A 57671-nucleotide genomic window follows, 5' to 3' on the forward strand; every position below is an offset into this window, starting at 1 on the left:
ACCAACCCCACCAACCCCACCAACCCCACCAATCCCACCAACCTCAGCAACCCCACCAACCCCACCAACCCCACCAACCTCAGCTGTCCCACCAACCCACCAATCCCACCAACCCACCAACCTCAGCTGTCCCAGCCGCCCTTAGCTAAATTACTCTCCATACACGTTTGATTCTCCATAAACCCCGTCACATTTCCCCTCCAGCAATTAACTAACATCCGTTCCGTAAATAACTTCAAGTGGTTAGCTAATAACAAACTTCAGTTTGTTATCTCACATTACCTCATAGATCCGCCAAAAGTAACAAACTTTGGTTTGTTATTAGCAAACTTTCGATCGGAAGCAACTTATCCAACTAGAGTCTGCGCGACAATTTCACTCATCCCCTTGGTAACTTGACAATCGATATGAGCGCACGCGTTGACCTTCTCCATTTCCGGTAAATGTACCTTCATCTCGGTACCGTTTGAGCCATTTTACCGCTGCCTCATTGGTGATATCAAACTCTGACGCCACATGCTTCGGGGTAATGTTTCCACGATGGCGGATTGCTAGATGCACGAGATGCTGTCTGCGAAAAGCCCAAACATCTGCATCCTTAGCAGGAACAACCGCATGTGTGAGCGACCACCAGTGTCCAATGGCTTGTTTGATGACACGTTTGCATTCTTGCGGATGCCTCTGAACTTGATTGGCGGAAAACCGCAGGACGAGCCAACCAGACAAAATCAGATCGTTCTGCCGGGAAAGATGGTCATCGAACTCAGAGGGTACTAGATTGCGAGCATGAGTAGTGAAGCCGTCGATCTCCATCAGCAGTCTGATTCCGGAGCGGACATATACAAAGTCGGCAAAACGCTGCCCCCCTTTGTAGTCCTTGAACGGATATTCCGCGTGAAGTCCTGAAAAGTTGTACTGAAACTCAGGGCCCCACACTTGGTTCAGAAAGGCTAGCTCCATCTCGCCTAAAGTAGCACGATAGTGTCCTTTCATTCTGGCTTCGCGCTCGAATTCTTCAATGAATTGCGTAAGATTCGGATGATACATTTTCAGCTCAGCTCCTTCTCGTCGGAAAAAGCAAAAACACCCCACAGCAGATTAGCTCTGCCGGCGGGGTGTGCTTCACTCCGAATTATGGGTTTGGTACCCAGTATATTACAGCATTTCGGAGTGGATGGCAATAGCGGATAGGGATGGGGGAGGAGGTAGCAGGTAGCAAGGAGCAGGGAGCAGGGAGCAAGTAACAAGAAGCAAGGAGCAGGGAGCCAAGTAACAGCAGAGTGCAATGAGCAGATTAGGAAGGAGCAAGGAACAGGGGAGAGGAGCAGGGAGCAGGGTGCAGGAAGTATGAAGCAGTGAGCAAGTAATAAGAAGCAGAGTGCAATGAGCAGATTAGAAAGGAGCAAGGAACAGGGGAGGTAGCAGGCAGCAAGAATCAAGGAGCAGACAGTAAACGGGATACAGCGAGTGGGAACAAACCGAATATTGGTTAATAACAAACAAAAGTTAGCTATTTTCGGGCGAATGCCGGGAAATAAAGCAATACCGAACGTATGTTTGCTAATACAGGACGGAATGTAGTTATTTACAGGGGGGAAGTTGGTTATCGAGTTCAGAGTCACTCACAAGGGTCCGCAGATCCGCAGATCCGCAGGCCCGCAGGTCCGCGCCAGTATTGTGAAAAACCCCACGCCGGCTGAAAATTTTTGAAAGTACTAAATTTTAAAGGAATTCATGGGCATACGTCGAATTAACTAGTTCACTGGAACTGAATTTTACTTAAACACTCACACGGGACCATTCCATAGTAGCAGGCTAAAATGACTAGCGTCACAAAATCGCGAAACGCGATCAGGCGGAGGGCTAATGGGATATGGGATCAAATTGAAGGTTTGGGGCGACTATGCCTGCTTCACAAGACCGGAGATGAAGGTGGAGCGCGTCAGCTATGAGGTCATGACCCCTTCTGCGGCACGGGGGTTGCTCGAAGCGATCCATTGGAAGCCGGCCATACGCTGGGTCATCGACAGGATTCACGTCTTGAATGAAATACAATTCGATCTGGTGCTTCGGAACGAGATCGAGAATAAAATATCGCCGAGGCTCGTCCATGCCGCCATAAAGGGCGGAGTAGGTACTTTAGCCCAAGTTGTGACTGAAGAACGACAGCAGCGGGCGACCTTGCTTTTGAAACGAGTAGCCTACCTCATCGAGGCGCACTTCGACCTCACCGATCGAGCAGGCGCCGATGATACCCAGGCCCTTCACTACAACATGTTTCTCCGCCGAGCCCGGAAGGGGCAGACATTCCATCAGCCCTATCTGGGCTGTCGGGAATTCGCCGCGCACTTCGAGCTGCTTGAGCCGAACCAAGCGATCCCTTCATCCTTTTACCGAGACACCCCCGACCGAGAGCTCGGGTGGATGCTGCATGACCTCGAGCATGGGGACAAGGACATCGTCCCGCATTTTTTCCACGCTGTTATGAATGGCGGCATCATTGAAGTACCGGCTATACCCCGGAAAGGGGGGAGTGCGCATTGATCCTCCAAGCGCTATACGAGCGATATGAAACGTTACGGCAGGATCCGAAGTCACAGCATGGTTTGCCGCATAACTCCCCAGTAAAAATAGCCTACGCTCTTGAACTGTCGAAGACAGGTGAACTGCTGAGAATCACCGACATCCGCATCGCAAACGGCTACAAACGAGTGCCACTGCAGCTAAATGTGCCGGAGCAGCCGGCCAGACAGTCCAACATCAAGCCTTATTTTTTGTGCGACAAGCCTGACTATTTATTAGGCTTCGCAGCCAATCCGGCCAAGCAGCAAGACAGCATACGCCGATTCGAGCATAGCAAAGCCCTACATCAGCAAGTTTTAGCTGGCTGCGAGTCACCGGAAGCGCTGGCGGTTCTACTCTTTTTCAGCAAGTGGGATCCGACGTCTCCAGCAACCAACTCGCCAATCTGGGACTCCATTAAGAGGCTGCCGAATGCGGCTATGGAACTATTCGTCTTCCGGCTGGAAGGCAGCAAGACATTTCTCCACGAATCCAACGACATTAAAGACTGTTGGGTCGCGAGCAAGCTCGAAGAACAAGAAAATGCCGTTACCGGACAATGTCTCGTCACCGGTCAGCCGAATGCCGCAATCTCCCGGATCCACGACGTCAAAATCAAAGGAGTCCGCGGCGCCTTAAGCAGCGGAGCGGCGGTTGTCTCCTTCAACAAATCGGCTTTCGACTCCTATAACAAATCGCAAAGCTACAACGCGCCGGTCAGCCTTCAAGCGGCCTTCGGCTACACGACAGCTCTGAATGAGCTCCTTGCATCCGGCCGCCACTGCATTCCCAATCTGGGCGACATGACGGTTGTGTTTTGGACAAACGCTTCGACGACGCAGCCTTCACAACAGCTGGACCGAGAGGCGGAAACGATTTTCGCAGAGTGGCTGTCAATGGAAGACGTCCATCGCGCACTAACAAACGCAAGCCGTGGAAAAATATCTACGGTTGCGTCTGCTTCGATACAAAATGTGGTTGATCAGCCGTTTCACATCTTAGGACTTTCCTCGAACAACGCTCGAATATCGGTACGGTTTTACTGGGAGGGCCACTTCGGCCGAATCATGAACCAGCTAGCGCAGCATCAGGAAGACATGGAGATCGTATCCACACAAACGCTGCCAGCACCCTCGCTCCAAAGAATACTCGCAGAAGTCGGAAAAAACGCGCCAGCCCTAACGGAGGAGCTATTCGCCTCCATCGTTACCGGCAAACTATACCCCTACTCGCTGTACGTCTCGATTTTGAACCGAATTAAAGCTGACCTAACCGTTTCGTCGATCCGAACATCCATCATCAAAGCTTACCTGACCCGTTACGCCAGAATCCACGAGCAAACACCGTTGAAGGAGGTATTGACCGTGAGTCTGAATGAAGCTACACCTAATTCCCCTTATCGACTGGGTCGCCTATTTGCCGTTCTGGAGCGCACGCAGCTGGAGGCGGCCGGAGGCTACAACAAACTGAACGTTACGATCAAAAACCGCTATTTTTCCGCGGCATCGGCCACCCCGGCATCCGTGTTCCCACTTTTGCTGAAGCTATCCCAGCACCACATCTCGAAAGCGGATTACGGACATAACCGGGAGCGGGAAATCCAAGAAATTCTAAGTCCGATGGAGACGTTCCCCAAACGATTGGATTTAAACCAGCAAGGGCAGTTCATCCTCGGCTACTACCACCAGCGGGAGCATTTTTTCTCGGGCCGGACCGAATCAGAAGCCGCAGAGGAAAAGGAGACGGCAAACACTGTTCAAACGCCAACGAAGTTGTAGTCCCTAAAAAACTTAACGCTCCTCATCCAGAAACAGGAGGTGAGCGGCCATGGCCGTTCCGAACAAAGATCAGGCGCTGCTGAAGCGTTATGATTTCTCCATCTTCTTCGATGTAAAGGACGGCAACCCGAACAGCGACCCGGACGCCGGCAACATGCCACGCATCGACCCCGAAACTGGACATGGCATCGTAACGGATGTCTCGCTCAAGCGCAAAGTGCGCAATTACGTGGAGCTGGCGAGGGAGCAGGCAGAGGGCTATAAAATTTATGTGACCGAAGGCGCGGTGCTGAACGAACGGAATCGGCTGGCATATAAAAAGCTGAGGCCTGCGGATGCGGAAAAGGCGGAGCTGATGCCGAAAGATCGGGCGGAGGCCGAACTACTGACGCGATGGATGTGCGACAACTTCTACGACATCCGCACGTTCGGCGCCGTGATGAACACGAAGGTCAATTGCGGCCAAGTGAGGGGACCGGTGCAGTTCACGTTTTCCCGGAGCGTGGAGCCAATCTTTTCCCAAGAAGTGACGATCACCCGCCAAGCGGTTACCCGAGAAGGGGAAGAGAAGGGCCGGGAGATGGGGCGCAAGCACATCATCCCTTACGCGTTGTACCGGATGGATGGATTCGTCTCGGCGCAGCTCGCCCGTCGGACCGGCTTCACCAAGGAGGACCTCGAGCTGCTGTGGGAGGCGATCCGCAACATGTTCGAGCACGACCGCTCCGCTTCCCGCGGGCAGATGACGCTGCGCAAGCTGATAGTCTTCGAGCATGCCACCGGGCTGGGTAACGCGCAGGCGCATCGATTGTTCGAGCTGATCACAACTGAACGCCTCTCGGAAGGACCGGCTAGATCGTATCGCGATTACGCGGTGCGTGTGCAAGCAGAAGAATGCCCTTCAGGGGTGCAAATCGCCGAGTTGGATTAAAGAAAGAAGCAATGGTCGCTCCCGACAGGGGGTGTGGGTTGAAACCAGGTGATGTCCAAGTTGATCTATCTATGAGAATAAGAGCTCCCGGTTCGGGGGCAGCTAAGATGAGACCGTCTCAAGTGGGAAACCGCTGGAGGCGGTCTTTTCTTGTTCAGAAAGTTTGTCCTTTTTTATAGATCAACTTAGACATAACCTGGAAGACTCAGAAATAAGATGTTAAGGCAAGTCACGAAATGGAGCATGGCGGGAGCGTTTCCCGCAGCAAGGAGAATGCCTATGGAATTCGAGCTGGGGAGTTTATGGAAGCTGGTCAAACGCCGCTTGTGGTTCATCACGGCGCTGGCGGTCGCAGCGGTCGGACTGGCCTGGTATGTAAGCTACTACGTGTTGAAGCCGGAATATGAATCGACGGCCTCGTTCCTCATTCAGGGAGACAAGCCCTCCCAGGCGATGGGGGATATCGTGGCCGGGCAGAAGCTGGCGACGACGTACGGGGAAATCATCCGCAGCAAACGCATCGCCGAAGCGGTCGTCAGCAGACTGGCGCTGGACTCGACGCCGGAGAAGCTGCTCGAGCAGGTCGAGACGCGGACAAGCAGTGAGTCGCTCGTCACGACGGTCGTCGTCACCGATTCGGATCCGCAGCGGGCGGCCGACATCGCGAACGGCTTTGCAGAAGCGTTCAATGCGAACATCCGCTCCATCATGGGCGTGGAGAACATCATGGCGCTGGATCCGGCCAAGGTGCCGTCTACCCCGATCCCGGTGACGCCCAAGCCGCTGTTCAACATGACCGTCGCATTCGGCCTGGCGCTTATGGCAGGGATCTCGATCTCCATGCTGCGTGAGATGGCGGACAAGCGGGTCAGCAGCGTGAAGGACATCGAGCTCGATCTCCAGCTGCCGCTGCTCGGGACATTAGGCAAGCTAAAACCGAGAAAGAAGCGAACAGCGACTAAAGCGACAGCAAAACCTACGGATGAAGCGGAAGGAGCGAAAAAGGATGAAGAAAACAACGCCTCGGCTATACTGCCTGGCCCACCCGAAATCAACTAATGCCGAGCGGTTCCGCTCCATTCGCACGAACATTCGTTATTCGCGGGTCGGCGGCGAAATTCGTTCCGTGCTCGTCACAAGCTCCTTGCCGGGAGAGGGCAAATCGACCATAGCGGCCAACTTGGCTGCGGCAATGGCGGAGAACGGGCGACGAGTGCTGCTGCTGGACGGGGATTTGCGGACGCCGGCCGTGCACGAAGTATTCGACCTGCCGAATGGGAGCGGGCTGACGAGCATTTTGGTGGAACAAGCCCGTTGGCAAGATTGTATCTATCCGATTCAGGAGTTGGAGGGGCTACATGTGCTCACCTCCGGCCCGATCTCGCCGAATCCGGCGGAGCTGCTAGGCTCGACCGGCATGAAGGAGCTGTTCGCCGAGCTTCACAACCATTGGGACACGATCGTTATCGACGCGTCCTCGGTGCTCATGCCTTTCTCCGATGCTTTAACGCTAGCTCGGATGGCTGAAGGCGTGCTGCTCGTCGTCCGCTCCGGCAAAGTGCTGCAGAAGCACGCCGCGACAGCCAAGCAGCTGCTGGAGAGGAACGGAGCGCGTTTACTCGGCGCCGTGCTGAACCGGCGAAGCGGCAGGAGACGGCGCTACGCGATTGGCAGCGAGGAGCTCGCCGATTGGGTGACCGCTTCGGGGCCGAGGAAAGGCTAAGGCGATGAAGCGGAAAGCTTTGCGTTACTTGTCGGGCAACCTGCTCTACGCAGCCGCCCAGTTCGTCATCGTCGTCCTGCTGAGCAAGTTCGGCTCAGCCGCCGACGTTGGGCGCTACGCGCTGGGGCTGGCAGTGACCGCGCCGATCTTCATGCTATCGCATTTGCATCTCCGAGCCGTCTACATCGTCGACTCGTCGAGCCATGCCCATGCCGAAGCCCGCGACTACATCGGCCTGAGGGGGCTCACGACCGTCTTAGCTGTCCTTGTAACGCTGGGGGTTATCGGTGCGGCCGGTTTCGATGGTCAATCGACCGCCGTAATCGGGCTCATTATGCTGTCCCGCATCATCGAATCCATCAGTGACATTTTGTTCGGTATTTGCCAGAAGCAAGACAAGCTGGACATCGTCTCCGCATCCAGAGCGGCCAAAGGCCTCATCTCCATCCTAAGCATCGCTCTGGTGTATATCCCTACGCAAAGCCTCAGCTTCGCCTTGCTCACCATGATTATCGGATGGTTCGTTATCGCCTGTGTGTTCGAAGGCCGTGCGGCGAGCCGATTCGTCAACATTCGCCCTGCATTTGATAGAAGCAAGCTGTCGACCATCGCCCGTAAAAGCTTGCCGCTTGGCATCGTTCTGGCGCTCGTCTCGTTGAACGCCAATCTCCCGCAATATGCCATCTCCGCTTATCTCGGGGACCACGAGCTCGGCGTCTATGCCGCAATGTCCTACCTCATCGTCGCCTGCCAAGTAGTCGTTACCGCTCTAGGGGAGGCGTTCACCCCGCGGCTCGCAAGCTGGCATGAAGCGGGAGCTGACTCGCAGTTTGCAACTCTGATGAAAAGGATGATTGCGCTCGGGCTCGCGGTTAGTGCAGCAGGCGTGTCCGTAGGCTGGCTGTTCGGCTCGGAGCTGCTTAAGCTGCTGTTCAGCCCGGAAATGGCAGCCTATACGGCTCCGTTCCGTTGGCTGCTCCTTACAACGGCATTCGTCTTCGCCGGCTCCGTTCTCTGGTACGGTCTTGTAGCCGCCGGGTTGTTCAAAAGGCAAATCCCGCTGTTCCTCCTCACGATCGCTTGCAATGGACTACTTTGTTGGTGGCTAGTGCCAAGAAGCGGGCTCATTGGGGCTGCGCAAGCGATCTGTGCGGCATGGGTAGTGCAAACGGTTGGAAGCTTCGTTCTGCTCCGTCGGGAGCTGCTGCGAAGAGCGAATTCAAGAAGAGCCGAGAACACCGAGATCCACTCAAACGCTCAAGCAGCAGGTTGACGGAAAGGAGGCGGACCGGATGGACACGATGCCGACCCTACATCGCAAGCTTGTTCACATCGCGGTTTTTGGCTACATCGTTTGTTTGCCGGCACAGTTCGACTTCGGCGGCGCCTTCCGGCTAGCCCCGTCCGATCTGTTCCTGCTGCTCGGGTTGCTAGCCGCTGGACTTCGTCTGAGGCTCGATCGCCGCCAGTTCAGCTCGTGGCACTGGGGAATGCTTCTGCTGTTCGTATTCGCTTCGTCGGTGTCGATGCTGCGCAATGGGTTTTTACCGAAATACGCGCTTGTGCAAAAAGACATCGGGTTCGTGCTGCTGCTGTTGACGTACATCCTGCTCGTGCAGTCGACCGTGAGCTGGGAGCGGATGTACAAGCTGCTGCGAGCGTTTCTGATCAGCGTGCTCTGTATGAATGCGATCGCGTTGTTCGCTTTTTTCAGCGGGGTGAAGATCCCGTTTATGATGCAGGATGGCCGTCTCTCCGGCATGCTGATCGACCCGAACGCTTACGGAGGGCTGCTCGTGACCGCCTTCGCTCTGCACATCATCACGAGCGGTGGACCGGAGCCGTTATTACGCGGTTGGATAAGCGCGATCGCAACGCTCAGTTTGTCCGGCGGTATTCTAATGACCTTTTCCCGCTCGTCCTGGATCGGCCTGGCGCTTGTGCTGGCGGCGCTCGCGGTGACGAAACGCAAGCAGCTGCTCAAGGTGGTCGGCGGCTTCGCGGCGGCTTTCGCCGGGTTGCTCCTCTACAAGGGCACGGAGTACTTGAACGTGTTCGCCACAATGGCCAGTCGCCCATCGCAAATCCAATCCAGGCTCGACATTTTGACAAAAGCGTTCGACTGGATCGCGCAAAGTCCGATCGTCGGCATCGGCCTAGGGACGTACAACTATGAGCTTCGCATTATCATCCATAACACGCCGATGTGGTTCATGACGGAATTCGGCTTGCTCGGTTTGCTCGTGTATTGCGGCTTCATCGCCTGGTTTTTCTTCGTCGGGATTCGCTCCTATCGGGCGGCGGACCCGAAGTACAAGCCGATCATCCTAGGGCTTTTGCTCGGACATGCCGCGATGATCGGGCTGTCGATGGGGATCGAGGCGCTTTACCAGCGGTATTGGTGGTTCTTGATGGCGATGAATGCCGCTTGTTTGAAGCTAACGATCCCGAATTCTCCGAAGGAGGTGTCACATGGAACAAATGAAAAGCGGATCTGCGACGTCGTCTCGAGCGGTAACCTCAATCCCGGACCAGGCTCTAGCACCAGCACCAGCAGCCGCACAGGAAGCGGGTAGAAAAGTCGCATTCGTCGCTTCGATTTACGGCCACTTCACCGGCTTCCATCTGCCGTACATGCGGCTGCTGCAGGAGCTCGGCTGTGAGGTGCATGCCTATGCGCAGCCGGGAGCCGAGTGTGAGCGGCTAGAAGGGGCAGGCATCGTCTGCCACGACGTGCCGATCCATCGCAGCCCGCTGCAGCCGGGCAACTTGCGCGCGCTGCGCCAGCTCGAAGCCAGCTTCCGGCAAGAGCGGTTCCAATTCGTGCACGTGCATACGCCGGTCGCGGCCCTCCTTGGCCGCCTCGCAGCGCGAAGAGCCGGCATCCCGTGCACGCTTTACACGGCGCACGGCTTCCACTTCTATGACGGAGCGCCACTATTGAATTGGCTGCTCTACTATCCGCTGGAGCGTTGGATGGCGCGCTCGACTGATGTGCTCCTCACCATGAACGGTGAGGACTGGGAGCGGGCGCGGAGCTGGCGATGGCGCCGGCCCGGCCGGGCGGTGTACGTGCCCGGCGTGGGGTTGGACCTGGCCGAGTTCGGTCGGCCAGGCACGGGCGGCGGCGAAGCGGCGAGGCGCGAGCCGTTGGGTTTGGACAGCGAGGCGGCGAGGCGCGAGCTGTTCGGGTTGCCCCCGCAGGCGGAAGGCGAGCCGCCGGCGTTCGTGGTGCTGTGCGTGGCGGAGCTGAACGCCAACAAAAACCAGCGCCAGCTCGTCGAGGCGCTGGGGCTGCTGCAGGCGCGCGGCGACGCCCGCGTCCAGCTCGCGCTGGCCGGCACGGGCCCGGCCGCGCCGGAGCTGCTGGCGCACGCCGAGCGGCTCGGCGTGCGGGACCGGGTGCACGCGCTCGGCTACCGGCGCGACGTACCTGCCCTGCTGCGGGCGTGCGACGCCGCAGCGCTCATGTCGCACCGCGAGGGGCTGCCCCGCGCGGTGATGGAAGCGATGGCCGCCGGCAAGCCGGTCGTCGGCACCCGCATCCGCGGCATCCGCGATCTCGTCGCGGATGGCGAGACCGGGCGTCTCGTGCCGGTCGGCGACGCGCGGGCAACGGCGGACGCGCTGCTTCAGCTCCGCGACGCACCGGAGCGGGCGGCCGCCATGGGGGCCGCCGCAGTAGAGCGCATCGCCGGCTTCAGCCTGCCGGCCGTGCTGCGCGAGATGGAAGCGATCTACAAGGACGCGCTCGCCTGGCCGCAATCTGCTACGAAGAAGATGCGCTCACCGACACAGCCTACTGCCGTCGCCACCGAGCGCACGGCGGGCAACTAGCGCAGAAGACGGCTAACAGGCAGTGACTACTACAGCACGAATGGGCGAACGGTTGATCATTCGGTCGATAAGGGTGGAAGGTATGGGATGGCGAAGAGGATGCGTTTGATTCGGATGGCTTTGTTGGATGCCGGGATCGTGGCGCTTTCGGTTTGGCTCGTATTTTCGTTTCGATTTGATTTTCATATTCCGCAGGCTTACCTGCACATGGTGCCGATTGCAATCGGAATTCATGGGGCGGTACATGCGGTGTGTTTCTTTGGATACAAAATGTATCAACCTCTATGGCGTTATACAAGCATGGAGGAGCTGTTGTTGCTCGTCAAGACGAGCTTGCTTACACTGGCCGGCATCATTGTCGGCAATGCGGCGGCGCATATACTCCTTCCTGACTACCGGCTGCCGCTTTCCCTTTATACCGCGGTGGGGTATGTGTTCTTAGGCATGGCAGGGCTGCGGCTGATCAGTCGTTTCCTGCACGATTATATGCCAGCCTCGCCGCCTGCAGCTCCAGGAGCGGGGGACAAAGGCAGCCAATCGACCGCTCACACGCCAGCCCTGGGCAACCTGCTGATCGTAGGCGCAGGCAAAGCGGGACTTCTCGTCGCACGAGAGATCAAACATTCCCGCTACAAATTCATGCGCCCCGTCGCCTTCGTCGACGACGATCCGGCGAAGCAGCAGCTCCGTATGATGGGTTTGCCGATCATCGGGAACCGGCACCTGATTCCAGAAGCAGTGAAACGATTCGATATCGCCTATATCGTCATCGCCCTGCCGGCCGCATCGAGGACGGCGGTCACGGAAATTCTCGAGATTTGCAAGACAACGCCCGCCCGAATCAAGCTGCTGCCCAGCATGACGGACATCTTGAACGGCAAAATCGCGATCAACATGATCCGTGAAGTCAGCGTAAACGATTTGCTCAGTCGCGAGCCGGTGAAGCTGCCGTTCGAGGAAATTCGAGGGAGCCTGGAGCGGGAGACCATTCTCGTCACCGGGGCTGGCGGCTCGATTGGCGGCGAGCTTTGCCGTCAGCTGGCTGCCTTCGGACCGCGAGAGCTGCTGCTGCTGGGCCACGGCGAGAACAGCATTTATTCGATCGAGCAGGAGCTGCGCCGGCAATTTCCGAGTTTGCCGATGGTGCCGATCATCGCCGACATTCAAGATTCGAACCGCATCGACAGCGTGTTCCGCAAACACCGGCCGACCGTCGTCTACCACGCCGCCGCGCACAAGCATGTGCCGCTTATGGAGAGCAATCCGCTGGAAGCGATCAAGAACAACGTCCTCGGCACTAGAAATGTGGCGGAAGCGAGCGACCGGTACGGAGTGGAGCGGTTCATTCTCGTCTCCTCCGACAAAGCAGTGAATCCGACCAGCATCATGGGCGCAACCAAACGAGTAGCGGAAATGATCGTGCAGCATATCAACGCCTCCAGCAGCACCGCCTTCGCGACCGTTCGGTTCGGCAACGTGCTCGGCAGCCGCGGCAGCGTCATTCCGTTGTTCCAGAAACAGATCGAGAACGGGGGACCGGTCACGATTACGCATCGCGATATGGTGCGTTACTTCATGACGATCCCGGAGGCGGCGCAGCTGGTCATCCAAGCGAGCGTTCTCGCGCAAGGCGGCGAAGTGTTCGTGCTCGATATGGGCAAACCCGTGCGCATCTATGATCTCGCGAGAGACTTGATTCGCTTGTCGGGGCTGGAGCCTGACCAAGATATCCCCATTGTCGTAACTGGCATTCGACCGGGAGAGAAGCTCTACGAGGAGCTGCTCACAGAAGAGGAGGGGCTCACCGTCACGAAATGCGATCGGATTCTGGTCAGTGCCCCGCCCGTGTTTCCGCATGCGGAATTTATTCAGCTGATCGGATTACTGGAGCAGATCGGCAGCCGATACGAGTTTGCGGCGGGCAGTCTGCAGATCAAGAAGCTGCTGAAGCAGCTGGTTCCAAGCTACTTGGGACTGGCGGAAGAAGAGATGTCCCCAGGTCCGGCCGACAAAAAGCTGCTGCATCCGGTCAAGGTGGAAGTCCATGCCGGCACTTGAGGAGTCGTCCCGCGAAAAGCATGTTTCGAGCAAGTCAACCCGTCGGCGAAAATGGCGGTTCGGTATTCTCCTCTTCCTACTACTCCTACTAGGCGTCCTCACCTTCCTATGGAAGCTATGGGGACTGCATCCGCAGCATCATTTTCAGATCCCGGATTACAAAAACGCCATGGCATTGCCCCAACCCGTTGCGATTGAGCCCGCCATACCGCTAGACGAACGAAGCGACGGCGACAGCCATCCAAGTCCGGAGCCGTCTGCCGTGCCCAGTCCGGATCCTGCCCCAACAACCGGCGCAGCCGCCACGAAACCTTCCCAGCTCCAGCCGAAGCGATCCGCCAATTCCTTCAACGTCGTACTCATCGGCACCGATTCGTGGGGCGAAGCTGGCGCTCGTGCCGACACGATCATGGCGGCCCATGTCATGCCGGATCAGCGGAAGGTGAACATCGTCTCCATTCCTCGCGACACACGGGTTTATGTGCAAGGAGCAGGCTACACGAAAATCAACCACGCCCACATCGTCGGCGAGAACAAGGGCGGCAACAAGCAGGGCACGCTTCTGCTCGTGCAGGCGGTGAGCGATTTCCTGGGCATTCCCGTGCATCACTACATGAAGACGAATTTCGAAGGCGTGATCGATTTCATCGACTCGATCGGCGGCGTGGACATGATGGTGGAACAGGACGTGACGATTACGCCGGAAATTACGATCCGGGCCGGTTGGCAGCGGCTGGACGGCCAGCATGTGCTGTTCCTGGCACGGGAGCGGTATTCGCTGGCGGACGGCGACTTCGGCCGCCAGCGCGAGCAGTTTCGCATCGTCCGTGCGCTCGCCAAGCAGCTGCTGCGACCGGAGCATCTGCTCGATTTGGCCGGCCTCCTCAAGAGCGGCAGGAGCAGCATGCTCGATACGAGCTTTCGCGACAGCGACCTGATCAGCCTCGCCTGGCTGTTCAGCGGCATGGAGGCGGACGATTTCGCCTACGAGCAAATTCCGGGCCGCGACTTGTTCGCGCGAGATCCTCTCGTCGGGTCCGAGGTGTATTACTGGAATGCCGATCCGGTTCAAGTGCGCTCGATCCGGGAGCGTCTATTTTTGGAATAAGGAGGGGTTCGATGTACGAGTTCTGGAAAAGAGGCTTCGACATCGCCGGCGCGATCATCCTATTGATCGGCATCGCTCCCATTATGGCGACCGTAGCGCTGTTGACCGTGATCAAGCTGGGGAGACCGGTATTGTTCAAGCAGCTGAGGCCGGGTTTGCACGAGAAACCGTTCTGGATCTACAAATTCCGCACGATGGCCAATTTGTACGATGCGAATGGCGAGCTGCTCCCCGACGGCATGCGGTTCACCGCATTCGGAGGAATGATTCGCAAGCTGAGCCTGGATGAGCTGCCGCAGCTGTTCAACGTCTTGAAAGGGGAGATGAGCTTGATCGGTCCTCGCCCGTTGCTTCCCCATTACAGCCCGTACTACTCCGTGCGGGAGAAGCTTCGTTTTACCGTCCGTCCCGGAATGACCGGGCTGGCGCAAATTTCAGGACGCAATCATTTGAGCTGGAATGAGCGGCTTGCATTCGATATTGCTTACGTGGAGAAGCTTGGCTGGCGGCTCGACTTCTTCATTTTCGGCAAAACGCTGCTGAAGGTGCTGCGGCAGGAGGATGTCGTCGCCAATCCGGCGCACCACGATCTTCCGCTAGACCGGTACCGCGAATGGATGAAGGAGGGATCGCTATGAGGATCATCGTGTGTCCGTTTCGGCTGGAAGACGTTGACCATGCTTGCAGCATGCTTCGGCAAGCGATGCCTGAGAAGGAGTACACCCGGACCATATTCGCCTGCGACGGCTATAACGAATATTTGCGAGCTTCCTGCCGATGCGGGGAACGATCGTCCACTCATCTGATCGGCGCGTATATCGAGGATCGGTTGGTCGGATTTGCCGAATGGCGGCGACTCGACCAGATGGTCGTGCTGAATAACCTGATGGTGGAAACGGATTTCCGCAGCCGAGGCGTCGGCGGTCGACTTGTTGCCTATGGGGAGGAGTTGGCTCGTAAGGACGGAGTTCGTACGATGGCGCTCGATGTCTTTTCGTGGAACGAGTCCGCGTATGCCTGGTATTTGCGACTGGGCTTCGAGGAAGCCGGAAGGACGTATTGGTACGAAGGCGCGCTGAGAACTGGCGAAGAGAGCCTCGAGCCGCTCGATCCGGCAGCAGCCGCTTCCCCTTGCATCATCGACGAATACCCCATTGCTGAGGCCCATCATGCCGCCTATGGTTTTTCCTCTCTCAAGCTTCGTACTCCGAGCGGCACGGTGCAAATAGGGAGGCTAGGGAACAAGCTGTTTCGCATTCAAGCGAAGGGCAGAGACTGGGACGAGGGTGGCCGGTTGCTTTATTACCTTGCCGAGCTTGATGCCGATCGCGATGTGCTGCTGCTGACGCCGGAGCCGAACTTGCATTTGGCCGAATCCGGACTAGTCCTCATAACGGAGAGCATCCGCATGATCAAATCGGTGGAGAAGGAGGCTGTGTACCGATGATTCGATCGGCTATAGGTCACGCGGAAATCATCAAATCGACTCAAGCCGTCGCTTGGACGACCGTATTAAGTTGGATGCCGGAGAAGGATATCTATTATACATGCGAATACAACCGGCTTTATGAGGTGGAAGGGGAGCAGCAGGCAGAGCTGTTCGTTTACAGAGAAGGAGATCGGCTTGTCGTATATCCGTATCTTCTCCGCTCGTTGAAAGAATCGTTCATTGTGCAAGCACTAGGGCTGCCTGGGGAGTGGTACGACATCGCCACCCCCTATGGGTACGGCGGTCCGATTACGAACACGCCTCCTGGACCGGATCGGGAGAAGCTATTTGCCGCGTTTTCCGATATGTTCGCAGCGGTGTGCAAGGAGCGGCAAGTGCTGACGGAGTTCGTCCGCTTTCATCCACTGCTCGGCAATGCAGCTGACTACCCCGGCGTAGAAACCCGCTTGAACCGCCATACGGCCGCCATCGACTTGCGCGGGCAGACGGAAGCGGACTTGACCGAGCATTATTGCAGCAATCATAAGAAAAATATTCGCAAATTCCGCTCCTCTCCGCTCCAAGTCGGGACTGCTTCGCCGGAAGAAGGATTGGATGCCTTTATCGAGCTATACTACGGGACCATGAACGATTTGCAAGCGAACCCGTTCTATTACTTCCCTCGTTCGTACTTCGAGAGCACGGTCCGTCATCTCCAGGGGAAGCTGGAGCTGTTCGAGATTCGCGACGGCGAACATCCGATTGCGGCCTGCCTCGTCATGCACGAGCATCCCTGGATGCACTACCACTTGAGCGGGTGGAAAAGAGAGTATCTGCATTGGGCCCCCACCAAGATGCTGATCCATGCCGCTTCCGGATGGGGAATCGAACGCGGGTTCGAGCAGTTTCACTTGGGAGGAGGCTATACCGGCGACGATCGGCTTTTCGATTTCAAGCGCGGATTCGCCACCCATCTTCCGCCGCTCGAATATTGGCTCGGGCAACGCGTCTTATTCCCTGACCTATATGAACGGTTTCGAACAAAATGGGGGAGCGGCGTGAACAACGACTATTTTCCGCTTTACCGCCACCCTGCGCTCGGCAGCCTGGCAGAGACTCGATCATGAGGAGGACGGGAAAATGAACGGACAGCTGAAGAATGCTGCACAAGTCGATTCGCATCCGCGAATATGGCTATCCCCGCCGCATCTGGGCGAGCAGGAGAAAGTCTATGTGGAGGACGCCTTCCGGTCCAACTGGATCGCGCCGCTCGGACCTCATGTCGATGCCTTCGAGCGGGAAATCGCCCAATATACCGGTTCTCACGGCGCTCTCGCACTCGCTTCGGGCACCGCCGCGCTGCATCTCGCCCTCCGACTTGCCGGCGTCGAGCATGGCGACTATGTGATTTGCTCGTCGTTAACGTTCGTGGCCAGCGCCAATCCGATCCTCTACTTGGGCGCGCATCCGGTGTTCGTCGATGTCGAGCCCGAGACGTGGAATATGTGTCCGCTTGCCTTTGAACGGGCATGCCGAGCGGTAACGGATTCGGGCCATACGCTGAAGGCAGCGGTCGTCGTCAATCTGTACGGCCAAAGCGCCGATCTGCAGCCGATCGCCGAGACTTGCGACCGGTACGGGATCGTGCTCATTGAAGACGCTGCAGAGTCGCTCGGAGCTACTTACCGGGGGAAGGCCAGCGGCACTTGGGGCAAATACGGCGTTTTCTCGTTCAACGGCAACAAAATCATTACGACGTCCGGCGGCGGCATGCTCGTATCCGACGACCTCGCTGCGCTCGCGACCGCTCGCCACTGGGCGACGCAGGCGCGCGATCCCGCTCCGCATTATCAGCATTCCGCCATGGGCTACAATTACAGGCTGAGCAACGTGCTGGCCGCGATCGGAAGGGGCCAGCTGGAGCAGCTTGACGCTCGGATCAACCGGCGAAGAGACCTGTTCCGTCGCTACCAACAAAGGCTTGAGGGTATAGAGGGGTTTCGTTTCATGCCGGAATCGCCGTCAGGGCGTTCGACACGGTGGCTTACGGCGTTTACGGTCGACGAAGAGCTGGCCGGCGTTTCCGCCGGCCAACTGATCGATTGCCTCGCCCGTCGCAATATCGAAGCGAGGCCGGTGTGGAAGCCGCTGCACCTGCAGCCGTTGTTTGCTCGCTCAGCCTACTTCCCGTACTTCGAAGGGTACAGCGTTTGCGACCGGTTGTTCGCGGAAGGCATTTGTCTGCCGTCCGGCTCCTCGCTCACGAACGAGGAACAAGACCTGGTCATTGTGACGGTCGAGACATGTTTGCAGAACCGCAACAGCTTGCTGTGAGATGGACGCTAACCGCTCCTGGAAGCTACTTAGCCCGCCAACCGGTGCTGCCGGTGCCGGACTCCTTGACGTACAGCGTTGCCTGCGCGCCGCCGTCCGTACGCATCGCCAAGCTGCCGACCGGAGCGAACAAGACGCCTTCCGGCGATCCTTCCACCATATAGACGGCGGGCAGCAGCGTTCCTCCCGTCAAGCGGAGCTGCTTCTGGAAGTTGCCGTACGTAGAGTACCACTCGGGGATCGAGTACGGATTGAAGATCGTTCCGATCGATGCGCCTTGCATCGAGGCGAGCGTCTCAAATTCAAGCACTCGCCGAACACGCGTGTTGCGTGTGTCGAAGACGGCGATGTTGTTCAGCCGAACGGAAGGTTTGGCCGACCCATAGGAAGACAACAGTGCGACCTGATTCGTCCCGCTGTTGCGGACGACCATATTGTCGACGGTCGCCATCGTATCCGGCTCGGTCGAGAACACATGCAGCGCGGTGCCGTTCAAGCTCTGCGCATCCAGCGTACCGACGAACAAGTCGCCGCCGTCGATGCGGACGCCGCTCGATCGGGACGACCCCGATCCGTCCAGCTCCAGGCTGCCGATCCGGAGTCTAGGTTTGCCTCCACCGCTCGCGGCGCAATACACGGCGGGACCTCCGATTCCCGAAATTCGGGCGCTGGCGATATCGATGAACTGGGAATAGAGCGTTTGTAGTCCATAGGCGGCTCGATGGTCGGTCGACTGAATCGACAGCCGGCCGATGCTGAGTGTCAACCCGTAGCTGAGCAGCGCGGGCTCGGTTGTACCGGCCACCCTCATATCGAGCGAGCCGATGTCGAGTGTCCATAAACGGGCGAACGAGTCGGTCAAGCCGGCCGACAAATCGTTGCCGTGGCCGATTGTGGTGAGCGAGTCGATCCGTTGGTAAAAGCTGCGCGTCCCTTTGAACTCGTCTGGCTCCAGGTCGAGCGAATTCTCTCCGCCGAAGCCGGGTGCGCCTCCGCGGCTGTTGTTCAGCAAGGCCGAGTTCACATGCAGCTGATCGACGAAGTGGATGACGAAATTTTTACGGCCGGCCGTTTCGCAACGGGCATAGCCGATCCGGACGTTGATGGAGGGGGCTGCTTCGGTGCCGCCGATGAAAATATTGTCGCCATAGCAGTCATGGACGTAGACCGAATCGATCAGCACGTTCTGCGAACTCGAGACGAACAGGCCGTGCAGCTGATCGTTCACTCCCGCCCGTACAGCGGACGCATTGCCGTCGATCTCAACATAGCCGCTGAGCGTAACGTTATTCGCTCCGAACACGACGAGCACGCGGGTGTTCGACGGGGCGTTCGGGGCCAGCACGAGCTTCGCGCCGGGCTCGAACAGCAAGTTGGCGCCGGAAGGGACGCGGATGCACCACCAATCCGTACTGGCCGGATTGCGCATCTGGGCGGAGGATACCCGGTAGGCGCCGGCGGGAACGAATACCCCCTTGCGGCCGTTCGTTCCCGCTGCGATCGCATTCTGGATCGCTACCGAATCATCCTTTACTCCATCGCCGACGGCACCGAACGAGCGAACGTTTACATATCCGTTCGTCTCCGGGTCAAGCTTGATCGATGTGACCGCGCCGTTTGCCAGCTTGCTCGTCGTAATCGAACCGTCCGGAATAGGCGTAAATGCCATAGACCATGCACTCCTTTCATTCTAGTAGTCTTCTAGTTTATGAATCGCTAGAGAGCAGTGTGCGGTGCATTCGTCACCAAAAACGAGTTTGAGGGAGATTTTGATATGAAAGTACTAGTAACGGGAGGCGCGGGGTTCATTGGGTCCCATTTGGCGGATCGGCTAATGGCCCAGCGCATCGAGACGGTCCTGGTTGACAATTTATCGGGAGCGGCCGGCGATCGATACGCTCATCCGTCTGCAGTCCTATATGCTGCCGATGTGCGGGACGAGGTGATGGATGGGGTATTCGCCCGCGAACGGCCGGACGCCGTCGTCCATCTGGCCGCCCAGATCGACGTGAGCGCCTCGCAACGCGATCCGTTGTTCGACGCAGACGTGAACATCATGGGTACGCTGAACGTGCTGAGGCTCTGCGCTTCGTTTGGCGTGAGGCGTTTCGTTTATGCTTCCTCCGCCGCCGTCTACGGCGCTCCGCAATATTTGAGCATCGACGAGCAGCATCCGCTCGAGCCGCAGTCCTGCTATGGCGTATCCAAGGGCGTTCCCGAGATGTACATCCGGTTGTTTGCGGAGCGGCATGGGTTTGCCTATACGATTTTCCGCTTCGCGAACGTGTATGGCCCTAGGCAATGCTCCCATGGGGAGGCCGGTGTGGTCTCGATTTTTCTCGATCGGATGCTGCAGGGCGAAAGTCCCCTAATCAATGGAGATGGGCTTCAGACGCGGGACTTCGTATATGTCGGGGATGTCGCGGATGCCGTTGCCGCCGCCGTGCTGAGGGACCGCAAGGAGGAGAGGGAGACGTTCAACATAGGGTGCGGAGTACCTACAGCGGTCCTTGAGCTCGTTCAGCTGATTGGAGAGCTAACTGGCAGCTCGGCTCCGCCTCTTTTTGGCCCGGGTCGACCGGGTGATATTCGGCACAGCTATTTGAACAACGGAAAAGCGCGGGATTATTTGCAGTGGATGCCGACTCACGATCTTCGACGCGGGTTGGCCAAAACGATCGAGTTCCGGAGCCGAGAGGGGCGGTAGAATGGAGCGTAAAATCAATGCGGAAATGTTCGTGCTGCGCAGTGTAGCCTGCCTTAGCATCGCTTTGCTGCATGCCTTGTACCGGGTTTATGACGGGGAGACAGGCTGGGTGAAGTCGGTCGGGCTGCTGCTGACGTTCGGAACGCCGGTTTTCGTCTTCGTCTCGCAATTCGTGCTTTCATACGCCTACCCGGACGGTCGATCGAATGGCTTTTGGTCGAAACGGGTCAAGTACGTGCTACTGCCTTATTTCATTTTCGGTACGTTATATGCGGGGCTGAAAGGGCTCGATTTGGCGGCCAGAGAAGGCATAACCTTCGTGGAGGCGTTCTGGTACTACTTATGGCGGCATATTCTACTTGGCGATTTCCATGGCTATTTTATCCTCGTGATTTTCCAATTTTACGTCTTGCATCTCGTGTTTCAAAAGTATGCCGGCCGCTTCCCGCCAATTAGCGTGTTTATTGGAGCTTGTGTAATCAATTTCGTTTATTTGGCCTTTTTCAACTTTACGGATCCCGGCAGCAGCGCAGCCTTGCAATATGTATGGGACAAAATGTACTGGTTGTTTTTCCCCGGCTGGCTCGTCTACTTCACATCGGCTTATTACTTGGCCCGGCGTGTCGATCGATTCCGCTCGCTGCTCCGACGTTATCGGACGGCGGTGTGGCTGCTGCCGATTGCGACGGGTACGCTCGTGCTGCTCGTGAATGAGCAAGGGTGGTTGACTGTCCATTCGTCCAAACGGGTCGATATGGTGCTGTTTGCTTCCAGCATGATCGTTTGGCTATTCGCCGTCGCTTCCACTCTTCGCAAAGTACCTTGGATACTGGAATGGACCAGCCGTTATTCGTTCGGTATATACTTGCTTCATCCGTTGCTGCTTGCCGTGTTCGTCAAATTCCCGCCTGCATTCGCGCTGCAAGATCATGGATGGTTGAGTGTCGGGTTGCAATTTGCCGGATGTGTGGTCGGTTCAGCCATATTCATGCAGATAGCCAACCGAATCCCCGGAGGCATGTATGTGGTCGGGCGCATCGGGATCGGGCTACGTCTCAAATAAAATGTCGCCGGCGCGCGACAAGTCATATCCGGAAATCGCCTGCAGCTCCTGCAAGAAGGAATCCGATCGCAGGATGGTCAGCAGAGACTGAATCCAAACGCGATTTTCGGGTTTCTTCAGCACGACCAAGTCATACCGCTCCCGGATCAACGGGATAAAATCGATGCCTCCGACGAGAGCTGCCGCCTTTTCAATGCCTATCCCAATATCCGCCGCTCCTGCCGCGACCTGTGAAGCGACCCCGATGTGGTTGCTTTGCTCCTCTTCGTACCCCACCAGCGATTCCGGCTTGATCGCATGCAGCCTCAACTCCTCGTCCAGCAGCACGCGAGCTCCGGAGCCGCGTTCTCGATTGGCGAGTCGAAGTCCGGGCTTGCTCAGATCGCTCCAGTCTCTCAACTGGAGCGGGTTGCCTTTTCGGACATAAAGGCCTGCGCTCCGAGTCAGCAAATGGACGACAAGATAGGAGGAGCCGATCAGCAGCTTGCGGATGTACGGGATGTTGTATTCCCCGGTGTCCCCGTCCAGCAGATGCGTGCTCACGATATCGGATTCCCCTCGAAACATCGCTACTAGGCTTTCGAGGCTGCCTGCATGGGTGCGGAGCGGACGAACGCCGCAGCCCGAGCGTTCCAGATGCCGCGCCAAAATATCGAGGCTGATGTCCTGACCGGTAATGACGAGAGGCCGGTTGCTTCCGGAAGCGGGGACAGCTTCGATCCGAGGCGGGACGTCGATCCTTGCCTGGTTTTCCACGCTGGCGACCGACCGCAGTCCTTTTGCCCGACGTTTGTAGGCGTCCAGATCGGTTGCGTCGACACGCATTTGTTTGCCGACCCGATACGCGGGCAGCTCGCCTTTTTTGATCAAATCATAGACGGTGAGCTTCGATATTTTCAGCAGTTTGGCGATTTCCTCGGTTGTATATGAAATCTCGCTCGACATTAAGCCGGTACCTCCTTGTTGAGCCCTAGGCGTGAACTGATTCTTCTATTGTAGCATAGGGAGATGAGGCGCGTTTTTTGAAAGAGAGGATAGGCAAAAAATCCATATTGTTTTATACTAAACATAATTGATTATATCTAAACCATACAATATGGAGTCGAGAAGCCATGAGCATTCGCAATAAAATAGGGCTGTTGTCCGTAGCAGCCGCGATAGGATTAACGGTTGTACTAAACGGCTGCGCAGAAAAGGAAAAGCCGGCAGCCGCTACAGTGGAGCTGACTATCTCGGCGGCGGCTAGTCTGACCGATGCATTGAATGAGATCAAACCCGTATTCGAAGAGAAAAACAAATCGATCAAGCTGACCTTCAACTACGGCGCCTCCGGCACGTTGCAGCAGCAGATCGAGCAAGGGGCTCCCGCCGATCTGTTCCTGTCGGCCGCCGCTAAGAACATGAAGGCGCTGGTCGACAAGCAACTGATCGATTCCGCCAAGCAGGTGAGCCTGCTGCGCAATGAATTGGTCGTCGTCTTGCCGAAGGATGCCAAAACAAGCTACACTAAATTGACGGATTTGAGCGGGGCGAAAAGTCTAGCAATCGGCATACCGGAGAGCGTGCCGGCCGGCGATTACGCCAAACAGGCTTTGACGAGCGCCAAGCTCTGGGATTCCCTGCAGCCGAAGATCGTCCAAGGCAAAGATGTGCGCCAGGTGCTGCAGTACGTCGAGACGGGCAATGTCGATGCCGGCTTCGTCTACAAGACGGATGCGCTCACGTCTAAGGATGTGAAAGTCGCCATGACGGTCGACCCGGCCACATACCCGCTCATCGAGTATCCGGTCGGCATCGTAAAAGCTACCAAACATAACAAGGAAGCGGAAACGTTGTACAGCTATCTGCAATCGAAAGCAGCGCTGGATGTATTCGTGAAGCACGGGTTTTCGTTGCCTGCCAAATAGGGGGAAGCTATGAACTGGACGGCCTTCTGGTCCCCGATCCAGCTATCGCTGCAAGTGGCGGTACTATCCAGCATCTTCGTATTCGTAATTGGGGTCTGCGTCGCGTGGAGCATGACCAGGCGGTCGTTTGCAGGCAAAACCTTGCTGGAGACGGTGTTTATGCTGCCGCTGGTGCTGCCGCCTACGGTGGTCGGCTTTCTGTTGCTGGTCATGCTTGGCAGGAGAAGCTGGATCGGGAAGTTTATCGAATGGCTGTCCGGAGCGCCAATCGTTTTCACTTGGTGGGCGGCGGTCATCGCTTCCGTCATTGTGGCGTTTCCGCTTGTCTACCAGACGATGAAGGTTGGGTTTGCCTCCGTGGAACGCGATTTGGAGGACGCCGCCCGCTCCAGCGGAGCTTCGGAGTGGCAAGTTTTCCGCTACATTACGCTCCCCTCGGCGTATCGGTCTTGCCTTACGGCGTTTATCCTCGGGTTCGCCAGAGGGCTGGGCGAGTTCGGCGCGACGCTGATGATTGCCGGCAATATTCCCGGTCGCACGCAGACGATTCCGACTGCGATCTATGTGGCTGTGGACTCGGGCAAACAGACGATGGCATGGGCGTGGACCGTATCGATCATCGTGATCTCCTTCTTGTTGCTGCTGCTGACCCGCTCGCGATCGGAATAAAAAACCGCCTGGAACGGTTACCGTTCCGGGCGGTTTTTCGTGCATGCCAAGCAGCTTGACTTCCATCTGAGAGTGGACTATGATGAGGGATATATATTTAGTAATTTAGTAAATGACTAAATCCCGACATCAACGTCGCACAAGGAGGCCATCCCCATGAAAATCCCAACAACATTAAAACATAAACCGGTCATCGTGTCCGAAAATTACGAGCAAGTCGACGGTCGTTATGTCGGCCAGTCCGATGCGAAGGGGCTGTCGCTGGGCCTCGCCCAATGGAACGACCGCGGCAAAGTCGACATCTCGGCCAAAGTATGGCGTTATACCGGGGAGAAATGGTCCCGTCAGTCAGAGGAGCTGCCGCTCCATCGCGTGCTCGACCTCTCCATTCTGGTATGCAGCAGCTTGGCTCATTTCCGGGAGGCGTACCGGCACGAGAACCTGTACGATCCGGAGCAGCCGGTTATCGATCGAGTCGGCCTGCAAGGCGATGCGATGACTGTGGCGGTGTGCACCGACAACGAGAAAATCAAGGAAGACATCAAGCTGTTCAACCAAGCGTTAAGCGACGACAGCGAGCTGATCGGAGAACGGCTCCGAACGTTGTCGCGAATTTTACAAGAAATGGGTTATTAAACGATGGATAAACAACGAAAAAAAGCGCTGGCCGACCAATACACCCAGTCGTTCCGGACAATGGGCGTCTACCAAATCCGCAACCTTGTGAACGGGAAACGGCTGCTCGAGTGCACGATGGACTTGAACGGCATGCGGAATCGCTTCGACTTCTGTAAACAAATGAACACGAACACATTTACCGAGCTGCGTCACGATTGGACGGCACACGGCCCGGCCAGCTTCGTCTTTGAGGAACTGGATCGTATCGAGCCGAGAGAAGAGACTGCGGGAGGTTCGGACGAGCAGAAGAAGTACAAGGAGGAAGTGGAAGCGCTGCTGGAGCTGTGGCTGGAGAAGCTGCAGCCGTATGGCGAGCAGGGCTACAACAAGCCGAGAGGAGCGTCCCGCTCATGATCTATATCGCCCTGTTGCGAGGCGTCAATGTCGGAGGCAACAACAAGCTCAAGATGGCTGATCTGAAACGTTCGCTCGAGAGCATCGGCTTCAAGCGGGTACAGACATATATCCAAAGCGGCAATGTGCTGTTCGAGTCCGATGAGTCCCATTTGCCCAAGGAGGACGCCCGCTCGCTCGAAGCGCGAATGGAAGAGCATATCCGCACCGAATACGGTATCACGACCAGAGTCATCCTCCGCTCGGCGGACGAGTGGGAGCGCATCGTGACGGCTTGTCCGTTCGACGAAGAGGCAATCGCCGCTGCCCATAGCCTGCATGTCACGCTTCTGGGGGGCTCGCCGACCGAGCGGGAGCTGGAGCTCCTGAGAAGTGTGGAAGGGCTGGGAGACGACTACCGGCTGATCGGTCTAGAGCTGTACGTGCTGTATGGGAAAAGCGTGCTGGATTCCAAGCTGTCCGTAGTCCTGCAGAAATTCAAAACGCCATCCTCCGCCCGCAACTGGAACACGATGCAGAAGCTGCTTGAGATGGCGCGCGCGATGCGCTAACTTTACTCCGGATACGTGTCGCGTACGTACTCAATCGATTGTCGGATCAATGCTTTCAGCACATCCACATCGATATCGTCGATTTTCTTGATATAGATGCATCCCTTGCTGCTTGTATGTTTCCCGAACGATTGCAGCAGCTTCTCCCGCGCTTCGTTGCCAGGGGCCAAGTACAGGGTGATCTTATCTTTGCGAGGGGAGAATGCGGCCAGCGGGGCATCCCCTTCGTGACCGGACGCGTACTTATAATGATAGGAGCCGTACCCTATAATGCTCGGACCCCACATTTTCGCCTCATACCCGGACATCTCCTCGAAAAGATCCAGCAGCTTGTAGGCGTCTTCGCGTCTCTTAGGATGGTCGACGCCTTCGATAAATTCCAGCACGCTGCTGTCCGTTTGTTTTGTCTTTTGCTCGTACACGATTTAGATCGCCCCTTCATCTCCAATGATGCCTCTATTGTACCATTCTTCCCCCTCCAACACTCCAAGCTATTTTTTACCGTACTACCAGACGCCCCAGATCGCATATCTCCTTCTATACGATTACACAGCTGCAGGCCGGATTTTATGGGGGATCACCGGCTGCGTGACCGGACTGCTGCTTGGCGCCGGGAAGGCTCGCATCCAGCATATCGATGATAGCCAGGAACCGCTCGGCCTCGCGGTACACATGATCGGCCAGCAGCGGATGGATGATGCTCTTGATCCGGCAGGCGTCTATCAGCTCCTTGGCCGTTTTCTTGAAATCCCGGAGCGCCTTCACGGAGATCCGGTTCACATCGAGGAACTGGTCGAGCAGCGGCACGGTCTGGGACTGCGGCTTCATGGACTCCAGATCTCTCGCCTGGAACAGCAGCGTGTCGAAGTCGTTGCTGAAGCTGCGCGCCTGCTCCTCGAGCTTCCGCTCGGAGGGGTCGAGCAGATGCCCGATGAATTTGGCGTGGTCCGCCATGATTCGCAGGAAGAATACATTCTCGCTGATAATAGCGTCCGGCAGCGGTTCCAATTTGCCGGCGTTCAGCTCCTCCAGCCGATTCCGGAAATAGTAGGCTTCCCGGCTCGTATGGTCGATCAGCAGCGGGAAGTTGTTGGCACCGGGCATTTGGCAAGTAATGACGAGCCCCAGCACTTTCCGTTTGAATACCCAAATATGCGAAACCGCTGTGTGAACCTCTGCATTGAAGCGGCGAATTTGCTCGGGATCCGCTCCAACGTCGAACGTGTGGGCCTTCCTCTCAATGTCCTCGAACAGGGAGTAGAATTGATTCGCCTCTTGAATCAATTGGGTGTCTTCACAGCGAAAGCCCAGCTTCAGAAACAAAGAATGCTCCTTCATGATCCGCGACCAGAACCGAACCTCATCCAAGGACCGGGCAACGAACATCGTCGACAACGCCTTGTCACCTCCTATGATGGATCAAGCGGAAATCAATAAATCGTATTCCGCTTCTTCCAAAATTATGTGAGGTTAGCAAAGCCGATGCGCTTCAAGATCGTGTCCATGCAATAGAGGGTCACTTTGTCATATCATTGAAATAGAAGTCTGATATATGGTATGGTTCAATTACTTTTATCATAAAAGTGAAATTGGAGGTAGAGCTTATGTCAACCCCTCTGGTAAGAGTTAGTCCTTGTTTATGGTTCGAATCGCAGGTGGAGGAAGCAGCTCGCTACTACGTGTCGATTTTTCAAAGAAGGCGGGACGTGTGACCCGAGCGATGCTGGGGATGAAAAAAATGGATATTGCAGAGCTGAAAAAAGCTTATGAAGGTTGACGCTTGGACGTCTTAGAGGGATAATCTGGAAGTAGGATATTATTCCCGAAAAGAGGAAGCAGCCTTGGTGTACGAACAGAAAACGGCCCGCAAAGCTCATTCCGCCTCCGGTAAAGGAAAAGAGCCGAAGCACAAGCAAGGATCGGGGCCGATGCCGCGGTTGCAAATGCTCCAGCGTATGGTCGGCAATCAAGCGACGATGCAGCTGTTGGCCGCTCGAGACGGAGCCGGACAACGGGCTGAAGGCCGGCGAAGCGAAGCTGACGGATCAACGGCCGAGCGCCAGAACGGCGAGCCGGTCATGCAGCGTAAGACGGTTGAGCATCGGTTACAGGACGGCGATCATAAGGCTAGAATTCAGCAGGTGCTTACCGACCTGAATACGGCCGTCATGCAAGCGTATTCTTACGTAGTCAGCGTACCGAGCTTGGCCGGATTTGCTAACCAGAAAAGCGGGTATTTGCAGGAATGGATCAAACGATGGAACGCCTATGTGCAAACCGCTGATGCTCAAATGCTGGCCTCGAGCTTCGGGTATGCAATCGAAACGTTGGCCACCGAGTATTTTTTCACTAAACCGGATGATGTAGCCTACCAACAGCCACGAGACGGAACGCGACCGGATGTCGTTTTATTCGATGGGATGATGGATCTGGCTTGGCTGGATATTACCGCGGAAGACAGCCAAGGTCATATTTTCAAGAAAGACGGCTGGGAGAAAAAAATCGACAATTTTGCGGAAGTCGTCTACCCTTCTCTGGACGACAGCACCTTGCTCATGATGCGCGACAACCGGGCCAATCAAGTGGCCAATTTCGATCTCGACGATCTGGTGGCGCGCAAAGAAGCGGCGCGAAAAAAGTATTCCGCTCAGAAGAAGTACTGGGAGCTGAAGGGCGAGGAGTTGGATAAGAGATTGATGGCGCTGCGAGACAAATATCATCTGGTTAAGCTTGGGCTGGAGTTTGATAAGTTTCATCTGGCAGCGGCGTATGAAGTCAATGATTTTCTGGGCAATCCGGACATTAACATCGACAGCCTGCTCAGCAAAATGCCGAGTTTGCTGACCGCTATGGGCATCGGTGTAAAAAAGTACGGGTACTTTACCGGAACGTATGCGAGCGAGAAAACCGGCGACTACATCCTGAGCCGCTACTTGCCTTTGCCGGAGGAGGGGGAGCCTCAAGCGGGAGAGAAGGACGAGAAGATCAAGATCGAAGAGGAAGTGCCGGGGAGTTACCAATTCCAATAGAGGGCGGGGATGGTTAATATAGAAGCAGGAGGGGATGCGGCATGACCATGAACAACGACAAAGCCAATAGATTGGCTCAAGAAAAATCGCCTTATCTGCTCCAGCATGCCTATAACCCGGTGGACTGGTATCCTTGGTCGGAGGAAGCATTCGACCGGGCGAAAGCGGAGGACAAGCCCGTGTTTCTGTCGATTGGGTATTCGTCCTGTCATTGGTGCCATGTAATGGAACGAGAATCGTTCGAGGATGTGGAAGTGGCTGAGCTGCTGAACCGCGACTATATCTCGATCAAGGTGGATCGTGAAGAGCGGCCGGACGTCGACCATTTGTATATGCAAGTATGCCAGGCGATGACTGGGCAAGGCGGGTGGCCGCTCACGATCATCATGACGCCGGATAAGAAGCCGTTTTTCGCCGGTACATATTTTCCCAAGCAACGCAAACACGGCCGTTACGGGATGACGGACATTTTGCCGCAGATTGCGGCCAAGTGGGCGGAGGACCGGGAGCGGGTGGAGCGGATTGGTGAGGAGATGGCTGAGGAGCTGCGTACGCGAGCTTCGGCGGGCCGAGCTGCGGTGGAGCCGACGGCGGCGCTGCTGGAGCAAGCGTTCGAGGCGTACGACGAACGCTTCGACGAGTCGTTCGGCGGCTTCGGGAAGGCGCCGAAGTTCCCGAGCGCTCACAATCTGTCGCTGCTGCTCCGCTATTACAAGCGGACGGGCAGCGAGCGCGCGCTTGCTATGGTCGAGACGACGCTAGACGCGATGTATCGCGGCGGGATGTTCGACCATTTCGGGTTCGGCTTTGCCCGTTACTCGACGGACGAACGGTGGCTCGTGCCGCATTTCGAGAAGATGCTGTACGATAATGCGCTGCTGCTGATTGCGTATAGTGAAGCGTATCAGGCGACGGGTAAGCGGCAGTATCGAGAGACGGCTGAGCAAATCGCCACTTATGTGCTGCGGGATATGACTGATCCGGAGGGCGGCTTCTATTCAGCGGAGGATGCGGACTCGGAGGGGCAGGAAGGGAAGTTCTACGTCTGGGAGCCGGCCGAAGTGCTGCAAGTGTTGAACGAAGAGGACGGAGAATGGTTCTGCGATTTGTTCGACATCACGCGGGAGGGGAACTTCGAAGGGCGGAGCATCCCGAACTTGATCGAGATGACGCCGGAACGGTATGCCCGGTTGAAGGGGATGACGGAAGAAGCGATGCGCGAGAGGCTGGAGCGTTGCCGGCAGGCGCTGTTCGATCATCGCAAGAAACGGCTGCATCCGTACAAGGACGACAAAGTGTTGACGTCCTGGAACGGGTTGATGATCGCGGCGCTCTCGATTGCCGGCAAGTCTTTGGGCGGCGATGTGTCCCGGTATACGGCTGCAGCGAGTAAGGCTGCCGAATTCGTGCTTGGCAAGCTGCGACGTTCAGGAGACGGTCGGTTGCTGGCCCGCTACCGCGACGGGGAGGCGGCTTATCTCGGGTATGTCGACGATTATGCGTTCCTCGTCTGGGGGTTGATCGAGCTATACGAAGCTACATTCGAGCTGAAGGCGCTGCAGACGGCGGTCGAGCTGAACGCGCAGATGCTCGAGTTGTTCTGGGACGCCGATAGTGGCGGCTTGTACTTCTATGGCGCGGACGGCGAGCCTCTGCTCGTCCGCCTGAAAGAGATCTACGACGGCGCGATGCCGTCGGGCAATGCGGTGGCCGCGCTCAACATGCAGCGGCTCGCGCGGTACACCTTCGACGCCCGCTTGGCGCAGCGGGCGGAGGAGCTGCTGGCCGCGTTCGCCGGCCAGGTCGCGTTGTACCCGAGCGGCCACGCGATGTATCTCGCGGCCGTCGACTTCGCGGCGAGCGCGCCTGCGGAGATCGTGCTCGCCGGGGACCCGGCGTCGCCCGACACGCAGGCGATGCTCGCCGCAATCCGCCGCCGCTACCGGCCGAACGCGGTCACGATCGTCGTGCCGCCGGGCGCGGCAGGAGAAGAAACGAAGCGGCTCATCCCGCTCGTACAGGACAAACAACCGCTCGGCGGCCGAACCACCGCCTACGTCTGCGAGAACTTCGCCTGCCAGGCGCCGACAACCGATCTGGAGGAGCTCGAGGAGCAGCTGGATCTGGCCTACTAGCTAGCAGCAGAACCCAAATAGTCAAATAGGCAGATTGGGAAGTCCGGATTGAACTTAGCAGGCTTCATATCATTGTGTCAGAAGTGAAAAGCGGTGTTCAGTCGTCGACGAATGGGGGTTTGCTGTATGTTCACCATCGACGCTTGCATGGCCGCAAAGCCTCAAGCCTGTGGGGGATTACCCGGCTTATTGTCGTCTTGTTGATAAAGTTGCGTGAGAAACTCGCGGGAAAATTGTTTGAATAAAGCTACAGAACGGTCGTCATACGGTGTGGTTTGCATTTCGTACCCTCCAAGTTGGTCATGGAACGCTTCTTTGGTCGGCAAGTAGCCGGAGTAACCATTGGTCAGACCGGACATGATTGTGTGCTTAAAGGGAGACAGTTGGTTGATTTCAGCAACATAGCCATTAAATACTTCTAGAGACGTGGCGAACAGTGCCAACTCACCCAGCCGGATGCCGGACAGAGTGACGTTCCGCGCGTTTGAGTCGCTTCTCGGCTTGGTTGGGAACTCGATCGTTTCTTTTCTGGTAGCTAGCGGTAGAGGGTTTACGATTTGGGCATCTGTTTTTTCCAGTGCCTCTATAATGTTATAGAAGAAAATATCACCCAACGTTTGACACATCGGATAGCTATCCCCTTGCAGCTGGCCGATTAATCCGCCGCCAAGCGGCCCGATATCGCCCGAGTAGCCCTGTGTGAACAGAGAGACAAAACCGTCGCCGAAATGCCGCTCCAAGCGTTGCGATGCCAGACCGACGATATCCGAACTGACTCGATCGGGCGTATTCCATACTACGGTCGGATGCACAGCGGCGTTTACGATGGTCCCCAGCAACCGGCCATCGGCTTTTTCGAAAGAAATGACATCGAATCGGCGGTCTACCGGTAATTTGAAATTGGGAGACAGTTTCGGTCGTCTATTGACGGAGACAGAACATTCCCCTTTTGTCAGTTTTACCTGGACAGGGGTTAATCGAGTGGCGACGCGACGGATTTCATCGGCAATACGGATAATATATTTCTCACCGAAATGCAAAGGCGCCGTATGAGTATGGGTTGAGAAAATATGGGTGTGATCGGCGGTTGTACCGCCGGCCTTAGCCCATGCGTCCGTTGTGCCGAACGGCAAAGTGCCCGCAGGTTTGCCGCTGCTCGACGGTTTGGAATCCTCCATGGTCAAGCAACAATCCATATTGACGACCACGATCGTATCCGCGTTGCTCCTCAGAACCATAATTCGCGCATAGATGTCGTCCAGCACACTCCCTTTTTTTGGGGGATCGAAAATGTAATCAGTTGTAGAATATCCCGCAAGAGGAACAGATTCCTCAGGCGTAATCTTCGTTTTACCGAAGGCCGCATGGATGACAGGCCCAGTGAAATTGGCATTGTCCAGTAATTGATCCACGTTCAACAGTTTATAGGCAACGGCTCCGCCCAGTCCGAGTGTGGCCAATAAGGCGCCGCCTTGGATCAGAAAGCCTCTGCGGTTAAGTACCGGATCGGAATGCTGCTGCTTTTCTTCTTCGTTCATAACAAAAACCCCTCCATTATATTTCGTGTGATAAATTATATTTGAAAATATTATACATGTAAACGCTATTATTATAAATGAAAAAACAAGATAAACGATTGTTTCATCTGAAAAAGCTCTTATTTTCAGCGGAATATAATTGCTAAATCAAGATTGTTAGAATATAGTTTATTGGGTAAAATATAATAGGGACGATTCGTTTGGAAATCGTGCGAATATGGTTCCGGATGATATCGCCGTGTATGCACGGGATATTGCGTTGCAGGATGTCATTAGCTACAAGAAACCGGAGGCGGACCCCGAGCAGTAAGAATCGCTGGATTCGTTCGAAGATCCGGTGAAGTAATCAGATGCGGTGAGGAGGTAGTTTGTTGGAGAAAAAATACAGTCGCCGTGAATTTCTTGGGAAAAGTGGGAAGATGTTGGCGGCCGCGGGGCTGATTAACAGTGCGACCCTTGGCGGTCTGGCGTCCGTCTCGCAAGCGGCGGATGCGAACAGCGGACAGCAGATGAAAACATACGATCTTCGCGCGGCCTTCGGGAAAGTAAAGATTACGCCAGAGGAAGAGATGGTGCTGGCGCCTTACAGCAATACGAATATCGTCGATCCGAAGGAGGGGATACTGGATGATCTGTATGCGCGGGTTGCTGTGTTTCAGCTCGACAATACGACTTTGCTTTTTGTGAACTTGGATATGTGTTTGACGAATCAACGTTCACTTCCTGAAAATGCCAAATCACAATGGGCAAGGGCGGCGGGAACGACCACCATATCGACTGTCATTTTTTCGACGCATACCCATAGTGCACCCATTTTCCTGTTCGGAAAGTATGCGGATCGGGTAACGGAAGAGATCAAGAGGGTGGTTGGGCGTTTGGAGCCCGTTCACCTTCGCTTGGCCAAGGGAGAATGCTCGATTGCCGTCAATCGCAGACCGTGGTTGAAGCCGAATTTCAAATTGCCTGCAGATCGAGGAATGGACGTGCTGTTGTTTGAGGATCGCAAGGGTAAATTGCTCGGCAGCATCGTGCAGGCGGCAGTTCATGGAACGGTGTTGTGGAATACGGTGGATCGGGTAAGTTCGGAAGTGATGGGACTCGCCATGCAGCGGTGGGAGGCCCAGGAGCGGGAAAACTTCGCAGCATTGTTCCTGCAGGGATTTTCCGGCGATATCGGCCCGCTCGGTGGCGGACCTGAAGGCGGCGAAACAGGCGACACATATCATCTGGTTAAAACCTTTGGCCGTAAACTGTACTACGACATCATGGAGAGCATCACCAAGACGGTTCCCGTCAATACGGTGCCGTTGAGTATTGAGAATAAGAGTCTGTATGTTCCTGTAGCGGGTGGCGCTCAAAATATAATTATGCTGGTTGGTATACGAATGGGGGAGCTGGCGATTTACTCCACTTCACTGGAGGTATTCAATGAATACCGGAAGGTTTTTTTGGAGGGATCTCCATTTAAACATACGGTTTGCACAAGCCTGTGCAATCATTATTCTTCCTACTTGCCTACTCCGAGGGCGTATCGGGATGGCCTCGGCGGTTATGAAATGAAAACGTCTCCTTATTCCGATAGTGTTCCAGAAACATTCCAAAAAGAAAGTCTGGAGTTGCTTAAACGTCTGCATACCTGATCCTAATAAGAACCTGTCAATCCGGATCCGGATCGACAGGTTCTTTCAGTAACGAATACCAGCGCGGTCGCTTAACATTCAGGAATATGGCTGTCACAGTACCACCCGTTCAACGGGTGGCTTGATAGCGCCCCTATAAGGGGCCGGGTACTGGCAGCGCCTAAAGGCGCAGTTTCGCCAGCCAATTTCACCGGCTACCCCTAAAGGGGTTTATTTTGTTGCCTTGTCTTCGATGATATCCGCATTTTCTTGCTTCTGGATGTACTCCCGAATCACATCTTTATTAATTCCGACGGTACTGACATAGTATCCTCGTGCCCATAGATGTCTGCCACTCCCTTGTTTCATTTGCGGAAATCGATCAAACACTATGAAGTTTCGGCGGTATTTTCACGTACATATGTACGTGGTCCGCACTATACTTCCTTTGACCAACTCCACATTGCGATACTCGTATAACGTCCGAAGAATCTCCCCTACTTCCTTCCTGATCTCCTTGAAGAAGACCTTTCGGCGAAATTTCGGGATGAATATGATAGGATAACTACAATCCCAGCGGGTGTGGGCTTGGCTGTTACCACCCATGGGTACCGTCCTCCTTTGCTCGGAAATTTGGCTGGCGAAACCAATTTCCAGTATAGCAAAGGAGGACTTTTTTCTATCATGCCTCAAGGCACTTCCTGTTCAGTTCTCCCAGGCGTAGTCTGGGGCTTAATATTTGAGTTAATGCCGACTCCGACGCGTTTCTGTAAAGTTGACATCGGTGAATGAGAATGCTGAAAGGCGAAACATTGAGCTTAAGGCGCGGCTAACGGCTATAATTCCCGCTATCTCGGCAGTACTGACGCATCAAAATTATTTATATTAATTCAATTAGTTTAGTCTTGGCTAAAACAAGCGCGCCTATGATTCCTTCATTTTCTCCGTATGAAGTTTTCTCGATGTCCAAGTTCAGCGTTGAGAAACGGTTGCCTCTCAAGATGATTGTACGTTTCGTCTCTTCCAACAACAGCGGCATGAGATCAAACATGGGTCCGCCGATAAATAAAGCTTGGGGATTAAACAAATTGACTACATTGCTCAATGCTATGCCGAAGGCTGTGCCTGCTTTAATGCAGGTACCTATTGCGACTTTATCACGATAGTTATACCCGTTGACGATATTATCGTATTCACCGTTCTGTTGAATATATTCGCGATCCAGCATGGGGAAGGTGATGATATTTTCCAAACAGCCGTAATTGCCGCAAAGGCATTTGTTGCCGGTAGGATCTGCTGTAATATGGCCAAGAAGTCCAGCCGTATTGTTGACACCTCGCATCATCTGTCCGTTGATGAAAATGCCGGCAGCGACGCCGTGTCCGACATGAACGACGATAAAATCGTTGAAATGTTTGGCCTTGCCGAGTTTCCTTTCGCCCAATGCCATGGTCCGTCCGCTTTCCTCGAGAAAAACGGGGCAACCGAATGCCGCGCCTATCGGATCGATCAAATTGACATTATCCCAGTTTTTTCGATTCGGGATATTCAATACGGATTTCGAGCCCACATCCACAATTCCCGTGATCCCGAAGCCAATCGCGGCAATGGACTGCTGAGGGATTCTGGAATTCTCAAGAAGCAGTCGGATTTCATTAATCAAGAACTCAGGTTTTTGTTCGACTGTGTCCAGATCCTTCATATGGATTTGTGAACTGGCTATAATTTCCAAATTGTTATTAGCAATCGCGAAGCGTGCCTTGTGTCCGCCCATGTCCACACCTAAAAAATGAAATTTTTTCGGATTGGAATAAAGGAGAACTTCCTTGCGCCCCATGCCTTGACCGATCCGATCTCCTTCCTGAATAAAGCCTTCATCAATCAGATGCTTGGTAATATTTGTGAGGCTTCCCTGTGACAAATCGGACCGTTCGGCCAACTGTTTACGAGAAATATGGCTATTGAAGCTGATGATATCGAGAATTATTTTTTCTGATAAATTTAATTTCAACCACAATCACTCCAGCGGATAATGTCATTGTTAATATTGTAGTCAATAATTATGACATATGCAACGTTCAAACAAAAAACAGAAAAAACTTTACAAGATATTAGTGCCATCCTATAATAATATTGTTAGTAAATTAAATCAGTTGAAAATGGCTATATTTTTTCTTTATACTCAAGAAAAATAAAACAGAAGGGCGTGAATAAAGTGTTTTAATTAAATTTAATTATTGAATTAAATTGTATAAACTAAACTTTCGTGGAGGGCCGTTATGCGGAGACTTGTTGTGTTGCGAGCTCTGACAGTGTTTGAAAGTCGCTTGCTACGGGAGGCTGCGCCTGAGTGGGAAGTGGTGTCCTACATTGAATCTGGCAATTTGGAAGCGCTATTGCCAGGCGCGGAGGCAGTTGTGGTTGCTGGTTGGGATGAACGGATCAGGCGCTGTAGCTTGGTGGAGGGGAGTCCCTTGCGCTGGATCCATACATGGTCCAGCGGGATTGAACGAATTCCGTTGGAAGAATTGAAAATGAGGGGGATACGGCTTACCTGCTCGAGAGGGGTTTACGCTGTTCCCATTGCTGAAAGTGTTTTGTTAATGATGCTGTGGTTTGCCCGTAACGGAAGAACGTATCTGGAATCGCAACTCAATCGGCAATGGCGCATTGATAAGCAGGGTGGGGAATTGTATGGTAAGACTCTTGGGCTATTAGGGGTAGGTGGGATTGGTCGGGAGATTGCCATAAGAGCCAGGGCTTTCGGTATGAGGGTTTTGGGCTACAGGAGGAACGACAAACCCGTAGAAGGAGTGGATATTCTTTATAGTCAGGACCGTCTGGACACGCTTGTGGCGGAAAGCGACTATATCGTCAATTCTCTGCCCCTGAATTTCGCGACAGCCGGACTTGTGGATGACAAGCTAATCCGCATGATGAAACGCTCGGCGTACTATATCAATGTGGGGCGGGGCGGAACGACGAACCAGGACGCCTTGACACAAGCTTTACTTGAAGATCGGCTGTCAGGGGCGGGGCTCGATGTATTTCAGGAAGAGCCTTTGCCCGCCTCGAGTCCTTTGTGGCAACTGTCGAATGTGCTGCTGACGCCGCATGCCGCCGGCACCTCCGACCGTGCGGAGGAACGTTCTATGGAACGTTTTTTGGACTATTTTCGGAATTATGCGCAAGGATGTTTGCAAAATGTACCATTCGTCGACTATGACGAAGGATATTAAATAAGAGGAGTGGCGAAGAGATGGGAAAAACGTTCAAGTATTCGGTGGGTCCATGGAATCTTCATCAGGGGGCGGATATGTTCGGACCGCCGGTGCGCCCGGATGTGGAGTTTGGACGAAAGTTGGAGTTGTTTAAAGAAATCGGATTCGACGCTTTGCAGTTGCATGACGATGATGCCGTACCAGATTTGAATAACTTTTCGGGAAGGGAGTTGGCCGAACAGGCCCGGAAATTGAAACATCTGATGGATGAAACAGGGTTGGTGGTCGAATTCATTGCGCCTCGATTGTGGGAGGATCCGGAAACCCGGGACGGAGCCTACACGGCTAATCGTGAGAAGCAGCGGAATTATGCGATGGAACGGACGAAGAAGGCGCTGGAAATTGCAGATATACTGGGGACGCGCAATATCGTCCTGTGGCTGGCGAGAGAAGGCAATTTCGTTCCCGAGAGCAAGGATGCTGTAAAGGGAGTGGAGAGAATCGTTGAGGCGGTTAATTCGATTCTTGATCACAACAAATCGGTGCGAGTTCTGTTTGAACCCAAACCTAATGAGCCGGTTGACAAATCTTTCGTCCCGACGGTCGGACATGCCCTGGCATTGGCATGCCTGACGAAGGACCCGGACAGGGTTGGTGTGTTGATCGAATCAGCGCATTCTATCCTGGCCGGTCTCGATCCGTCCGATGATATGGCGTTTGCATTGGCTCACAAGAAATTGTGGGGAGTACACTTAAACGATCAGAACGGTCTCAAATTTGACCAAGACCGTCCATTTGGTTCCGTTAATCTGAGATCGGCGTTCAATCAAGTCCGTGTTTTGATCGAGAACGGATTCGGACGAAATGGCGAATATGTCGGCGTCGATGTAAAAGCGTTACGTACACAAGATGCCGCCGCAGCACACAAGCACTTGCGTCATTCCCTCGAAGCGGTAGAATGGATGGCGCAAAAAGCAAAGAGTCTCAATATGGAGTTTGTAGAAGCCCGCAGACAGGATCTCGATTTCGAGGCGTTAGATCGTTACATGATCAAGCATTTGCTGGGAATTTGACGAACTGGGAGGTGGATTGCCGTGGCGGAACGAAAACAACCTCTTCGTGTGGCCATGATTGGCTATAAATTTATGGGGAAAGCGCATTCTCATGCTTACCGAGATTTGCCGTTTTATTTCGATACGGAGTTTGAGCCGGTGTTGCAAGTGTTGGGCGGACGTCATCGTGAGGCGGTCGAGGACGCTGCCCGAAAGTGGGGATGGAGGGAGGTTGAGACCGACTGGCGACGTATCATGGAGCGAAAGGATATCGACATTATTGACATCGTCAGCCCGAACAACACGCATTCCGATATCGTGATGGCTGCTGCGCAATGCGGCAAACATATAATTTGTGAAAAGCCCCTTGCAATGGATGTTCCCCAGGCTGAACGCATGCTGCAAGCCGTGCAACACGCAGGTGTGAAGCACATGATTTGTTTCAATTATCGTTTCGTTCCGGCGGTAGCTTTTGTTAAAAGATTGATCGAACAAGGCATCCTTGGACAATTGTACCATTTGCGCGCGACTTTCCTTCAAGACTGGATCATGGACCCTGAATTTCCATTAGTTTGGAGGCTTCGACGGGAAGTCTGCGGTTCGGGGGCTTTGGGTGACTTGATGGCGCACTCCATTGATCTTGCCAGGTATCTGATTGGTGAAATCAGCGAAGTTTCAGGCATGCTGGAGACATTTATCAAGAAGAGGCCGTCCGGAGAAATGGCAGATGGATTACGGGCGCAAGCTGACGGTGCTGGTTTGGGGGAGGTGGACGTCGATGACGCGGCGATCATGATGGCCCGGTTCGATAATGGCTGCCTCGGCGTTTTTGAAGCGTCGCGCTTTGCCAAAGGCAATCGCTGCGGGAATCGACTAGAGATCAACGGTTCAAAGGGTTCGATTCGTTGGGACATGGAAAAGATGAATGAACTTCAGTTATACCTGGAAGACGATCCTTTGGGAATCCAGGGGTTTCGCACGATCCATTGTACTGAAGAGATCCATCCCTATTCCGGGCGCTATTGGCCGGCGGGACATAGCATCGGCTATGAACATACGTTCATCAATATGGTGAATGCCTTTGTAGAGGCGTATTCAAGGAACGAGTGCCCCACGCCGAATTTTTTGGACGGCTTCCGATGCCAACAGGTGTTGTCAGCAGTGGAGACTTCATCGACGGAGAAAAGGTGGGCGCCAGTCGGTTAGCAGACAGTTCGAAGCGGCTAAGTCTGGATCAGTATGTGATGAATTGTGTCGATTTGCTAGGGGGCTCTTTCGAAAAATCCATATATTTCTATTGCTGAAGTGATTTTTCCCCTTTAAAATACTGGCATTTTTTTTGGAATAACAGTTTACAATAGTATTTAAACGTCATATAATTTAATTAATGAAATATATCTAATTTCAGGAGTTGAGTGCACCGTGCTTGAACGTTTCAAAGGTCATATTTCTGTACACGCCATAACCTGGGGCCAGGAACACATCAAGGCTTTGGAAGAAGCGTCGCAATTGGGGTACCGGGCCATCGAACCCTGGCCGACGTTTGCCTTGACATATGAAGGGAGGGAGACAGAACTTGTTGAACTGCTGGACCGCTACGGCTTGGTGATGAGTGGTTTGTACGGAGGAGCATCAGGTGAAAAGGGCAGAAAATTTTCTGATCCAACTAAACGAGTCAGTATCATTGATCACAATGTGAGATTGGCTCGAATTCTGGCCAAATGCGGAGCGGGACATTTAATTTTTGGACCGGGTGGTCCGAGGGAGAGGCCGACAACGCTTGAGGAATTAAAGATAGCTGCGTCGACAATCAATGAGGCAGCTAAAAGAACCTTTGAGCTTGGCGTAAAAGCTTGTGTTCATCCGCATTTGTGGACAGAACTGCAGGATGAGAACGAACTCGACGCACTTATGGAATATTGTGATCCCGATGTCGTTTTCTTTGCCCCCGACTCGGCGCATCTGACTGGTGCCGGCATGGACCCTGCTGCAGTGGTAAGGAGATATAAGGAGAAGGTTGCTTATGTGCATCTGAAGGATTTGATGCCGAAGGAAGCCCGGGTGGAGGATTTTCCGATGCTAATGGGCAATGAAGCTTTGCCGGTATTCTGCGAGCTAGGGCTCGGCCCGGTACAATTCCTCCCGTTTATGGAGGAATTGGATGCTATTGGATATGATGGATGGGTAACTGTTGAGATCGACAAGTCCACCAGTACTCCTTTCCAGAGTTTGCAGATATGCCGAGATTACGTTGAAAGGGAACTGGGCATTCCGATTCAAGGGGTTCCGGTTACTGAAGATCAAAGGAGAGAACCGCATGAACATGCAGAAGAAAGACCAGCCAATGAATGTTAACGATCCAACTCCAGTTCGAACCAAACCATGGGCGCCGGTTTTCCTCAGTTCAGAAGAATTCGGCGAAGAAGAACGGGAATCGCTTATGAATGTGCTTGAGAAGAAGCGGGTATTCCGGTTTTACAAGCCTGACGTTGCCAATTCCGAAGCCCGCAAGCTGGAACGATTATACCGGGAACGATTGGATGTTGAGCATTGCCTGGTAATGAATTCCGGTACATCGGCGCTTGTTTCCGCCTTGATTGCCGCTGGTGTCGGTCCCGGTGACGAGGTGATCATCCCGGCTTATACCTACATCGCTACAGCGTCAGCTGTTCTGATTGCTCGAGCTGTTCCGGTTATCGTAGAAGTCGACGAATCGCTTACGATGGATCCGAAAGCGATTTCAGCGGCAATTACTCCCTATACCAAGGCGGTAATCCCCGTTCATATGAAGGGGGTGCCTTGTCGGATGGATGAGATCATGGAGATTGCAGAAGAACATGGGTTGGTAGTTATCGAAGATGTAGCTCAGGCCAACGGAGGATCATATAATGGCAAGCCATTGGGTACGTTCGGTCTTGCTGGCTGTTTCAGTTTTCAGCAATTTAAGTTGATCACCTCCGGTGAGGGCGGGATGATGGTTACCAACGATCGCAAGCTTTACAAGCGAGCAAGTATTTATCATGATTCTGCGCTGGCGTTCTGGGGCACTGAGGAAGAGAATATCGATGTCCCCAGTTTTCCAGGCGAGAATTACCGAATGAGCGAAATCAATGCCGCATTGGGTTTAGCACAGTCCAGACGGATTGACCAATTGGTGACGAAGCTGCGGCAAGTTAAGAAGACAATTGTCGATGGAATCCGGGATCTTCCTGAATTGCAGTTGCAAACTATCCCGGATCCCGAAGGCGATGTGTCCTATGTTCTTATCTTCTACCTGAAGGATCAGGAAACTGCTCGATCGTTCTCGGACCAGCTTCGGCTGGAAGGCATCCCGAACGGAACGATCTTCAATAATGGAATTGCCGATCGGCACTTGTATGTCAACTGGGAATACGTGCTGGAGAAACGTGGAATTTCAGATAAAGATAATCCTTGGCAATCACCGCTTTATAAAGGAAATGTACAGTATGATAAAGAGATGTGCCCGAGAACGCTGGATCTCTTCAAACGGGCGATTCTGATTAACCTTCATCAGCAATTGACGTTAGAGGATTGTGATGATGCGATCCGTGCCATCCGCAAGGTTGCGAGGGCACATCGTGATGACACATAAATTCAGGAAAGTCCTGCGCAATTATGACCTATACTTGATTTTGCTTCCGACAATTGTCTATTTTCTGATCTTTGAATACTGGCCGATGTACGGAGTGCAAATCGCGTTTAAGAATTTCTTGGCGATGAAAGGGATTTGGGGAAGTCCTTGGGTCGGATTCGACAATTTCCTGCGGTTCTTCCATTCATTTTACTTCTGGCAGCTAATCCGGAATACGCTTCTAATCAATGTCTATGTATTGATCTTCGCGTTTCCGGTGCCAATTCTGCTCGCTCTGCTATTGAATCAATTGCCGAGCTTGCGCTTCAAACGGTTTGTGCAAACGGTTACGTACGCGCCTCATTTCATTTCGGTTGTCGTGTTGGTCGGCGTACTTTCGTTGCTGCTTTCGCCCAATCACGGCCCGGTCAACAATTTGATCCAACTATTCGGGAGTAAGCCGATCTTCTTCATGGCTGACCCAAGCTGGTTCAGAACGGTCTATATCGCATCCGGCATCTGGCAGACGGCGGGATGGTCTGCAATCATCTATCTTGCGGCATTAACATCGATCAACCCTGAATTGCATGAATCGGCAGTTATGGATGGAGCCAACAAATTTAGAAGAATATTGCATATCGATTTACCGGGAATCATGCCGACGGTGACCATCTTGTTAATTCTGAATATTGGCAGCTTTATGACAGTAGGTTTTGAGAAAGTGTATTTGATGCAGAATCCATTGAATATATCAGCTGCCGAAGTGATCCAGACGCACGTATACAAGACAGGTTTACTGCAAGGTAAGTACAGTTTCGCGACGGCAATTGGGCTGTTCAATTCCGTAATCAATCTGATCCTATTGGTATCGATTAACAAGATTTTGAAGCGTATGGGCAAATCTTCGCTTTGGTAAGGGGATATGCAGATGAAAGTGCAGATGGGTTTTGACAGAGCGTTTGACGTCGTCAATATCGTGCTGATGAGTGTAGTTACCTTGCTTGTTCTCTATCCGCTGTATTTCATCCTGATCTCGTCGGTCAGCGACCCTGTCGCCGTTAATGCCGGCAAGGTCTGGATTTGGCCACAGGGTTTCACTTGGGACGGGTACCGTCAGATTTTCAAAGACCATACTATTTATCTTGGCTATCGCAATTCTTTGTTCTATACCACTGTCGGGACGGCTTTTAATGTCGTATTGACCATTTCTGCGGGGTATGTGCTTTCTAGAAAGGATCTGGTCGGTCGGCATTTCTTTACATTCCTCATCGTTTTCACCATGTTGTTCCATGGGGGGTTGATACCAACATATCTGGTGGTCAAAACATTGGGAATGGTCAATACCGTATGGGCATTGATCATCCCAGGGGCGGTATCGGCATTCTACATCATCGTGGTGCGGACCTACTTTCAGAGTTCCCTCCCCGATGAACTGCTTGAAGCCGCCCAGATCGACGGATGTTCCAATCTGTCGTTTATTGGGAGAATCGTTATACCGCTCTCTGCTCCGATCGTTGCCGTAATGGTGCTTTTCTATGCCGTGAGCCATTGGAATGCCTACTTTGGCGCTTTGATTTATTTGAGGAATTCGAATTTATTTCCGCTGCAACTGGTCTTGCGCCAAATTTTGCTGGCGAATCAGGTTCAGGACCTGGCGATGGATACCGAGAATATGACAGATGTCCTGATGAAGTCGGAATTGATCAAGTACGGAGTCATCATCGTGGCGAGCCTGCCGATGCTGGTGCTGTATCCGTTTCTGCAGAAGTATCTGATCAAAGGTGTTATGTTGGGTTCTATTAAAGGTTAATTATCTCGAATAAAAGGGGTGCTCCCATGAGCAGAAGAAAAGGCCTAATCTGGTTTGTTGCTAGTTTCATGCTAATTTCTTCTTTTTTGACGGCGTGTAGTAAGTCTGGAAACGATGCCCAAAGCAGTCCCTCCGCTGCGGCAACAGTTAAACCGACAGATAATAAACCCGCGACTCCTATTCAATTGAAGGTCACTGCATTGAAACGGCCTGAGGTAACAAAAAAATATAGCGACTTGGATATGGTAAAGAAATTGATGGAAGGAAGCAATGTTCAAGTCGATTGGAGTTTGGTCACTGCGGACAATTGGGGCGAACAGAAAAACCTGATGTTCGCCAGCGGCGATATGCCTGATGCTTTATATGGAGGGAATGTTTTAAACAGTCAGGAAATCGTCAAGTACGGTTCGCAAGGATTGTTGGTTCCGTTGGAAAAATTGATTCCCCTATATGCACCTAATTTTAATAAAATTCTGCAAAAGCGGCCGGAGTACAAGAAAGCCATTACAGCGCCAGACGGCCACATCTATGCCTTGCCTGTCATTGATGAGTCAAAGCACAGGGATGTCTCTGACGCGCTATTCATAAACAAAAAGTGGTTGGATGAAGCAGGATTGGGACTTCCCCAAACGACTGACGACTTCTACAATGCGTTGAAGGCGTTCAAACAAAAAGATCCGAATCGGATTCCTTTTTCATTCATGTTCGGAAACTTGACTTACGGCATTAATTCGATGTTTGGTTCATTTGGAATCTTGGACAGTCCGAGTCATATCACGATTCAAAATGGCAATGTCGTTTTCGCGCCAATACAGCCGGGATACAAAGACGGAATACAATATTTTCGCAAACTTTTCGCTGAAGGTCTGATCGATCCTGAGAGTTTTACACAAGCCTTCAATGTATATTCTGCTAAAATTAAAGATCCGAAGTCACTTGGTTCGGCGGTGTACTGGTCGACCTTTCAAAATTTCCCTGAATTAAGTAAATCGCCGCTTGTTCCTATCTCTCCACTGAAGGGGCCAAATGGCACTCAATTGTGGAATCGCCAGTTGACGAATATCCTTGCTTTCTGCGGATTTGCCATCACTACGGCAAACAAGCATCCGGAGGAAACGTTGCGCTGGATTGATAAATCGTTTGAGGAAGACATGAGTCTCCAAATGTTGGGCGGGCCTTTTGGTGTGACACAGCAATTGCTGGCGGACGGAAAACTTAAGCCGATTCCCGTGCCACAAGGACAAATTTATGCTGAATGGAGACACCAATACACACCAGGTGACCAATCACTGTACGCATCGCTTCAAGAATATGGCGAACGGCAGACTGAAACCACTGTTGGCGTCCAGAACAAATTGGATCAATTACCCTTATATGCGCCTTACCTCCCTAGCGTAGAGAACACCTATCCTGTCATGCTGTTTTCGAGCGAAGAGGTCCAGAAGTTAAGCGATATTTCGTCAGATCTCAACAAGTTTGTCAGTCAAACGATCACCAATTGGATCGTCAAGGGTGGCGTTGAGCAGGAATGGGACAATTATATCAAACAGTTGAAGCAATTGGGCTTGGACCAGTATGTGAAGATCTATACCGATGCTTTCAACCGTTATAAAAAATCCTGATTACATCTAGCGCAGTACAAAAAAACCTTTCGGACGGACGGCCCGAAAGGTTTTTTTGTATGTGCGCAATGGCAATTATTTAGGCGGTACAAAATAGCGAATATAAGGCATCTACAGGCGATAACGCCATCAGAAGTGCAGGTAGCATGAAGTTCAGATTTTGTGGTTATTACGCTCAAGGCTGTTCTCTTCGCCGACGGGCAACACCTGTCGCATAGGCGGCTTCGATAACGGCTTCTTTGACGCGTTCGGCGACATCCGGATGAAAAACACTAGGAATAATGTACTGTTCATTTAACTCGTCCTCGCTTACCGCGGAGGCGATCGCCTTCGCAGCCGCCAGCTTCATTTCTTCCGTGATACGGGAAGCGCGGCAGTCGAGAACTCCACGGAACAGACCGGGGAAGCACAGTACGTTGTTGATTTGGTTGGGATAATCTGAACGGCCGGTGGCCATCACACGCACCAGGTTCTCAGCTTCTTCTGGCATGATTTCCGGGGATGGATTGGCCATCGCGAATACGATGGCATTGGGCGACATGAGTCGGAGGTCATCCTGTGATAAAACACCGGGACCGGAAACACCTATAAACACGTCGGCTCCGGCAATGACGTCACGCAACCGGCCGGTTTCGGCTTGCGGGTTAGTGTGGTTCGCATACCAATTCCAAGCGGGATGATCATATTCGTTTCCGCGAACCAATGCTCCTTGTTTGTCTACGCCGATTATATGGCGTGCGCCCGCCGCGAGTAAAATCTTCGTACAAGCGATACCTGCGGCACCGATGCCCGTAAATACGATTTTGACCGTCTCCAACTTCTTGCCTACCAACTTTAATGCATTGTATAATCCGGCCAGCATTACAACGGCAGTGCCATGCTGGTCGTCGTGAAAAACGGGAATATCCAGTTCCTCAACGAGCCGCTGTTCGATCTCGAAACATCGTGGCGATGAGATGTCCTCGAGATTGATACCCCCGAACGAAGGTGCAATTGCTTTAACGGTTTTGATAATTTCCTCGGGATCTTGGGTGGAGAGACAGATGGGAACGGCGTCCACACCAGCGAACTGTTTGAACAGCATCGCCTTGCCTTCCATCACAGGCATGGCTGCGAGCGGGCCGATGTTGCCCAGTCCCAGCACGGCAGATCCGTCAGAGACCACAGCTACCATATTGCGCTTCACCGTGAGTGTATACGCTCTCTCGGGTCGCTCATGAATGGCCTGACAGATGCGGGCGACGCCTGGAGTATATACCCTCGAAAGGTCATCGCGATTCTTGATGGAAACTTTCGATGTCATCTCGATTTTACCGCCAAGGTGGAGCAGGAACGTCTGGTCGGACACATTGACTACCTGGACTCCCGACAGGCGTTCAACCGCACGGACGACCTGCTCTGTCTCTTGCGAATCCTGCACATTTACTGTAATGTCGCGGGTAGTCGTATGCCGCCCAGAGCGGCTCACATCGATGGCTACGATATCGCCGCCTGCATCGCTGATTGCGGCTGCAATATGCCCGAATGCCGTATGTTTGTGATCGATCTCAAGTCGGAGCACGATAGTGGTCCCTGATCCAATTGACAAAGCCATTTATTTACCCCTTTCGTCGCTGAATGCGGATTTATCTGTTCTTGGTAGGCTTCCTCGTAGATTCGTTCGATCTGTGACGTGTTTTGCGGTCAGGGGGTGTTTTTTTGCAACCGGTAGTGGCTGCGGCGCCTACAGCCAATTTCGGGATCGCTTCCCGCGGTGTGCCGACTTCCTCCAGCGATGATGGTATGCCCATATCGCTAGATGTTGTCAATTCCTGTTACCAGCATGTCGGTCGTTCGAAATTCAGATGCCACGAGCATTAACTCCTTTCCGATTAATTAATTAATCAATTAAATTATATGACAAAAAAAAGACTCTATCAATCCAAATAAATAAACAATTTTGTGTACAAAATACTGTAATAGTTATATACTTTAGTAGTAAAAATATATAATGAAAGGGAGCGAGGAGCGGGGCTCTTTTGCGTTCTGCTTCTCTCATTCAAGGAGAAGAACGATTTGCAGGGAAACAAACGATGCCCCTTATAAGTCCCTATGATTGGGAGTCTTGATCTGGCGGATGAATTAATTATGGTACAAGCAGTGGTTTGTCAAGAGGATTTTGCGCCTGTGGTTTCAGTCATCCCTTTTAATACCGAGGAAGAAGCCGTACGATTGGCCAACAATTTTGAATTCGGTTAGTGCGAGTCAGGATCGAGGAAACTAGGGAAGGGTGGGCGTCATGCAGAATGCTCTGCAAGGAGCAATATTAAAATTTCCTCCGCTTAGCTATGTTGGGAGAGGAGCTTCCTCCCGTCTTGCGGAGGAGGTGCGCCGCTATGAGGCTGGGCGCGTGCTACTGATCGCGGACCAGGCGCTCGTGAAGCTCGGCATGACCGAGCGCCTGGCTGCGCCGATCCGGCAGGGCGGCGTCACTCTGGACGTGTTCGCGGAGATCGAGCCGGAGCCGAGCCTGGCGCTGGCGGAACGGATCGTTGCACACGCTCGCGAGGGCCGTTACGACCTCATCATCGGCCTCGGCGGCGGGAGCGCGCTGGATTTGGCAAAGCTCGCTGCCGTGCTGAGTGCGCACGAGGGGGCGGTGGCCGACTACTTGAACTTGACCGGCGACCGGCGGATCGAGCGGCGAGGCTTGCCCAAGTTGCTCGTGCCCACGACGTCCGGCTCCGGTTCCGAGGTGACAAACATCGCCGTGCTGTCGCTCGCTCACACGAAGGACGTCGTTGTCCACGAGTACCTGAGCGCTGAGGCTGCGATCGTCGACGCCGAGTTGACCGTATCGGTGCCGGCACGCGTGACGGCGGCGACCGGCATGGACGCGATGACGCATGCGATCGAGGCGTATTTGTCCATTCATGCGTCGCCAGCAAGCGATGCACTGGCGCTGAATGCTGTTCGCCTGGGCGGCCGGGCCATCCGGCAGGCCGTGCGGGACGGACGCGACGTGTCCGCTCGCGAGGACATGAGCCAGGCTAGCTATCTCGCCGGACTCGCCTTCTTCAACGCGGGCGTCGCGGGAGTGCATGCGCTGGCCTACCCGCTGGGCGGCCAGTTCCACATGCCGCACGGCGAGGCGAACGCGGTACTGCTGCCGCACGTCATGGCGCGCCTAGCGCCGGCTTGCGGCGAGCGCATGCGCGCCTTGCTGCGCGCGCTGCAGGGCGACAGCGCCACGGGTGCGGACGATCACATAGAAGCAGGCGCAGCGGCCGACGCCTTCGTCGCCGCGCTGCATGCGCTCTCGCGTGACGTCGGCCTGTCTGTAAGCCTGCGCGACTACGGGATCAGCGAGTCCGAACTGGACGCGCTCACCGACGACGCCGGCCGCCAGACGCGGCTGCTCGCCCGCAGCCCGCTCGCCCTTGAGCGGGCGGACATTCGCGCCATCTACGCGGCGGCCTGGCAAGGCAGAGACTAAGGGGGATGCTGACATGACACACAAGCACTTATGGATCGGCGGGCAGGCGGTGGAGGCGAAGGCGTACCGGCCGCTCCACAGCCCTTACTCCGGCGAGCAACTGGTGCTCATCCCGGACGGCGACGCCGACGAGATGGACCGAGCGATCGCCGCGGCTGAGCAAGCCGCGCCGGAGATGGCGCGGATGCCCGCGCACCGGCGCGCCGCCATCCTGGAGCGGCTCGCCGCGCGGCTGAGCGAGCGCGCCGAAGAAGCGGCGGTTCTCTTGGCAAGGGAAGCCGCCAAGCCGATAGCCGTCGCGCGGCTCGAGGTGGCGCGGACGATCGAGACATACAAGTTCTCCGCCGAGGAGGCGAAGCGCATCCACGGCGAGACGCTGGCGCTTGACGCCGCGCCCGGAGGGGAAGGTCGGTTCGGCTACACTATCTATGAGCCGCTCGGGGTGATCGGGGCGATCACGCCGTTCAACTTCCCGCTCAATCTCGTCGCCCACAAGGTTGGCCCCGCGATCGCGACGGGGAACGCCGTCGTGCTGAAGCCGGCGACCCAGACGCCGCTCTCGGCCTACCTGATTGCCGAGCTGCTGCACGAGGCGGGCTTGCCGGCCGGCGCACTCAACATCGTCACCGGGCGCGGCGGCGCCGTCGGAGAGCAGCTTGTCACCGACCCGCGAGTGAAGAAGGTGACGTTCACCGGCAGCCCCGAGGTCGGAGCGGCGATTCGGGCGAAGGCCGGCCTGAAGCGAGTCACGCTCGAGCTTGGCTCAAACTCGGCGCTCATCATCGACCGCAACGCGGCCGTAGACCGGATCGTCGACCGCTGTATCACCGGCGCGTTCTCGTTCCAAGGGCAAGTGTGCATCTCGTTGCAGCGCATCTACGTGCACGAGGCGGTCTACGAACCGTTCGTCCGGCTGTTCGTGGAGCGGACGCAACGGCTCCGGCTCGGCGACCCGCTCGAGGAGTCGACTGACATCTCGGCGCTTATCACGGAGCGGGACGCGATTAGGACCGTAGAGTGGATCCGCGAGGCGGAGGCGAGCGGCGCGACGATCGCCTGCGGCGGTGGGCGGACCGGCAGCCTCGTGCAGCCGACCGTGCTGCTGGATGTGGACGCTTCGATGAAAGTGAGCTGCCAGGAGGTGTTTGCCCCGATCGTGCACATCAACCGGGTGAAGAATATCGACGAAGCGATCGCCGCGGTGAATGATTCGCGCTTCGGCCTTCAGGCCGGCATCTATACGAACGACATCGAGACGGCGATGGATGCTGCAAGCCGTCTGCACGTAGGCGGTGTCATGATCAATGACATTCCGACCTTTCGGGTCGACCAGATGCCGTATGGCGGCGTGAAGGAGAGCGGGATCGGACGCGAAGGGATCCGATTCGCGATGCAGGACATGATGGAGCTGAAGCTCGTTGTCATCAATCGCCAGAGGTAAGGGTGAGAGAAGAGCGATGTAACGCTTCCGGAGTGGCGATTATTAGGGGGGGTTCAAAAAAATCGAGAGAAAAGTTTGTTCGCACATTGGCAATGAAGGCTTTCGTTGTGCAGCGGAGGACATGATGAATCTAAAATTTGGGGGTGAAGCTTCAGTGAAACGAAAATTACTGGCAGCATTCGGCAAAGTGGACATTACGCCTGAAGAGAATGTGAAGCTGAGGGGATACCCCAGCCGGGATTTTGCTGTGGATGTGGCGACTGGCATCTTGGATCGGATTTACGCCAGAGTATTGCTGCTGGACGACGGCGACCGCCGGGTGCTGATTGTTAATGTGGATTCCTGTTCAGCAAATGAGGCGCCGGATCCATCGGGCAATGGATCGCCGAATTATACATTCCCTTACGGCACGGTCCGGAATTGGGCCTCCGTTGCGGGAACCGATGAGATGCATGTCAGTCTGTATGCCACCCATACACATGGAGCCCCAGCCTATTTCTCGGACAAGTACGTTTCACGAATCACGGAAGAGATTAAACGAATTTGCGGCCGCCTTCAACCCGTGTCGGTCATGCATGGGACTGGAACCTGCTCCATCGCGGTGAACCGCAGACCAGACCTCAAGCCAAACTTTACACTTCCCTTGGACCGAACGATGGATGTGCTGGTTCTAGAATCCTCGAATGGTCGCCTCCTGGGCGCCATTGTAACTGCGGCCGTGCATCCGACCGTGCTTTGGAACATCGCGGACCGGGTGACAGCTGATGTTGTAGGGAATGCGGTCAAGCGTTGGGAGGAGGAATTGGGCGATTCTTTCGTCGCGTTGTTCTTCCAAGGCTTCTCCGGTGATGTGGGGCCGCTGGCTGGAGGACCCAAGGGCGGGGAAGTTGGGGATACCTACTTCCTGGTGCAGAGCCTGGGCAAGCTGCTCCTGAGCGATATACGGGACAGCTTGCGGCAATTGCATCCGATCGATGCGGCGCCGCTTGTTGCTTTCAAGGAATCATTGACCTTGCCGACCAAGCCCGGATTTCACGTGGATCACAAGGACGTGACCTTGATGGGCATACGGCTCGGGGAAGCGGCGCTTCTCTCCGCGTCACTGGAAGTTTTCAACGGACATAAGGCTCCAATCCAGGCGGTATCACCTTTCAAGCTGACGATTATGTCGGGAATCGCGAATGGTTACGATGGTTATCTCCCCACCCGGGAAGCATTCGAAGATCAGTTGGGGGGGTATGAGATGAATGTCACACCATACACGGCTGAAGCGACGTCCCCGTTCCAGACCGCTGCAGCGCGGCTGCTGGAGCGGCTTTATCATCAGGATTGCGGGGAAGGAGAAGAGGGTGAGCAAGTTTCCTCATCTGGCGATCTTGAACCCCGACCAGGGGCGAGGTGATGTATGGGACATTCGGACAATCCTTCCGCGTTCACGCCGATTTATTCGTTTTCAAGCTGCCTCGGTCGAATCCGGTTAATCCAGGGGCAGGGGCGCTTTGATCGAATTGATCGATTTTTCTGCTATGTTCGATGCTCTTGTCTTACCGAAAAATGCGAATTTGCGTGAGCATCATCAGAATAACAATTTAACTCCCTACTAGCGTGAGGAATCCATACTTTATTCGTGAGGTGCGCCATGAAGCGACCAAACATTATTCTTATTATGACTGATCAGCAGCGTGGGGATTGTTTGGGCATTGAAGATCATCCTGTGTTGTTGACGCCAAACATGGATAGTATCGCCGGTCAAGGGGCACGCTTTGCCAAATGTTATTCAACGTGTCCTGTTTGCATACCGGCCCGCCGCTCTCTCCTGAGCGGACAATTTCCTTCGACACATGGCATGGTAGGGTATCGGGATGGCGTTTCGGAATGGGATGCACAGGACAGCTTTCCAACTATGTTAAGAAACGCCGGCTACCAGACATATTTGGCCGGACGCAGCATGCACCAGCATCCGGAGCGCAAACGCTACGGTTATGATCATATGGTATTGGGCGGTCCCGACTACAGCCGCTGGCTGAGAAGCCACTTGCCGGTTGACAGTTATCAGGGGGCAGGCGACTACTACAGTTCGGGTATCATGAATATTGATTGGACGGCTCGATCCTGGCCCTATGACGAAGCGCTCCATCAAACGAACTGGACCGTAAACGAAGCCATGCGATTCCTGCAGAATCGAGATCCGTCTTGTCCCTATTTCCTGACGGTTTCCTTCCTGGCTCCACATCCGCCGCTGATTCCGCCGGCTTTTTACCTGGACCGGTATTTGCGGCAGACACTCCTGGAGCCGGCTATCGGCGACTGGGCCGTTCGTCCTGTGAACGGGGGCAAGGGAATGGGAGCCTCAGCGACAAGGGTCGATCTGAGGGGAGAAGCATTGCATTCGGCTCGGGCCGCTTACTACGGGCTGATCAACCATATCGATGACCAGATCCGGCGATTTCTTTATCCGCACGGCAAAGAAGTAGATTTGAAGAACACCATTGTCATCTTTACAAGCGATCACGGGGAGATGCTGGGGGATCATCACTTATGGAAGAAAAGTTTGCCTTATGAGTCGTCGGCACGGGTGCCGCTGCTGATCCAGGCGCCGGAAGCGTACGGAATTCGTCCGGGAACGGTCATTGATAAACCCGTATGCCTGGAAGATATTATGCCGACAATCCTGGAAATGGTCGGGTTGGACATTCCCGGTTCGGTCGAAGGACGCAGTTTGCTGCCTCTGCTTCACGGTGAGCGCATTCATTGGCGATCTCATCTTCATATCGAGCATAGCGAGGGAGTCATTGAGAGGGAACTGACCTTTCACGCATTGACGAACGGAAAAGAGAAGTATATCTGGTTTTCATGGGATGGCAATGAGCAATTTTTTGATCTCGCGGTGGATCCGTCGGAGTGCAGGAATCTGATAGGTCAAGCGGAATTGGGAGAACGAATCGCTCATTGGCGCCGTCTACTTATCGAGGAGCTGAAGGATCGGCCGGAAGGGTTCAGCGACGGTAGTCAGCTGATTCCCGGCCGACCGTACCTTCCGGTTATGCCTTCTTCTCAAATTTGAAAGGAGGCACTCCGGGTTCCGCTGGAAGCAGAAGGCAGTTTCCCTCTATCCTTATGGTGTGCGAGTGTACCGATCTCATAGAGAACTTTGACAGGAAAGATTGCAGTGCGGTATGGCGCGAACGCATGGTGCGTGAAATAGCCGTCAGGCCAGAAGGATTTGTCATAGACGGTTGGTTGGTCGCAGGACAGCCTTATCCGGTTATATTTAACCTAACAAGCTAATGAGGAGAAACTATACGATGAAAATTACCAAAGTTGAGGCTATCCCAGTCCGTCAGAAAACGAATATCGCTTTGATCAACGACAGCGCACAAGACGGGATCATTATCAAGGTATATACAGATGAAGGCATTACGGGATACGGTGAAGTCGATTCGGCGCCTTGGGTGGTCAAATCGATCATCGAATCGCCTTCGTCGCATCGAATCTGCCAGGGACTTGGCGAAATGATTATTGGCGAGAACCCGTTCGATATTGAAGCTATCTGGAACAAAATGTATGTCGGCAGCACTTTTTATGGAAGAAGAGGAGTTGTCATTCACGCCATGAGCGGGCTCGACATCGCGCTTTGGGATATTGTGGGCAAGGCTTTAAACAAACCTATATACCAATTATTGGGCGGAGCACAACGTGACAAGGTGAGAGCGTATGCAAGTACACTAATGCCATATACGCCGGAGGAAGCTTATGCCGAAACCAAGAAGTGGGTTGACCATGGCTACACCGCGATAAAACTTGGATGGGGCGGATTCGAGCAGGGCAATCGGGAGATTGTCGAACTGGTCAAGGCTTCGCGCGCTGCGGCAGGTTCGAGCGTGGACCTGCTGTTCGATCTGGGATTCATTCCATCCGACGATCATCCGATCGACGCAGCCTCCCGTCGGCAGCTCATCAAGGAACTCGAGCCTTATCAACCCTACTGGATCGAGGAACCCCTGTATCCTGACGACTATGACGGTTACCGTAAATTGGCAGATTCAACTCATATCCGCATAGCCGGCGGAGAGAACGAAACCACCTTCTTTGGCTTTCGGGAGTTGATTGAAAAAGGAGGTGTGGACGTTGTACAGCCGGATGTGACCCGTTGCGGCGGATTGACAGAAGCCAAAAAAATCGCGCAATTCGCACAAGCTCATCACGTAACCTGCGTCCCCCACGCTTGGAGCAGCGGCATCGTCGTGGCCGCCTCCCTGCATTTGGTCACCGCTATTCCGAATGGTTCATTGCTTGAATACTGCGTTGCGGAAACCCCTATTCGACAGGAACTACTGCAAAGTGATGTTTCGGTCGTCGATGGGTATGCGAAGATAACCGATAAACCTGGCTTAGGGATAGAACTGAATGAAGAAGCTTTGGAAAAATATCGTTGCGACAGATGAAAAATGGAGGGATTGGCTATGGTAGCGGTGACGAGTTATTTGTATGAGAAGCTGACTTGGGAAGAGATTAATGTTGCCATACGGGAGAACCGCGTAATTCTGATTCCAATTGGCTCGACCGAACAACATGGAAGACATCTGCCCATGGAAGTGGACAATTTCTTGGCCCGTCAAGTATGTCTTGGTGCGGCAGAGAAGATTCCCGACCAGGTGTTAGTCATGCCGAATGTCAATTACGGCTTCAATACTCACGTCATGGACTTCCCGGGTCAGATAACAGTCAACGGAAGTACCTTTATACAGTATGTGCTGTCGGTGACCAAAAGTCTTGCTTACCATGGGTTTAGACGAATCATATTAGTAAATGGCCACGGGTCGAACATGCCATTTCTCGATATCGCTGCCAGGCAGACGATATTGGAAACGAAAGGGAAGACGCAGTGTATGGCCTTGATTCATACAAATCTAGCAACGGATGTCGCCGGGGAAATTCGAGAATCAGAAATCGGCGGCATGGCGCATGCTTGCGAATGGGAAACTTCGATGTATCTTCATCTGGCGGAGCAGGAAGTCCGGAAAGACAAGCTCCAGGACGAAATTCATCCGAAGACGGAATTTATCTGGAGCGATATTCAGAAAAAGTCGCCGGTGCTCTATACCCCATGGACGTCCAGCGTGACGGAATCCGGTGTGTCGGGGGCCGCCAAGGTGTCAACGAAGGAAAAGGGGAAGATTTTGTACGAGACCGAGGTCGAACGATTGGCCCGACTCGTAATCGAGTTTAAGGCAAGACCGGACTATCCGCGGCGTGACCAGCATGAACAGCCGGTCGATGTGGATTTGGAATCATTGTTGGGATTCTGACTAGCCTGACGGCTTCGGGAATATGGGGAGGACGAGATGAACAATACCGAAATGTGTTCGAAACCGAATGTGTTGTTGATTACGGTAGATCACTGGCCGGGAAACCTCTTGGGCTGTGAAGGCCATGAAGAGGTGAAGACGCCGACCTTGGACGCTTTGGCGAGATGCGGCGTCCGTTTCTCCCGGGCCTACAGCCCTACGCCCGTATGTATTCCTGCCCGTCGGGAGCTCATGACGGGTCTCAGCGCTAGAACCCATGGGGATCGGTCGTTTCAAGAACAGTTGGAGATGCCTCTAGTTACGTCCATGCCCCAGGCGTTTCGCGATCAGGGATACCAAGCCTTCGCAGCCGGCAAGTTGCACGTCTACCCTCAGCGCTCCCGTATAGGCTTTGATGACGTGATCCTGAACGAGGAAGGACGCAAGGTGAACTTTCCGTACGAGATGCGGGAGGACGACTACACCCGGTTTATCAATCGCGCAGGGCATGCCGGAATGGACTACGCCCACGGCATGTCCAACAACAATTATCTCGTCAGGCCCTGGCATTTGCCGGAAGAACTGCACCCCACCTTCTGGACAGTCGCCCAGACATGCGAGCAGATCCTGCGGCTCGATCCGGGCAGACCGGCATTCTGGTATTGCGGATTTTCAGCACCCCATCCGCCGCTAGTGCCTCCTCAGGTGTTTCTCGATATGTACCGTGACGCCGAGCCGGAACTGCCCGCTATCGGAGAGTGGGCCAGGCAGTTCGAGGATTTGCCTTATGCCTTGAAATACTACAGCAGCCTGTACGACCTTCGGACAGACAAGTCGATTCGAGATGCGTTAAGGGGCTTCTATGCTTCGTGTACGCAGATCGACCATGCCATCCGCTTGATCATCGGCACGCTGCGCGAGGAAAAGTTGCTGGACAATACAATCATCGCCTTTGTATCGGATCATGGAGACATGCTGGGGCGTCATGGACTTTGGGCCAAGAATGTATTTTACGAACCGTCTTGCCGGGTGCCGCTGCTCATCGTTCCTACACTGGAGGATACGACGTTCGGATTCAACGCAACAGACGACCGCTTGGTCGAGTTGCGGGACATCATGCCCACACTGCTGGAGATGTGCGGTCTGGACATCCCGGACTCGGTGGAAGGATTCTCACTGGCCAATCGGCAGAATCGGCGGGATGAAGTTTACGGTGAGCTCTGGGAAGACAACCGCGCTACCCGCATGATTCGTACGGAACGCTACAAACTGGTTTATTATGCCTTGGGCAACCGGATCCAATTGTTCGACCTGCAAGAAGATCCTCTGGAGTTGAACGATCTTGCAAATGATTCTTCATACAAGGAAGTGATCAGGGATTTGACGGACAGGCTAATGTCGCGGCTCTATGGCCATGATTTGCAATGGGTAGTAGAAGGAGCGCTTACAGGGCAACCTGACCAACCTTTCGACTTACTACCGGTCCATCCGAATTGCGGCGTCTTAAAAAATCGGGACCTGCTCATTCAGAGGGGATTGCGATAGTGTATGACAAAATTAATCTCTTTCTATAAATATTATGGCTAGTCATTGCAAATCTGTAACGATTACAGGAGGATCCGAATGCCTTAATTGGGCATACGGATCTGTGGGGGAAGGGGGTTGAGTAGTAGACTGACGACTACTCGACCAGCCCTAATCGGCAGGGAAACACAATCGATGTGGTAGCAGAATTCGTCCGGGCTTGCCAGAAGTACGTTTTGATGCCAGGGCTCGATTATTGCTCTTCTGACATTCAACTCAGGTTCGAATCGGTGACGCGTTCAGATGTCGGAATTGTCCGGATAACTGGAATCAGCTTGATGAACTGCAGACGCAGTACGACCCGAACGGCGAAGTGTGTATCGATATTCCGAGTGTGTTGCCTTGCGAATACCTCGCAGCGCTATGTCGAGCTGTTGCTGCGGTAAGAGGCGGATTTGGTCAAGCAGGAGCTCTACATATTAATGCGATGATGACGGCGACATGACGTTTGATACACAAACAAATGATGTTACGACACTATCGACAATCGATGGACTCGCTGCAAGTTGTGACAGGTATTCCCTACATTATTATGGCGGCAAGCGTGGTCGCGGTACCGATCAAACACCGGTGCTA

At 54.2% G+C, this 57671-nt stretch carries 50 protein-coding genes and 1 pseudogene (1 of these 51 running past the window's edge); 42 read left to right on the top strand and 9 right to left on the bottom strand.

The genetic code is table 11. The annotated features are described in order from the left end of the window. Positions 1–375: 375 nt before the first annotated feature. Entirely contained in the window at positions 376–1047 is a 672-nt protein-coding gene (locus PKO02S_RS13015) for a DUF559 domain-containing protein (RefSeq protein WP_127583413.1), read from the bottom strand. A gap of 819 nt (positions 1048–1866) precedes the next feature. Here PKO02S_RS13015 and cas5c point away from each other — a divergent pair. The 14 genes from cas5c to PKO02S_RS13090 all read left to right on the top strand — a co-directional run bounded on the left by cas5c (position 1867) and on the right by PKO02S_RS13090 (position 17760). Continuing rightward, positions 1867–2544 carry a type I-C CRISPR-associated protein Cas5c gene (gene cas5c / locus PKO02S_RS13025; protein ID WP_127583415.1) on the top strand — a complete coding sequence of 226 codons (678 nt, stop codon included), beginning with the start codon at positions 1867–1869 and terminating at the stop codon, positions 2542–2544. Then, positions 2541–4340 (top strand): type I-C CRISPR-associated protein Cas8c/Csd1, encoded by a 1800-nt coding sequence (gene cas8c, locus PKO02S_RS13030; RefSeq protein WP_127583417.1) that lies wholly within the window; start codon positions 2541–2543, stop codon positions 4338–4340. Before cas5c ends, cas8c begins: the two co-directional genes overlap by 4 nt. Before the next feature lie 49 nt (positions 4341–4389). Then, on the top strand, positions 4390–5271 hold the full coding sequence (gene cas7c / locus PKO02S_RS13035; protein WP_127583419.1) for a type I-C CRISPR-associated protein Cas7/Csd2: 882 nt from the start codon (positions 4390–4392) through the stop codon (positions 5269–5271). A gap of 279 nt (positions 5272–5550) precedes the next feature. Next, positions 5551–6330 carry a YveK family protein gene (locus tag PKO02S_RS13040; protein WP_164821431.1) on the top strand — a complete coding sequence of 260 codons (780 nt, stop codon included), beginning with the start codon at positions 5551–5553 and terminating at the stop codon, positions 6328–6330. Beyond that, positions 6278–6994 carry a CpsD/CapB family tyrosine-protein kinase gene (locus tag PKO02S_RS13045; RefSeq protein WP_164821432.1) on the top strand — a complete coding sequence of 239 codons (717 nt, stop codon included), beginning with the start codon at positions 6278–6280 and terminating at the stop codon, positions 6992–6994. Before PKO02S_RS13040 ends, PKO02S_RS13045 begins: the two co-directional genes overlap by 53 nt. Positions 6995–6998: 4 nt before the next feature. Further along, positions 6999–8267 carry a lipopolysaccharide biosynthesis protein gene (locus PKO02S_RS13050; protein ID WP_127583425.1) on the top strand — a complete coding sequence of 423 codons (1269 nt, stop codon included), beginning with the start codon at positions 6999–7001 and terminating at the stop codon, positions 8265–8267. Positions 8268–8286: 19 nt separating this feature from the next. Next, positions 8287–9570: an O-antigen ligase family protein gene (locus tag PKO02S_RS13055; protein ID WP_127583427.1), complete on the top strand. Its 1284-nt coding sequence runs from the start codon at positions 8287–8289 to the stop codon at positions 9568–9570. Continuing rightward, the gene (locus PKO02S_RS13060) at positions 9467–10831 is read left to right on the top strand and encodes a glycosyltransferase family 4 protein (protein WP_218033926.1); all 1365 of its coding nucleotides are present in this window, start codon (positions 9467–9469) and stop codon (positions 10829–10831) included. Before PKO02S_RS13055 ends, PKO02S_RS13060 begins: the two co-directional genes overlap by 104 nt. A gap of 87 nt (positions 10832–10918) precedes the next feature. Beyond that, positions 10919–12889 carry a polysaccharide biosynthesis protein gene (locus tag PKO02S_RS13065; protein WP_127583429.1) on the top strand — a complete coding sequence of 657 codons (1971 nt, stop codon included), beginning with the start codon at positions 10919–10921 and terminating at the stop codon, positions 12887–12889. Continuing rightward, a complete protein-coding gene (locus PKO02S_RS13070; protein ID WP_246066965.1) occupies positions 12876–13997 on the top strand; it encodes an LCP family protein in 1122 nt (373 codons plus the stop codon). The genes PKO02S_RS13065 and PKO02S_RS13070 overlap by 14 nt, the downstream gene beginning before the upstream one ends. 11 nt (positions 13998–14008) lie before the next feature. Further along, positions 14009–14635 carry a sugar transferase gene (locus PKO02S_RS13075; protein ID WP_127583431.1) on the top strand — a complete coding sequence of 209 codons (627 nt, stop codon included), beginning with the start codon at positions 14009–14011 and terminating at the stop codon, positions 14633–14635. After that, positions 14632–15444 carry a GNAT family N-acetyltransferase gene (locus PKO02S_RS13080; RefSeq protein ID WP_164821433.1) on the top strand — a complete coding sequence of 271 codons (813 nt, stop codon included), beginning with the start codon at positions 14632–14634 and terminating at the stop codon, positions 15442–15444. The genes PKO02S_RS13075 and PKO02S_RS13080 overlap by 4 nt, the downstream gene beginning before the upstream one ends. Further along, a complete protein-coding gene (locus PKO02S_RS13085) occupies positions 15441–16553 on the top strand; it encodes a GNAT family N-acetyltransferase (protein ID WP_127583435.1) in 1113 nt (370 codons plus the stop codon). The genes PKO02S_RS13080 and PKO02S_RS13085 overlap by 4 nt, the downstream gene beginning before the upstream one ends. Before the next feature lie 13 nt (positions 16554–16566). Next, positions 16567–17760 carry a DegT/DnrJ/EryC1/StrS family aminotransferase gene (locus tag PKO02S_RS13090; RefSeq protein WP_127583437.1) on the top strand — a complete coding sequence of 398 codons (1194 nt, stop codon included), beginning with the start codon at positions 16567–16569 and terminating at the stop codon, positions 17758–17760. A 25-nt stretch (positions 17761–17785) separates the two neighbouring features. On the opposite strand, the gene PKO02S_RS13095 is transcribed toward PKO02S_RS13090, so the two are convergent. Beyond that, complete coding sequence (locus PKO02S_RS13095; protein ID WP_127583439.1) at positions 17786–19429, bottom strand: glycosyl hydrolase family 28-related protein; 1644 nt, start codon at positions 19427–19429, stop codon at positions 17786–17788. A 105-nt stretch (positions 19430–19534) separates the two neighbouring features. Between PKO02S_RS13095 and PKO02S_RS13100 the strand changes: the two genes are divergently transcribed. Together PKO02S_RS13100 and PKO02S_RS13105 are read left to right on the top strand one after the other, a co-directional pair. Then, a complete protein-coding gene (locus PKO02S_RS13100) occupies positions 19535–20467 on the top strand; it encodes an NAD-dependent epimerase/dehydratase family protein (RefSeq protein WP_127583441.1) in 933 nt (310 codons plus the stop codon). Between the two features lies 1 nt (position 20468). After that, entirely contained in the window at positions 20469–21530 is a 1062-nt protein-coding gene (locus tag PKO02S_RS13105) for an acyltransferase family protein (protein ID WP_127583443.1), read from the top strand. Here PKO02S_RS13105 and PKO02S_RS13110 read toward each other — a convergent pair. Continuing rightward, positions 21516–22475: a substrate-binding domain-containing protein gene (locus PKO02S_RS13110; RefSeq protein ID WP_127583445.1), complete on the bottom strand. Its 960-nt coding sequence runs from the start codon at positions 22473–22475 to the stop codon at positions 21516–21518. The two genes, PKO02S_RS13105 and PKO02S_RS13110, sit on opposite strands and share 15 nt — an antisense overlap. 167 nt (positions 22476–22642) lie before the next feature. Between PKO02S_RS13110 and modA the strand changes: the two genes are divergently transcribed. The 5 genes from modA to PKO02S_RS13135 all read left to right on the top strand — a co-directional run bounded on the left by modA (position 22643) and on the right by PKO02S_RS13135 (position 25689). Further along, positions 22643–23437, top strand: a complete 795-nt coding sequence (modA, locus tag PKO02S_RS13115; protein WP_127583447.1) for a molybdate ABC transporter substrate-binding protein — start codon at positions 22643–22645, stop codon at positions 23435–23437. Positions 23438–23446: 9 nt separating this feature from the next. Then, positions 23447–24106, top strand: a complete 660-nt coding sequence (gene modB, locus PKO02S_RS13120) for a molybdate ABC transporter permease subunit (protein ID WP_127583449.1) — start codon at positions 23447–23449, stop codon at positions 24104–24106. A gap of 156 nt (positions 24107–24262) precedes the next feature. After that, positions 24263–24742 (top strand): DUF6530 family protein, encoded by a 480-nt coding sequence (locus tag PKO02S_RS13125; RefSeq protein ID WP_127583451.1) that lies wholly within the window; start codon positions 24263–24265, stop codon positions 24740–24742. A 3-nt stretch (positions 24743–24745) separates the two neighbouring features. Continuing rightward, complete coding sequence (locus PKO02S_RS13130; protein ID WP_127583453.1) at positions 24746–25138, top strand: GIY-YIG nuclease family protein; 393 nt, start codon at positions 24746–24748, stop codon at positions 25136–25138. Then, entirely contained in the window at positions 25135–25689 is a 555-nt protein-coding gene (locus PKO02S_RS13135; protein ID WP_127583455.1) for a DUF1697 domain-containing protein, read from the top strand. Before PKO02S_RS13130 ends, PKO02S_RS13135 begins: the two co-directional genes overlap by 4 nt. A gap of 2 nt (positions 25690–25691) precedes the next feature. Here the strand turns inward: PKO02S_RS13135 and PKO02S_RS13140 are convergent, their stop codons facing one another. Together PKO02S_RS13140 and PKO02S_RS13145 are read right to left on the bottom strand one after the other, a co-directional pair. Continuing rightward, the gene (locus tag PKO02S_RS13140) at positions 25692–26111 is read right to left on the bottom strand and encodes a DUF1801 domain-containing protein (protein ID WP_127583457.1); all 420 of its coding nucleotides are present in this window, start codon (positions 26109–26111) and stop codon (positions 25692–25694) included. A 145-nt stretch (positions 26112–26256) separates the two neighbouring features. Continuing rightward, the gene (locus PKO02S_RS13145) at positions 26257–27075 is read right to left on the bottom strand and encodes a DUF2935 domain-containing protein (protein WP_127583519.1); all 819 of its coding nucleotides are present in this window, start codon (positions 27073–27075) and stop codon (positions 26257–26259) included. Between the two features lie 218 nt (positions 27076–27293). Here PKO02S_RS13145 and PKO02S_RS33880 point away from each other — a divergent pair, with 218 nt between their 5' ends. From PKO02S_RS33880 to PKO02S_RS13160, 3 genes are all read left to right on the top strand, one after another. After that, entirely contained in the window at positions 27294–27401 is a 108-nt protein-coding gene (locus PKO02S_RS33880; protein ID WP_127583459.1) for a VOC family protein, read from the top strand. Positions 27402–27533: 132 nt separating this feature from the next. Continuing rightward, positions 27534–28718, top strand: a complete 1185-nt coding sequence (locus tag PKO02S_RS13155; RefSeq protein WP_127583461.1) for a hypothetical protein — start codon at positions 27534–27536, stop codon at positions 28716–28718. A 41-nt stretch (positions 28719–28759) separates the two neighbouring features. Then, positions 28760–30853, top strand: coding sequence for a thioredoxin domain-containing protein (locus PKO02S_RS13160; RefSeq protein ID WP_127583463.1), 2094 nt, complete (start codon positions 28760–28762; stop codon positions 30851–30853). A gap of 161 nt (positions 30854–31014) precedes the next feature. On the opposite strand, the gene PKO02S_RS13165 is transcribed toward PKO02S_RS13160, so the two are convergent. Next, complete coding sequence (locus PKO02S_RS13165) at positions 31015–32391, bottom strand: hypothetical protein (RefSeq protein WP_127583465.1); 1377 nt, start codon at positions 32389–32391, stop codon at positions 31015–31017. A 371-nt stretch (positions 32392–32762) separates the two neighbouring features. Between PKO02S_RS13165 and PKO02S_RS13170 the strand changes: the two genes are divergently transcribed. Beyond that, positions 32763–34031 (top strand): hypothetical protein, encoded by a 1269-nt coding sequence (locus PKO02S_RS13170; RefSeq protein WP_127583467.1) that lies wholly within the window; start codon positions 32763–32765, stop codon positions 34029–34031. A 210-nt stretch (positions 34032–34241) separates the two neighbouring features. Here the strand turns inward: PKO02S_RS13170 and PKO02S_RS13175 are convergent. Beyond that, a pseudogene (locus tag PKO02S_RS13175) lies at positions 34242–34616 on the bottom strand (transposase). A 274-nt stretch (positions 34617–34890) separates the two neighbouring features. Then, positions 34891–36021 (bottom strand): ROK family transcriptional regulator, encoded by a 1131-nt coding sequence (locus PKO02S_RS13180; RefSeq protein ID WP_164821434.1) that lies wholly within the window; start codon positions 36019–36021, stop codon positions 34891–34893. 268 nt (positions 36022–36289) lie between these two features. Here PKO02S_RS13180 and PKO02S_RS13185 point away from each other — a divergent pair, with 268 nt between their 5' ends. The 8 genes from PKO02S_RS13185 (at position 36290) to PKO02S_RS13220 (ending at position 45307) form a co-directional block, all read left to right on the top strand. Next, positions 36290–37249 (top strand): D-2-hydroxyacid dehydrogenase, encoded by a 960-nt coding sequence (locus tag PKO02S_RS13185; protein WP_127583471.1) that lies wholly within the window; start codon positions 36290–36292, stop codon positions 37247–37249. Between the two features lie 20 nt (positions 37250–37269). Next, on the top strand, positions 37270–38304 hold the full coding sequence (locus PKO02S_RS13190) for a TIM barrel protein (protein WP_127583473.1): 1035 nt from the start codon (positions 37270–37272) through the stop codon (positions 38302–38304). Between the two features lie 54 nt (positions 38305–38358). Next, a complete protein-coding gene (locus PKO02S_RS13195) occupies positions 38359–39489 on the top strand; it encodes a Gfo/Idh/MocA family protein (protein WP_127583521.1) in 1131 nt (376 codons plus the stop codon). 216 nt (positions 39490–39705) lie between these two features. Next, the gene (locus PKO02S_RS13200) at positions 39706–40638 is read left to right on the top strand and encodes a sugar phosphate isomerase/epimerase family protein (RefSeq protein ID WP_127583475.1); all 933 of its coding nucleotides are present in this window, start codon (positions 39706–39708) and stop codon (positions 40636–40638) included. Beyond that, positions 40601–41896: a DegT/DnrJ/EryC1/StrS family aminotransferase gene (locus tag PKO02S_RS13205; protein WP_127583477.1), complete on the top strand. Its 1296-nt coding sequence runs from the start codon at positions 40601–40603 to the stop codon at positions 41894–41896. Before PKO02S_RS13200 ends, PKO02S_RS13205 begins: the two co-directional genes overlap by 38 nt. Next, entirely contained in the window at positions 41886–42791 is a 906-nt protein-coding gene (locus tag PKO02S_RS13210; protein ID WP_246066972.1) for an ABC transporter permease, read from the top strand. Before PKO02S_RS13205 ends, PKO02S_RS13210 begins: the two co-directional genes overlap by 11 nt. A gap of 12 nt (positions 42792–42803) precedes the next feature. Beyond that, positions 42804–43685, top strand: a complete 882-nt coding sequence (locus PKO02S_RS13215) for a carbohydrate ABC transporter permease (protein ID WP_307720021.1) — start codon at positions 42804–42806, stop codon at positions 43683–43685. A 26-nt stretch (positions 43686–43711) separates the two neighbouring features. Further along, entirely contained in the window at positions 43712–45307 is a 1596-nt protein-coding gene (locus PKO02S_RS13220; protein ID WP_127583483.1) for an extracellular solute-binding protein, read from the top strand. A gap of 175 nt (positions 45308–45482) precedes the next feature. Here the strand turns inward: PKO02S_RS13220 and PKO02S_RS13225 are convergent, their stop codons facing one another. Next, on the bottom strand, positions 45483–46901 hold the full coding sequence (locus PKO02S_RS13225) for an NAD-dependent malic enzyme (RefSeq protein WP_127583485.1): 1419 nt from the start codon (positions 46899–46901) through the stop codon (positions 45483–45485). Positions 46902–47434: 533 nt separating this feature from the next. Here PKO02S_RS13225 and PKO02S_RS13230 point away from each other — a divergent pair. The 9 genes from PKO02S_RS13230 to PKO02S_RS13270 form a co-directional block, all read left to right on the top strand. Further along, positions 47435–47545 (top strand): aldehyde dehydrogenase family protein, encoded by a 111-nt coding sequence (locus PKO02S_RS13230; protein WP_246066983.1) that lies wholly within the window; start codon positions 47435–47437, stop codon positions 47543–47545. Positions 47546–47597: 52 nt separating this feature from the next. Further along, positions 47598–48782: an iron-containing alcohol dehydrogenase gene (locus PKO02S_RS13235; protein ID WP_127583523.1), complete on the top strand. Its 1185-nt coding sequence runs from the start codon at positions 47598–47600 to the stop codon at positions 48780–48782. A gap of 13 nt (positions 48783–48795) precedes the next feature. After that, positions 48796–50223: an aldehyde dehydrogenase family protein gene (locus PKO02S_RS13240; protein WP_127583489.1), complete on the top strand. Its 1428-nt coding sequence runs from the start codon at positions 48796–48798 to the stop codon at positions 50221–50223. A gap of 154 nt (positions 50224–50377) precedes the next feature. Continuing rightward, a complete protein-coding gene (locus PKO02S_RS13245; protein WP_127583491.1) occupies positions 50378–51625 on the top strand; it encodes a hypothetical protein in 1248 nt (415 codons plus the stop codon). A 237-nt stretch (positions 51626–51862) separates the two neighbouring features. Next, the gene (locus PKO02S_RS13250) at positions 51863–53287 is read left to right on the top strand and encodes an arylsulfatase (RefSeq protein WP_127583493.1); all 1425 of its coding nucleotides are present in this window, start codon (positions 51863–51865) and stop codon (positions 53285–53287) included. A gap of 241 nt (positions 53288–53528) precedes the next feature. After that, positions 53529–54668, top strand: a complete 1140-nt coding sequence (locus PKO02S_RS13255) for a mandelate racemase/muconate lactonizing enzyme family protein (RefSeq protein WP_127583495.1) — start codon at positions 53529–53531, stop codon at positions 54666–54668. 18 nt (positions 54669–54686) lie between these two features. Then, the gene (locus PKO02S_RS13260; protein WP_164821435.1) at positions 54687–55532 is read left to right on the top strand and encodes a creatininase family protein; all 846 of its coding nucleotides are present in this window, start codon (positions 54687–54689) and stop codon (positions 55530–55532) included. 36 nt (positions 55533–55568) lie between these two features. Further along, on the top strand, positions 55569–57056 hold the full coding sequence (locus PKO02S_RS13265) for a sulfatase-like hydrolase/transferase (RefSeq protein ID WP_127583499.1): 1488 nt from the start codon (positions 55569–55571) through the stop codon (positions 57054–57056). Positions 57057–57536: 480 nt separating this feature from the next. Beyond that, a protein-coding gene (locus tag PKO02S_RS13270; RefSeq protein WP_373865210.1) for a transposase crosses the window boundary here: on the top strand, positions 57537–57671 show its start. Its footprint extends 159 nt past the window's final position; the window shows 135 of its 294 coding nt (coding positions 1–135); the start codon lies at positions 57537–57539; its stop codon lies off the right edge, out of view.

This window comes from Paenibacillus koleovorans NBRC 103111, from assembly GCF_004000845.1.
In the GTDB taxonomy this organism is placed as follows: domain Bacteria; phylum Bacillota; class Bacilli; order Paenibacillales; family NBRC-103111; genus Paenibacillus_AA; species Paenibacillus_AA koleovorans.

Bases quoted from the DNA above. Each gene is read 5' to 3' on its own strand.
- PKO02S_RS13130 (WP_127583453.1), top strand. From the start codon at position 24,746: ATGGATAAACAACGAAAAAAAGCGCTGGCCGACCAATACACCCAGTCG.
- PKO02S_RS13105 (WP_127583443.1), top strand. From the start codon at position 20,469: ATGGAGCGTAAAATCAATGCGGAAATGTTCGTGCTGCGCAGTGTAGCC.
- PKO02S_RS13165 (WP_127583465.1), bottom strand. From the start codon at position 32,391: ATGAACGAAGAAGAAAAGCAGCAGCATTCCGATCCGGTACTTAACCGC.
- PKO02S_RS13095 (WP_127583439.1), bottom strand. From the start codon at position 19,429: ATGGCATTTACGCCTATTCCGGACGGTTCGATTACGACGAGCAAGCTG.
- modA (WP_127583447.1), top strand. From the start codon at position 22,643: ATGAGCATTCGCAATAAAATAGGGCTGTTGTCCGTAGCAGCCGCGATA.
- cas7c (WP_127583419.1), top strand. From the start codon at position 4,390: ATGGCCGTTCCGAACAAAGATCAGGCGCTGCTGAAGCGTTATGATTTC.
- cas5c (WP_127583415.1), top strand. From the start codon at position 1,867: ATGGGATATGGGATCAAATTGAAGGTTTGGGGCGACTATGCCTGCTTC.
- PKO02S_RS13040 (WP_164821431.1), top strand. From the start codon at position 5,551: ATGGAATTCGAGCTGGGGAGTTTATGGAAGCTGGTCAAACGCCGCTTG.
- modB (WP_127583449.1), top strand. From the start codon at position 23,447: ATGAACTGGACGGCCTTCTGGTCCCCGATCCAGCTATCGCTGCAAGTG.
- PKO02S_RS13210 (WP_246066972.1), top strand. From the start codon at position 41,886: ATGACACATAAATTCAGGAAAGTCCTGCGCAATTATGACCTATACTTG.
- PKO02S_RS13015 (WP_127583413.1), bottom strand. From the start codon at position 1,047: ATGTATCATCCGAATCTTACGCAATTCATTGAAGAATTCGAGCGCGAA.
- PKO02S_RS13225 (WP_127583485.1), bottom strand. From the start codon at position 46,901: ATGGCTTTGTCAATTGGATCAGGGACCACTATCGTGCTCCGACTTGAG.
- PKO02S_RS13160 (WP_127583463.1), top strand. From the start codon at position 28,760: ATGACCATGAACAACGACAAAGCCAATAGATTGGCTCAAGAAAAATCG.
- PKO02S_RS13190 (WP_127583473.1), top strand. From the start codon at position 37,270: ATGGGAAAAACGTTCAAGTATTCGGTGGGTCCATGGAATCTTCATCAG.
- PKO02S_RS13045 (WP_164821432.1), top strand. From the start codon at position 6,278: ATGAAGAAAACAACGCCTCGGCTATACTGCCTGGCCCACCCGAAATCA.
- PKO02S_RS13185 (WP_127583471.1), top strand. From the start codon at position 36,290: ATGCGGAGACTTGTTGTGTTGCGAGCTCTGACAGTGTTTGAAAGTCGC.
- PKO02S_RS13135 (WP_127583455.1), top strand. From the start codon at position 25,135: ATGATCTATATCGCCCTGTTGCGAGGCGTCAATGTCGGAGGCAACAAC.
- PKO02S_RS33880 (WP_127583459.1), top strand. From the start codon at position 27,294: ATGTCAACCCCTCTGGTAAGAGTTAGTCCTTGTTTATGGTTCGAATCG.
- PKO02S_RS13145 (WP_127583519.1), bottom strand. From the start codon at position 27,075: ATGTTCGTTGCCCGGTCCTTGGATGAGGTTCGGTTCTGGTCGCGGATC.
- PKO02S_RS13240 (WP_127583489.1), top strand. From the start codon at position 48,796: ATGACACACAAGCACTTATGGATCGGCGGGCAGGCGGTGGAGGCGAAG.
- PKO02S_RS13220 (WP_127583483.1), top strand. From the start codon at position 43,712: ATGAGCAGAAGAAAAGGCCTAATCTGGTTTGTTGCTAGTTTCATGCTA.
- PKO02S_RS13085 (WP_127583435.1), top strand. From the start codon at position 15,441: ATGATTCGATCGGCTATAGGTCACGCGGAAATCATCAAATCGACTCAA.
- PKO02S_RS13065 (WP_127583429.1), top strand. From the start codon at position 10,919: ATGGCGAAGAGGATGCGTTTGATTCGGATGGCTTTGTTGGATGCCGGG.
- PKO02S_RS13260 (WP_164821435.1), top strand. From the start codon at position 54,687: ATGGTAGCGGTGACGAGTTATTTGTATGAGAAGCTGACTTGGGAAGAG.
- PKO02S_RS13100 (WP_127583441.1), top strand. From the start codon at position 19,535: ATGAAAGTACTAGTAACGGGAGGCGCGGGGTTCATTGGGTCCCATTTG.
- PKO02S_RS13060 (WP_218033926.1), top strand. From the start codon at position 9,467: ATGGAACAAATGAAAAGCGGATCTGCGACGTCGTCTCGAGCGGTAACC.
- PKO02S_RS13075 (WP_127583431.1), top strand. From the start codon at position 14,009: ATGTACGAGTTCTGGAAAAGAGGCTTCGACATCGCCGGCGCGATCATC.
- PKO02S_RS13205 (WP_127583477.1), top strand. From the start codon at position 40,601: ATGAACATGCAGAAGAAAGACCAGCCAATGAATGTTAACGATCCAACT.
- PKO02S_RS13255 (WP_127583495.1), top strand. From the start codon at position 53,529: ATGAAAATTACCAAAGTTGAGGCTATCCCAGTCCGTCAGAAAACGAAT.
- PKO02S_RS13230 (WP_246066983.1), top strand. From the start codon at position 47,435: ATGGTACAAGCAGTGGTTTGTCAAGAGGATTTTGCGCCTGTGGTTTCA.
- PKO02S_RS13265 (WP_127583499.1), top strand. From the start codon at position 55,569: ATGAACAATACCGAAATGTGTTCGAAACCGAATGTGTTGTTGATTACG.
- PKO02S_RS13080 (WP_164821433.1), top strand. From the start codon at position 14,632: ATGAGGATCATCGTGTGTCCGTTTCGGCTGGAAGACGTTGACCATGCT.
- PKO02S_RS13195 (WP_127583521.1), top strand. From the start codon at position 38,359: ATGATTGGCTATAAATTTATGGGGAAAGCGCATTCTCATGCTTACCGA.
- PKO02S_RS13215 (WP_307720021.1), top strand. From the start codon at position 42,804: ATGAAAGTGCAGATGGGTTTTGACAGAGCGTTTGACGTCGTCAATATC.
- PKO02S_RS13125 (WP_127583451.1), top strand. From the start codon at position 24,263: ATGAAAATCCCAACAACATTAAAACATAAACCGGTCATCGTGTCCGAA.
- PKO02S_RS13110 (WP_127583445.1), bottom strand. From the start codon at position 22,475: ATGTCGAGCGAGATTTCATATACAACCGAGGAAATCGCCAAACTGCTG.
- PKO02S_RS13090 (WP_127583437.1), top strand. From the start codon at position 16,567: ATGAACGGACAGCTGAAGAATGCTGCACAAGTCGATTCGCATCCGCGA.
- PKO02S_RS13050 (WP_127583425.1), top strand. From the start codon at position 6,999: ATGAAGCGGAAAGCTTTGCGTTACTTGTCGGGCAACCTGCTCTACGCA.
- PKO02S_RS13070 (WP_246066965.1), top strand. From the start codon at position 12,876: ATGCCGGCACTTGAGGAGTCGTCCCGCGAAAAGCATGTTTCGAGCAAG.
- PKO02S_RS13055 (WP_127583427.1), top strand. From the start codon at position 8,287: ATGGACACGATGCCGACCCTACATCGCAAGCTTGTTCACATCGCGGTT.
- PKO02S_RS13250 (WP_127583493.1), top strand. From the start codon at position 51,863: ATGAAGCGACCAAACATTATTCTTATTATGACTGATCAGCAGCGTGGG.